Source organism: Chondromyces apiculatus DSM 436 (assembly GCF_000601485.1).
GTDB lineage: Bacteria > Myxococcota_A > Polyangia > Polyangiales > Polyangiaceae > Chondromyces > Chondromyces apiculatus.
In genome coordinates this window covers 1-57671 of record NZ_ASRX01000030.1, presented here as the reverse complement: position 1 = coordinate 57671, position 57671 = coordinate 1, and the positions used below count along the sequence as shown (strand labels likewise).

General features: G+C 70.7%; 45 protein-coding genes (1 of these 45 running past the window's edge). 24 read left to right on the top strand and 21 right to left on the bottom strand.

All coding sequences use genetic code 11. The features are described from left to right. Positions 1–229: the start of an Hsp70 family protein gene (locus tag CAP_RS20355; RefSeq protein ID WP_044243609.1), read on the bottom strand. It extends 1055 nt beyond the left edge of the window; the window shows 229 of its 1284 coding nt (coding positions 1–229); it begins with the start codon at positions 227–229; the stop codon falls past the left edge of the window. A gap of 532 nt (positions 230–761) precedes the next feature. Between CAP_RS20355 and CAP_RS20350 the strand changes: the two genes are divergently transcribed. The 3 genes from CAP_RS20350 (at position 762) to CAP_RS45070 (ending at position 7185) form a co-directional block, all read left to right on the top strand. Next, complete coding sequence (locus CAP_RS20350; RefSeq protein ID WP_044243728.1) at positions 762–1967, top strand: efflux RND transporter periplasmic adaptor subunit; 1206 nt, start codon at positions 762–764, stop codon at positions 1965–1967. Then, positions 1964–5416 carry an efflux RND transporter permease subunit gene (locus CAP_RS45075; RefSeq protein ID WP_052375558.1) on the top strand — a complete coding sequence of 1151 codons (3453 nt, stop codon included), beginning with the start codon at positions 1964–1966 and terminating at the stop codon, positions 5414–5416. The genes CAP_RS20350 and CAP_RS45075 overlap by 4 nt, the downstream gene beginning before the upstream one ends. A 125-nt stretch (positions 5417–5541) precedes the next feature. After that, on the top strand, positions 5542–7185 hold the full coding sequence (locus tag CAP_RS45070) for a PAS domain S-box protein (RefSeq protein WP_052375557.1): 1644 nt from the start codon (positions 5542–5544) through the stop codon (positions 7183–7185). Between the two features lie 9 nt (positions 7186–7194). On the opposite strand, the gene CAP_RS20330 is transcribed toward CAP_RS45070, so the two are convergent. Then, entirely contained in the window at positions 7195–8232 is a 1038-nt protein-coding gene (locus tag CAP_RS20330) for an isopenicillin N synthase family dioxygenase (protein WP_044243719.1), read from the bottom strand. Between the two features lie 115 nt (positions 8233–8347). On the opposite strand from CAP_RS20330, the gene CAP_RS20325 reads away from it, so the two are divergent. The 3 genes from CAP_RS20325 to CAP_RS53810 all read left to right on the top strand — a co-directional run bounded on the left by CAP_RS20325 (position 8348) and on the right by CAP_RS53810 (position 12909). Beyond that, entirely contained in the window at positions 8348–9976 is a 1629-nt protein-coding gene (locus CAP_RS20325) for a hypothetical protein (protein WP_044243606.1), read from the top strand. A gap of 92 nt (positions 9977–10068) precedes the next feature. Next, entirely contained in the window at positions 10069–12390 is a 2322-nt protein-coding gene (locus tag CAP_RS20320) for a GH92 family glycosyl hydrolase (protein ID WP_044243605.1), read from the top strand. A gap of 189 nt (positions 12391–12579) precedes the next feature. Continuing rightward, positions 12580–12909, top strand: coding sequence for a hypothetical protein (locus tag CAP_RS53810; RefSeq protein WP_156040976.1), 330 nt, complete (start codon positions 12580–12582; stop codon positions 12907–12909). 33 nt (positions 12910–12942) lie between these two features. On the opposite strand, the gene CAP_RS20310 is transcribed toward CAP_RS53810, so the two are convergent. From CAP_RS20310 to CAP_RS20300, 3 genes are read right to left on the bottom strand one after another with little or no spacing between them, the layout of a single operon-like run. Then, positions 12943–14172, bottom strand: a complete 1230-nt coding sequence (locus tag CAP_RS20310) for an ABC transporter permease (RefSeq protein WP_081865080.1) — start codon at positions 14170–14172, stop codon at positions 12943–12945. Then, positions 14169–14906, bottom strand: coding sequence for an ABC transporter ATP-binding protein (locus CAP_RS20305; protein ID WP_044243603.1), 738 nt, complete (start codon positions 14904–14906; stop codon positions 14169–14171). The genes CAP_RS20310 and CAP_RS20305 overlap by 4 nt, the downstream gene beginning before the upstream one ends. A gap of 1 nt (position 14907) precedes the next feature. After that, positions 14908–16290 (bottom strand): efflux RND transporter periplasmic adaptor subunit, encoded by a 1383-nt coding sequence (locus CAP_RS20300; RefSeq protein ID WP_044243600.1) that lies wholly within the window; start codon positions 16288–16290, stop codon positions 14908–14910. Positions 16291–16397: 107 nt separating this feature from the next. On the opposite strand from CAP_RS20300, the gene CAP_RS20295 reads away from it, so the two are divergent. The 3 genes from CAP_RS20295 to CAP_RS20285 all read left to right on the top strand — a co-directional run bounded on the left by CAP_RS20295 (position 16398) and on the right by CAP_RS20285 (position 18459). Continuing rightward, positions 16398–17453, top strand: coding sequence for an iron-containing alcohol dehydrogenase family protein (locus CAP_RS20295; protein ID WP_044243598.1), 1056 nt, complete (start codon positions 16398–16400; stop codon positions 17451–17453). Between the two features lie 118 nt (positions 17454–17571). Then, entirely contained in the window at positions 17572–17781 is a 210-nt protein-coding gene (locus CAP_RS20290) for a hypothetical protein (RefSeq protein WP_044243596.1), read from the top strand. A gap of 33 nt (positions 17782–17814) precedes the next feature. Next, a complete protein-coding gene (locus CAP_RS20285; protein WP_044243594.1) occupies positions 17815–18459 on the top strand; it encodes a MarC family protein in 645 nt (214 codons plus the stop codon). Between the two features lie 54 nt (positions 18460–18513). Here the strand turns inward: CAP_RS20285 and CAP_RS20280 are convergent, their stop codons facing one another. Then, positions 18514–19110, bottom strand: coding sequence for a hypothetical protein (locus CAP_RS20280; protein WP_044243592.1), 597 nt, complete (start codon positions 19108–19110; stop codon positions 18514–18516). A 211-nt stretch (positions 19111–19321) separates the two neighbouring features. On the opposite strand from CAP_RS20280, the gene CAP_RS20275 reads away from it, so the two are divergent. Continuing rightward, positions 19322–21808, top strand: coding sequence for a DUF2169 family type VI secretion system accessory protein (locus CAP_RS20275; RefSeq protein WP_044243589.1), 2487 nt, complete (start codon positions 19322–19324; stop codon positions 21806–21808). Positions 21809–21845: 37 nt separating this feature from the next. Here CAP_RS20275 and CAP_RS20270 read toward each other — a convergent pair whose 3' ends face one another. Genes CAP_RS20270 through CAP_RS20255 form a run of 4 tightly spaced genes read right to left on the bottom strand, consistent with a single transcriptional unit; the run spans position 21846 to position 27230 of the window. Next, the gene (locus CAP_RS20270; protein WP_044243586.1) at positions 21846–22253 is read right to left on the bottom strand and encodes a hypothetical protein; all 408 of its coding nucleotides are present in this window, start codon (positions 22251–22253) and stop codon (positions 21846–21848) included. Continuing rightward, positions 22250–23710: a PAAR domain-containing protein gene (locus tag CAP_RS45065; RefSeq protein ID WP_052375556.1), complete on the bottom strand. Its 1461-nt coding sequence runs from the start codon at positions 23708–23710 to the stop codon at positions 22250–22252. The genes CAP_RS20270 and CAP_RS45065 overlap by 4 nt, the downstream gene beginning before the upstream one ends. 21 nt (positions 23711–23731) lie before the next feature. Continuing rightward, entirely contained in the window at positions 23732–24160 is a 429-nt protein-coding gene (locus CAP_RS45060) for a DcrB-related protein (RefSeq protein WP_052375555.1), read from the bottom strand. A gap of 43 nt (positions 24161–24203) precedes the next feature. Next, positions 24204–27230, bottom strand: coding sequence for a type VI secretion system Vgr family protein (locus CAP_RS20255; protein WP_231511586.1), 3027 nt, complete (start codon positions 27228–27230; stop codon positions 24204–24206). A gap of 279 nt (positions 27231–27509) precedes the next feature. Between CAP_RS20255 and CAP_RS20250 the strand changes: the two genes are divergently transcribed. Next, complete coding sequence (locus CAP_RS20250) at positions 27510–28070, top strand: nuclear transport factor 2 family protein (RefSeq protein ID WP_081865078.1); 561 nt, start codon at positions 27510–27512, stop codon at positions 28068–28070. A gap of 36 nt (positions 28071–28106) precedes the next feature. Here the strand turns inward: CAP_RS20250 and CAP_RS20245 are convergent, their stop codons facing one another. From CAP_RS20245 to CAP_RS20235, 3 genes are all read right to left on the bottom strand, one after another. Beyond that, positions 28107–28697: a cysteine peptidase family C39 domain-containing protein gene (locus CAP_RS20245; protein ID WP_156040975.1), complete on the bottom strand. Its 591-nt coding sequence runs from the start codon at positions 28695–28697 to the stop codon at positions 28107–28109. Between the two features lie 104 nt (positions 28698–28801). Then, positions 28802–30265, bottom strand: coding sequence for an FHA and sigma-54 interaction domain-containing protein (locus tag CAP_RS20240; protein WP_081865077.1), 1464 nt, complete (start codon positions 30263–30265; stop codon positions 28802–28804). Continuing rightward, on the bottom strand, positions 30262–31743 hold the full coding sequence (locus CAP_RS20235) for a serine/threonine-protein kinase (protein ID WP_044243580.1): 1482 nt from the start codon (positions 31741–31743) through the stop codon (positions 30262–30264). Before CAP_RS20235 ends, CAP_RS20240 begins: the two co-directional genes overlap by 4 nt. Positions 31744–32298: 555 nt before the next feature. On the opposite strand from CAP_RS20235, the gene CAP_RS20230 reads away from it, so the two are divergent. The 4 genes from CAP_RS20230 to CAP_RS20215 are packed head-to-tail and all read left to right on the top strand — an operon-like array spanning position 32299 to position 36546. Continuing rightward, positions 32299–33525 (top strand): efflux RND transporter periplasmic adaptor subunit, encoded by a 1227-nt coding sequence (locus CAP_RS20230; RefSeq protein ID WP_044243579.1) that lies wholly within the window; start codon positions 32299–32301, stop codon positions 33523–33525. Continuing rightward, positions 33525–34220: an ABC transporter ATP-binding protein gene (locus CAP_RS20225; protein WP_044243578.1), complete on the top strand. Its 696-nt coding sequence runs from the start codon at positions 33525–33527 to the stop codon at positions 34218–34220. Before CAP_RS20230 ends, CAP_RS20225 begins: the two co-directional genes overlap by 1 nt. Continuing rightward, positions 34217–35383, top strand: coding sequence for an ABC transporter permease (locus CAP_RS20220; protein WP_044243576.1), 1167 nt, complete (start codon positions 34217–34219; stop codon positions 35381–35383). Before CAP_RS20225 ends, CAP_RS20220 begins: the two co-directional genes overlap by 4 nt. Then, complete coding sequence (locus CAP_RS20215) at positions 35380–36546, top strand: ABC transporter permease (protein WP_044243574.1); 1167 nt, start codon at positions 35380–35382, stop codon at positions 36544–36546. The genes CAP_RS20220 and CAP_RS20215 overlap by 4 nt, the downstream gene beginning before the upstream one ends. A 3-nt stretch (positions 36547–36549) precedes the next feature. Here CAP_RS20215 and CAP_RS20210 read toward each other — a convergent pair whose 3' ends face one another. Next, positions 36550–37092, bottom strand: coding sequence for a PD-(D/E)XK nuclease family transposase (locus tag CAP_RS20210; protein WP_197041268.1), 543 nt, complete (start codon positions 37090–37092; stop codon positions 36550–36552). 318 nt (positions 37093–37410) lie between these two features. Next, positions 37411–38346, bottom strand: a complete 936-nt coding sequence (locus tag CAP_RS20205) for a hypothetical protein (protein WP_156040974.1) — start codon at positions 38344–38346, stop codon at positions 37411–37413. A gap of 352 nt (positions 38347–38698) precedes the next feature. On the opposite strand from CAP_RS20205, the gene CAP_RS20200 reads away from it, so the two are divergent. The 6 genes from CAP_RS20200 to CAP_RS20175 all read left to right on the top strand — a co-directional run bounded on the left by CAP_RS20200 (position 38699) and on the right by CAP_RS20175 (position 47482). Next, positions 38699–39289 carry a (2Fe-2S)-binding protein gene (locus tag CAP_RS20200; protein ID WP_081865075.1) on the top strand — a complete coding sequence of 197 codons (591 nt, stop codon included), beginning with the start codon at positions 38699–38701 and terminating at the stop codon, positions 39287–39289. Further along, entirely contained in the window at positions 39286–40281 is a 996-nt protein-coding gene (locus CAP_RS20195) for an FAD binding domain-containing protein (protein ID WP_044243568.1), read from the top strand. Before CAP_RS20200 ends, CAP_RS20195 begins: the two co-directional genes overlap by 4 nt. Continuing rightward, positions 40278–42512, top strand: a complete 2235-nt coding sequence (locus CAP_RS20190) for a xanthine dehydrogenase family protein molybdopterin-binding subunit (protein ID WP_044243566.1) — start codon at positions 40278–40280, stop codon at positions 42510–42512. Before CAP_RS20195 ends, CAP_RS20190 begins: the two co-directional genes overlap by 4 nt. Positions 42513–42519: 7 nt before the next feature. Then, positions 42520–43203 (top strand): nucleotidyltransferase family protein, encoded by a 684-nt coding sequence (locus CAP_RS20185; protein ID WP_052375553.1) that lies wholly within the window; start codon positions 42520–42522, stop codon positions 43201–43203. Between the two features lie 202 nt (positions 43204–43405). Beyond that, a complete protein-coding gene (locus tag CAP_RS55035) occupies positions 43406–44920 on the top strand; it encodes a serine/threonine-protein kinase (RefSeq protein ID WP_052375552.1) in 1515 nt (504 codons plus the stop codon). A 258-nt stretch (positions 44921–45178) separates the two neighbouring features. After that, positions 45179–47482 (top strand): family 2 encapsulin nanocompartment cargo protein terpene cyclase, encoded by a 2304-nt coding sequence (locus CAP_RS20175; RefSeq protein ID WP_044243564.1) that lies wholly within the window; start codon positions 45179–45181, stop codon positions 47480–47482. Between the two features lie 111 nt (positions 47483–47593). On the opposite strand, the gene CAP_RS20170 is transcribed toward CAP_RS20175, so the two are convergent. The 4 genes from CAP_RS20170 to CAP_RS20155 all read right to left on the bottom strand — a co-directional run bounded on the left by CAP_RS20170 (position 47594) and on the right by CAP_RS20155 (position 52948). Further along, the gene (locus tag CAP_RS20170) at positions 47594–49171 is read right to left on the bottom strand and encodes a sensor histidine kinase (protein ID WP_052375551.1); all 1578 of its coding nucleotides are present in this window, start codon (positions 49169–49171) and stop codon (positions 47594–47596) included. Positions 49172–49173: 2 nt separating this feature from the next. Next, positions 49174–49887, bottom strand: a complete 714-nt coding sequence (locus CAP_RS20165; protein WP_044243561.1) for a response regulator transcription factor — start codon at positions 49885–49887, stop codon at positions 49174–49176. 137 nt (positions 49888–50024) lie between these two features. After that, the gene (locus CAP_RS20160) at positions 50025–51506 is read right to left on the bottom strand and encodes a YncE family protein (RefSeq protein WP_231511585.1); all 1482 of its coding nucleotides are present in this window, start codon (positions 51504–51506) and stop codon (positions 50025–50027) included. Then, positions 51503–52948 carry a YncE family protein gene (locus CAP_RS20155; protein WP_231511584.1) on the bottom strand — a complete coding sequence of 482 codons (1446 nt, stop codon included), beginning with the start codon at positions 52946–52948 and terminating at the stop codon, positions 51503–51505. The genes CAP_RS20160 and CAP_RS20155 overlap by 4 nt, the downstream gene beginning before the upstream one ends. Positions 52949–53072: 124 nt before the next feature. Between CAP_RS20155 and CAP_RS20150 the strand changes: the two genes are divergently transcribed. After that, positions 53073–54062 (top strand): DsbA family protein, encoded by a 990-nt coding sequence (locus CAP_RS20150; protein ID WP_197041267.1) that lies wholly within the window; start codon positions 53073–53075, stop codon positions 54060–54062. Here the strand turns inward: CAP_RS20150 and CAP_RS20145 are convergent. Together CAP_RS20145 and CAP_RS20140 are read right to left on the bottom strand one after the other, a co-directional pair. Beyond that, a complete protein-coding gene (locus tag CAP_RS20145; RefSeq protein WP_044243558.1) occupies positions 54022–55113 on the bottom strand; it encodes a type VI secretion system protein in 1092 nt (363 codons plus the stop codon). The two genes, CAP_RS20150 and CAP_RS20145, sit on opposite strands and share 41 nt — an antisense overlap. After that, complete coding sequence (locus CAP_RS20140; RefSeq protein ID WP_231511583.1) at positions 55110–55766, bottom strand: DotU family type IV/VI secretion system protein; 657 nt, start codon at positions 55764–55766, stop codon at positions 55110–55112. Before CAP_RS20140 ends, CAP_RS20145 begins: the two co-directional genes overlap by 4 nt. Positions 55767–55937: 171 nt before the next feature. Here CAP_RS20140 and eno point away from each other — a divergent pair, with 171 nt between their 5' ends. Beyond that, positions 55938–57215 carry a phosphopyruvate hydratase gene (eno, locus tag CAP_RS20135; RefSeq protein ID WP_044243694.1) on the top strand — a complete coding sequence of 426 codons (1278 nt, stop codon included), beginning with the start codon at positions 55938–55940 and terminating at the stop codon, positions 57213–57215. A gap of 251 nt (positions 57216–57466) precedes the next feature. Next, the coding region (locus tag CAP_RS53800; RefSeq protein ID WP_044243554.1) for a hypothetical protein at positions 57467–57671 on the top strand (205 nt) is incomplete at its 3' end.

Here is a 57671-nt window from a genome sequence, read left to right as displayed (position 1 = left end):
TGAGGCGGCCCTGCATGCCGTGGGCGACGAAGTCGCTGATGGCGCGGGCACCGCAGGAGAAGCGGTTCTCGCTGTCGAAGAAGAGGACGCTCCGGAGGATGGTGGGGTCCGAGGCGTCGTCGTCGAGGGGGATGGGCGGGCAAGTGGCGTCCGCGCTGGCGGCAGCGAGCAGGGAGTTGGAGGTGCCGAAATCGATCGCGTAAATCGACGGGGTGAACGGGGCGGTCATGGGCAAGCTCCTCCTGTGGATCACGGGTAGTTCGCTGCGTGACGGGGGTCCCGCAGGGCCGCGCAGTTGGCCAGCCCCGAGGTGCCTTTACAAGCTGCCGTGTTCGTGAGAAACTTCGTGAGCCTCTCAGGATGAACGGTGATTTCCACCCCTGTCGGTGGAATGCCTCGCAGAGAGCGGCGAAACTGTCGGAGCGTGGTGACGCGCGGCGAGCCAGCCGCGGTGTGCAGCGCGCACAGCTCGGGGGGCGCCTTACGGGGTAGATCCCGATGCATCGCGTCGCGGTGGATCGGCCGTGCTCGGCACGTCCACTGCATCGTCGAGACGAGCCCCCCTCAGGGGCGTGCGCTCCGGGAACGCCCCCCTGCAGGTGAAGGCCGTCCCGTGCGGTTCCAACGCAGGAGAGTCGATGCATCGCCGGTGTACAGAAGTCGCTGGTCACGGACTGCTCATGCCTCGCACCCAGCCGTCGTCGGGGCGCGACGTCCGTCCAGGTACGTCCGCAGGCGAGAGGGGCACGGCGGGTGAGGGGGTGGCGCGTGCGGTCCCTCGCCGTGCGTCGCACTGGGCGTCGCTCTGGACCCTCGGGGCAGGGGCGATGCTCGGCGTCACGATGGCGGTCGCTGCCGTCGGCTGTTCGTCGAAGGAGCCGCCGCCAGCGCCGCCGCCAGTGCCGGTGAGGGTCGCCACGGCCGAGAAGGCCACCGTGCCGCTTCAGCTCACGGCCATCGGCACCGTCGAGCCTACGGCCACCGTGATGCTGCAGCCCAGGGTTTCGGCGCAGATCACGAAGGTGCTCTTCAACGAGGGGCAGGACGTGAAGGAGGGCGATCCGCTCTTCCAGCTCGACAAGCGCCCCTTCGAGGTGGCCCTGGCGGAGGCGATGGCCCAGCTCAAGCAGAACCAGGTGCAGCTCGCAAACGCGCGGACCGAGGCCGAGCGCTACCGGAAGATGGAGCAGGAAGGGGTGGGGTCGAAGGAGCAGGCCCAGCAGAAGCTGGCTGCGGCCGACACGCTGGTCGCGACGGTGCAGGCCAACCAGGCGACGGTGGCGGCGCGCCGGCTCGACCTCACTTTCACCACCATCAAGGCGCCGATCGACGGACGGACCGGCGCGGTCCTGGCGCACGAGGGCAACCTGGTCTCGGCGAACACCACGAACCTGGTGGTGATCAACCGCGTCAAGCCGATCTACGTGACCTTCATGCTGCCCGAGGACGATCTCGCGGAGGTGCGGCGGTTCATGGGACAGGGGGAGCTCGCGGTCACGGCGACGATGACGGAGGCGCCAGAGGTGGTGGAGCACGGGACGTTGACCTTCGTCGACAACACCGTCGACCGCGCCACGGGGACGGTGCGGGTGAAGGGGACCTTCGCCAACCCCGACGTGCGGCTGTGGCCTGGCAAGTTCGTGGAAGCGGCGGTGACGCTGACCAGCCAGAAGGACGTGATCGTGGTCCCGCGTGCAGCGGTGCAAGCCGGCCAGGATGGGGATCACGTGTTCGTGATCGATGTGCAGCAGAAGGCGCAGCTCCGCAACGTCAAGAAGGGCAGCCGCGTCGCGGGGGACAAGGTGGTGGTGACCGAGGGGGTGGCCGAAGGTGACAAGGTGGTGACCGACGGGCACCTGCGGCTCATTCCAGACGCGAAGGTGAGCATCGTGGAAGGGCCACCCCCGAAGGATAAGGATAAGGAGCCGGGTGCGGGGACGGGGGTGCTGACTCGGGGCAGCTTGTGAACTTCTCACGGCCGTTCATCCAGCGCCCGGTGATGACGACGCTGCTGACGCTGGCGATCATCCTGTTCGGGATTGCCGGCTACAAGGCGCTGCCCGTCAGCAACCTGCCGAACGTCGAGTTCCCGACCATCCAGGTCTCCGCGGCGCTGCCCGGCGCGAGCCCGGCGACCATGGCGGCGGCGGTGGCGACCCCGCTCGAGCGGCAGTTCTCGACGATCCAGGGCGTGACCTCGATGACGTCGGTGAGTGCGCTCGGGAGTACGCAGATCACCCTGCAGTTCGACCTGGAGCGCAGCGTCGACGCGGCCGCGCTCGACGTGCAGTCGATGATCTCCAAGGCCGGGGGAGACCTGCCGCCCGACCTGCCAGCGCCGCCGAGCTTCCAGAAGGTCAACCCGGCCGACGCGCCGATCCTGTACCTGGCGTTGCGGTCGCAGACGCTGCCGCTCTCCGAGGTGGACGAGTACGCGGAGACCAACATCGGCCAGCGCATCTCCACGGTGTCGGGCGTGGCGCAGGTGCAGGTCTACGGCGCGCAGAAGTACGCGGTGCGCGTGCAGCTCGACCCGCAGGAGCTGGCGTCGCGGCAGATCGGCGTGGACGAGGTGTCCACGGCCATCCAGAACGGGAACGTCAACCTGCCCACGGGCGTGCTGCAGGGCGAGAGCCAGGCGCTGGTGATCCAGGCGACCGGGCAGCTCATGCGGGCGCCGGCGTACCGGCCGCTCATCGTGGCTTACCGCGACGGGGCGCCCGTGCGGCTCGAGCAGCTCGGGCGGGTGCTCGACAGCGTCGAGAACGACAAGGTCGCGAGCTTCATCGACGGCGAGAAGGGCATCGTCATCGCGATCCAGAAGCAGCCCGGCAGCAACACGGTGGCGGTGGTCGACGCCATCAACACGCTGCTCCCCAAGCTGCGCACCGAGGTGCCGGCGGCGGTCGACGTCCAGACGCTCTACGACCGGTCGATCACCATCCGCGAGTCGGTCTTCGACGTGCAGATCACGCTGGTGCTGACCATCGGCCTCGTGGTGCTGGTGATCGCCCTGTTTCTGCGCAACCTGTCGGCGACCTTCGTGTCCGGGGTGGCCCTGCCGATCTCGATCGTGGGCACGTTCCTGGTGATGTGGCTCCTCGGCTACAGCCTCGACAACCTGTCCCTGATGGCGCTCACCCTGTCGGTCGGGTTCGTGGTCGACGACGCCATCGTGGTGCTGGAGAACATCTTCCGGCACCTGGAGATGGGCAAGAAGCCGGTCGAGGCGGCGCTCGACGGGGCGAAGGAGATCGGCTTCACGGTCATCTCGATGACCATCTCGCTCGTGGCGGTGTTCATCCCGGTGCTGTTCATGGCCGGCATCCTGGGGCGCATTCTGCGCGAGTTCGCGGTGACCATCAGCGTCGCGCTGCTCATGTCGGGCGTGGTGTCGCTGACGCTGACGCCGATGCTGGCGGCGCGGTTCCTGCGGCCGTCGAAGAAGGACCAGGAAAAGGCCAAGGCCGAAAAGGCCAAGGCCGGGGAGGAGAGCACCGCGCAGCGAGAGGGCGATGGCGATGGCGCGCAGAAGGAAGGCGCCGACGCCACGCACGCCGACGCCGACGCCGACGTCGCGTATGCGGCACACGCGCACGCGCACGCGCACGTCGCCAGGGCCAAGGTGGCGCCATTTCCAGCAGCGGCAGAGGCCGGGGGCGAGGAGGCGTCGTGGGCTCAGAGGACGGTGCAGGCGCTACGCGAGCATCCCTCCGAGCCTTCCCGCGAGGGGAAGCGGGAGGAGGTGCCCGCGGGTGCGGAGCGCCGGCAGCACGAGGCGAAGAGAGGGGAGGGTGCGCCTGCGTCCGAGGGACACGCCACCTCGACGGGCATCTTCGGTCGCGTCGAGCGGTTCTACGAGCGCACCTTGAAGGTGGTCCTCCGGCACCGGCTCGCCACCGTGATGGTGTCGCTCGCGATGCTGGGGGGGACGGTGGCGCTGGTGATGGTCCTGCCGAAGGGGCTGTTCCCCAGCGAGGACACCGGGCAGATCTTCGGGCAGACGCTGGCCGCGCAGGGGACCTCGTTCGCGTCCATGAAGGCGCACCAGGAGGAGGCCGCCAAGATCGCGAGGGAGCACCCGGCGGTCGGGTCGGTCCTGTCGTCCGTCGGCGCGGGCGGGCCCAACGCGGGGAGCAACGCAGGGAGGCTCATCGTGCGGCTGAAGCCGAGTTCCGAGCGAGATCAGACGCCCGAGGAGGTGATCAACGACCTCCGGCCGAAGCTCGCGAAGATCCCGGGGCTGCAGGTCTTCATGCAGAACCTGCCGACCATCCGCGTGGGCGGGCGCCTGACCCGCGGGGAGTACCAGTTCACGCTCACCTCCACGGATACCGACGCCCTCTACAAGTCAGCCGTCGATCTGGAGAAGAAGATCCGCCAGATCCCGGGGCTCGCGGACGTGAGCAGCGATCTGGAGAACAAGAACCCCGAGGTGAACCTCATCATCGACCGCGACAAGGCGGGGGCGCTCGGGGTGACGGCGCGCCAGATCGAGGAGGCGCTCTTCACCTCGTTCTCGCAGCGGCAGGTCTCCACCATCTTCGCGCCCACCAACCAGTTCCGGGTGATCATGGAGGTGCTGCCGGAGGCGCAGCGCGATACGAGCGCGTTCTCGAAGCTCTACATCCGGTCGGCCGCCACTGGCGAGCTGGTGCCGCTGTCGACGGTGACGCGCACGACCGAGGGCACGGGCCCGGTGAGCGTCAACCACATGGGGCAGCTCCCGGCGGTGACCATCTCCTTCAACCTGGCCGCGGGGACCTCGCTGAGCGACGCGACGACGCGGGTGGAGGCCGCGGCGCGCGAAGGGTTGCCACCGACCGTCAGCACCTCCTTCCAGGGGACCGCGCAGGTGTTCCAGGAGTCGCTCGGCAGCCTGGGGTGGCTGGTGGTGCTGGCGGTGGGGATCATCTACGTGGTGCTGGGCGTGCTTTACGAGAGCTTCGTGCACCCACTCACCATCCTCTCGGGGCTCCCGTCGGCGGGGTTCGGGGCGTTCCTGGCGCTGTGGATCACGGGGCTCGACCTCGACCTGTACGCGTTCGTCGGGGTGCTGATGCTGATCGGCATCGTGAAGAAGAACGCCATCATGATGATCGACTTCGCGCTGGATGCGGAGCGGGCCGGCGGCGAGTCACCCGAGGAGGCCATCTTCGAGGGATGCGTGGTGCGCTTCCGGCCGATCATGATGACCACCGTGGCGGCGCTGATGGGCATGCTGCCCATCGCCCTCGGCTTCGGGGCCGGGGCAGAAGCGCGGCGTCCCCTCGGGGTCGCGGTGGTGGGCGGGCTCCTCGTCTCGCAGCTCATCACGCTCTACCTGACGCCGGTCATTTACGTGTACCTGGACGAGTTCCAGGCCTGGGTGGGCCGTCACCTGAAGCTGCGGCGCCGCAGCGAAGCGACGGCGTGAGCGCCACCCCTGAGGCCCTCGCGCGTACTGCGTAGCGAGGGTCGCACCCCGAACGACCCATGTCCGATGTGCCGCGCGAGGCCGCGTGGCCTGGGCTATCGGCACCTTCGTGGTAGAGAGCCGAGATGCGGTCGATGCGGGAGATCCATGGCGCGTTGAACGCCGAGCGCGAGGCCCTGGTGGACGAGCTGGTGACGGAAGTCCACGCAGTCGTGCCGTTTTACAGGACGCTCTCGCCGGAGGCCGAGAGGGTGGGGGCCGGCAGGTTCTGCGACCTGATCCTCTCCAGCTTTCTCAACCCCGATCCGAAGGCCCTCGAAGCCTGGATGCAGATGGTGCTCTCCGCGCGCACCCGGCAAGGCGCGGCGCTCTCCGACCTGTTCAGGGTGGCGCGCATCACGCGGCGCATCTTCACGCGCAGGATCCTGGCAGGTGGCGCGGAGCCCGAGGCGATCGAGCGTCTCAACGACGTCCTCGACGAGATGCTCACCGGCGCGCCGGCTGGCTTTCAGGAGCGGATCGACGAGACGATGCAGGCGCTCGAAGAGGTGGAGGGGCGCTACCAGAACCTCTATCTGCGTTCACCGGCGATGATGCAGATCGTCGATACTCAGGGACGCTTCATGGCGGTCAGCTTCCGCTGGCTCGACGTGCTCGGGTACACGCGGGAGGAGGTGATCGGGCGGCCCGTCGCCGACTTCGTCACCGCGGCGTCGAACCAGCGCATCCTCGAAGACACGCTGCCGAAGCTGGCCAGGCAGGGCATGACCCTGGACGTCCCCTGCCAGCTCGTCACGAAGGACGGCGAGATCGTGGACACGCTCGTCTCGAGCCTCGCCGTCCGCAATGCGTGGGGCGAGGTCGACCGCTTTGTCGGGCTGCTGGTGGACGTCACCGAGCAGCTCAAGGCGGAGCAGGCGCTGCGCGAGAGCCAGGAGCGGTGGCGCGCGCTCGTGGACCTGGCGCCGCTGTCGATGTGCGTGCAGCGGGCAGGGGTGATCCTGTGGGTCAACGCGGCCGGGATCCGGCTCGTGGGGGCCTCCAGCATGGAGGAGCTGACCGGGCGGCAGATCGCCGACTTCATCTACGGCCCGGACCGGGACGCGGCGGTGATCCAGGCGCTGGAGGGGGTGAGGCCCGGCCGACGAACCTCGCCGTTCGACAGGCGGGTGGTGCGCCTCGACGGGAGCTTGATCCACGTGCAGGTGATCGCACAGTCGATCCTCTACGAGGGAGCGCCGGCGACCCAGCTCGCGCTGGTGGACGTGAGCGCGCGCCTCGAGGCGGAGGCGTCGCTGCGCATGTCGGAGGCGCAGGCCAAGGTCATCGAGACGCAGGAAGAGACGCTCCGCGCCCTGTCCACGCCGCTCATCCCGCTCGGAGACGGGGTGATCGCGCTGCCGCTCATCGGCCGCATCACCGGGGACCGGGGCAAGCGCATCGTGGAGGAGCTGTCGGCGGGGGTCGTGGAGCAGCAAGCGTCGGTGGTCATCGTGGACGTGACCGGCGTGCCCGAGGCCGACGACCAGGTGGCTGCGGCGCTCGCGCGCGCGGCGCAGACCATCCGGCTTCTCGGGGCCGAGGTGGTGCTGACCGGGATGCAGCCCGCGCTGGCGCGGACGTTCGTGGAGCTCGGCGTGGACCTCGGGGGGATGACCACGCGGGGCACCTTGCGGGACGGCATCTCCCACGCGCTGCAGTCACGCGCGGGGCGCGGGCGCGGGCGCGGCGGTGACGGTGGGCGCGGGTTCCGGCTGCGCGCCGGATGAGGGACGACCTCAGGGGAGGACGTCTTGCCGGAGGTCCGGGAAGACCTTCGCCACCTTGCCGAGGAGATACTCGCCGTAGGTGCCGCGGAAGGCGTGCACGCTCGCCTGATCCCAGCGCTCGCGCTGGTTGTCGCGGACGGGCAGCGCAGCCTGGATGGGCCTGATCTCCGCGTCCCAGGCGGGATCGAAGAAGAAGGGGAACGAGAGCCTGTCGTGCCCCGCCGGGTTGAGCACCCGGTGTGGCGTGGAGAGGTACAGGCCCCCGGTCATCCGGTCGAGCATGTCGCCGATGTTGCACACGAACGTGCCAGGGATGGGCGGAGCGTCGATCCATCGCGCACCGGATTTCACCTGCAGGCCGCCCGCGGTGTCCTGCCAGAGCAGGGTGAGCAGGCCGTAGTCCGTGTGCTCTCCGACCCCCCAGGCGGGCTCGTCGCCAGCCATCGCGGGCGCGCTCGGAGGCGGGTAGTTGAAGATGCGGAAGAGGATGGTCGGGTCGCCGGTGTAGCGGTCGGCGAAGTAGCGCGCGTCGAGCCCAAGGCTCAGGGCGATGCCCTCCATGACGGCGTGTCCGAGCTGCGTGAGCGCGGCCATGGTGTCGAGCACGGCGCCGCGCAGGTCGGGGATTTCGGACGGGAACAGGTTCCTGCCGTGGAGAGGGATGCCGGCCTGCACCCGCGGGTTTCCTTCATCGAGTTCGCTGCCGAAGTACAGGCCCTCCTTGAGGTCGGGGCGGCCCGAGGTGAGTTCGCCCCCGACCGCGAAGTAGCCCCGCCAGGCGCGGCCACCGCGCTCCATGCGGATGGCCTGCTTCCGGGCGGAGGGGAGGGTGAAGAACTGCCGGCTGAGCTGCTCCAGGCGGTCGAGGAGCGCGAGGTCCACGCCGTGGCCAGTGACGTAGAAGAAGCCATGCTCCCGGCACGCTCCGCCGATCGCCGCGGCGACGGCGTCGCGGTCGCCACGACCGTGCACGAGGGGGGCGATGTCGAGGACCGGGAGCTGCCGGGGGACGTCGCGCGCCGGATCGCGCGTGGCTTCGAGCGTCATGAGGGCGACGCTACCACGCCCCGCGTTGCTCCCGGGGAGGGGGATCGGGTATGTCTGCCGGTCGGCGCGCCGCCCGAACCGGGCGCTTCCGTGCGCGGCCTGGAGGATGCTCGACATGGCGCGTCTGCCCCTCACGATCCTGGGCTCGGTGCTGTTCGTTGCGGGCTGCGCCGGAGAGGAAGCTCCTGGGCCGGGGGGCCCGGGGGGGCCTCCGCCGATCGTCGACGCGAACGGGGTGGTGCCGAACTACGCCTGCCCCGGGTCGCCGGGGTGCGAGAAGGCGGAGGGGCCGCTGCTGGTCGGCGTCGCGGCGCGGCCGATCACGCCGGTGCTGGAGACCTGGGACGACCTCGACGGGGACGGGGTGCGCGGCGACGGCGAGCCTTTCGACGACGTGAACGGCAACGGTGAGTGGGATGGCGTCTGGCTCGCTGGCTTCGCCGCGGGGCGGGCGGCGACCGAGATCCACGACGACGTGTGGAGCCGGGTGCTCACGTTCGAGCAGGGGGACGTGTCGGTCGCGATGGTGGGGCTCGATCTGGTGGGGTACTTCCAGCAGGACGTGGTGAAGGTGCGCCTGGAGGCCGCGGCGCGCGGGCTCGACTTCGACCACGTGGTGGTGACGTCGACGCACACCCACGAGGGGCCGGACACCATGGGGATGTGGGGCGCCGAGTTCGGAACGACGGGCTACCAGGAGGAGTACATCCAGCACATCGTGACCCAGACGGTCGACGCGCTCGCCGAGGCTAAGGCGTCGCAGAAGGCGGCGCGGATGAAGGTCGCCCGCGGCGAGGCGCCGGAGCTGGTGAATGACACCCGCCTGCCCGAGGTCATCGACCAGTCCATCCACGCGGCGCAGTTCATCGACGAGGCGGGCGCGCCCTTCGCGACGCTCGCGGTCTGGGGCAACCACCCCGAGGCGCTCGGCTCGGACAACACCCAGCTCACCTCCGACTACGTGCACTACCTGCGCGAGGGGCTGGAGGAGCGCTACCCCGGCACGACGACGGTGTTCCTGAGCGGGCCGCTGGGCGGGCTGATGACGACGATCCGCATCACTGGCTGCCCTGACGCGGCTGGCGTGGAGACCTGCCCCCAGGGGACGTTCGAGCGCGCCGAGTACGTGGGGAAGGGCGCCGCAGACGCCGCCATCGCCGCGCTCGAAGGCTCCGGCGCGACCATCGAGGACAGCCCCTCGCTCGCCTTCCGGAGGCGGAGCTTCTTCATCCAGCCCACCAACACCGGGCTCGCGCTCCTCGTGCTCACGGGGGTGCTCCACCGTGACGTGTACTCCCGGGACAAGAAGCTCATTCCCCGCGAGCAGCAGGCGCTCCTCTCGCTCACCAATGTGAAAGAGGGCGATGTGCTCATCGGGACCGAGCTGAACGGCGTGCACGTGGGGCCCCTGGCGATCGCCATGGTCCCTGGTGAGATCTACCCAGAACTCTGGATGCTCAAGCCGGACGGCTCGTCGTACATCGAGCGCCCCGAGGGCGGCGACTTCTCGGACGCGATGCCGGAGACGCCCATCCAGGCGGTGCTCCCGGCAGGCGTCACGCCGGTCATCGTGAACAACGCGAATGACGCGCTCGGCTACATCCTGCCGCAGACCCAGTTCGATGACGCGCCGCCCTACGCCTACGGCGAGGAGACCGAGCCCCAGTACGGCGAGGAGAACTCCGTCGGCTACACCATGGGCCCCACGCTCACCAAGGAGTTCGCGGCCATGTACGGGCGCTGAGCGCTCTCACCGCGCCGACGCCGAGCGCGTCACACGGCACAGGCGCCGAGCGCGCCCACTGGGGGCCTTACGGGGCGTGGTAGCCTCGTCCCGTGCGCCCCGCCTCCCTCGTCACCCTCGCCCTCGCCATGGCTGCCTGCTCGGGCAGCGAGCCCACGCCTCCTGCCGAGGAGCCCGGGCCCGAGCCCTCGGACGCCTGCTATGCGCCGCCCACCGGGGATGACACGGCGCGGGTCGAGGCCACGGCGCCGCTCATCCGCTACGTGGACCCGTTCATCGGCACTGGCGGCGTCGGCTTCGGCGTGGGCAGCGCCTTCCCCGGTCCGCAGCGGCCCTTCGGCATGGTCCGCCCCGGCCCCGACACCACGGGTTCCAAGAGCGCCATCTCGTTCGCCCATTGCTCGGGGTATGCGTACGACGATCCCTACATCTACGGCTTTAGCCAGACCCGCATGCACGGCACGGGGATCGTCGACTACGGCAGCGTCGGGCTCATGCCCACGCTGGGCATGACGCCGGAGAAGACCACGGAGGAGGGGCGCCGCATCGCCTTCGACAAGGCGGAGGAGCATGCGTCGCCGGGCAGTTACGAGGTGACCCTGGAGGACGGCATCCGCGTGGAGATCACCGCGAGCGAGCGGGTGGCGTTCTACCGCACCACCTTCCCTCAGGAGAGCGGAACGGGAGGCGCGAGCGAGGCCACCATCCTCCTCGACATCGGCCACGCCCTGCCCAACGTGGAGGTCGTCGCCGGGCAGGTGGACGTGGATCCGGTGACGCACCAGATCACGGGGTCCGCGACGATCTCCGGCGGTTACTCGTCGCGCTTCGGCGGGATGCCGGTGTACTTCGCCGCCCGGTTCTCGCGCCCCTTCGCGCGCCACGGGGTGTTCCAGGGAGGGACGCTCGCCGAGGACGAGCTGTCACGCACCGGCGGCGACGTGGGGGCCTGGGTCGGCTTCGACACCACGACCGACGCCGAGGTCGGGGTGGCGCTCGCGATCTCCTTCGTGGACGTGGCGCACGCGCAGATGAACCTCGACGCCGAGGCGCCCGGCGTCGACTTCGACGCCGCCCGCGCCGCGACCGAGGCGGCCTGGGAGGAGGCCCTCTCCCGGGTGCAGCTCGTGGCGCGGAGCGAGCGCGACGTGGAGATCGCGTACACGGCGCTCTACCACACGCTGCTGATGCCGACCCTCGCCACCGACGTCGACGGCAGCTACCGCGGCCTGGACGCGCAGGTGCACACGGCCGACGGCTTCGCCTACTACACGGACTTCAGCCTCTGGGACACGTACCGCACCCTGCACCCGTGGCTCAGCCTGGTGTACCCCGAGGTGCAGCGCGACATGCTGCGCTCCATGACGGCCATGGCGGTCGAGAGCGGCGCACCGCCCCAGTGGCCGCTCGGCATCGGGGAGACCGGCGGCATGGTCGGCGACAGCGCGGCGATCGTGTTCGCCGACTCCTGGGCGCGCGGGGTGCGCGACGTCGACTTCGAAGCCGCCTACGCGGTGCTCAAGGCGAGCGCCACCACGGACCTGCCGAAGGGCGGGCGTGACCACGTGGCGGAGTACATGGAGAAGGGCTACATCGGCATCGAGTCGGGCGGGTCGAGCGGATCCAGCACGCTCGAGTACGCGCTCGACGACTTCGCCCTTGCCATGCTGGCCGAGGTCCTCGGCGAGACCGCCGACGCCGAAGCGTTCCGCGCGCGGTCCGGAAACTGGCGCCATTTGTGGGACGCCGAGAGCCAGTTCCTCGTCGGCCGCCACGCCGACGGCTCCTTCGCGAGCGGCGACGATCCGGAGATGTGGCAGGACTACTGGGCCGAGGGGACCACCTGGCATTACACCTGGTTCGTGCCCCACGACGCCGAGGGGCTGGCGGACGTGATGGGCGGACGCGACGCGCTCCTCGCGCGGCTCGACGACTACTTCGCGATGTCGACCTGCCAGATCGCGGGCAAGCTTCTGCCGAAGCCCTACTACTGGCACTCCAACGAGCCCGTGCTGTTCGTCCCCTGGCTGTACGGCGAGCTCGATGACGCGGCGCGTGCCTCGACCTGGGCGCGCTGGGCGCTCGCCAGCGAGTACGGCGACGGCCCCGATGGGCTCCCGGGCAATGACGACGGCGGTACCATGAGCGCGTGGTGGCTGTTCACGGCGAGCGGGATCTTTCCGCGCATGGCGACCTCGGAGTACCTGATCGGCGCGCCTGTGCTGCCGGAGGTGACGCTGAAGCTGCCGGGGGGCGACTTCACGATCACCACGAAGGGGCCTGCCCACGGCGTCCCCGTCGCAGCGACGCTGAACGGCGCGCGGCTGCCCAGGCCGCGCTTCGCTCATGAACAGATCGCGGCCGGCGGCGCGCTGGAGATCGAACTCTCCGGAGAGGCGCGCGCCTGGGAGTGAGTATAACTTCGTGGAAGGGGGCAGCCCCGAGGAGCGCCCCTGGGACATCGGACCTCCTCAGGTAGGAGATGCGGCGCCGCTGCGCGCGCGTTACGGGCTCGCCCGCACTGCGTCGATCCAGTACGCGGCGGAGCGGCGCCGGGGATGGGTGGAGCACGAGCGCTGCCCTCTGCGTGGCAAGAATGACGTGTGGGACGAGCGGCGGCGCGTGGTCCTCGTCCGCGCGCGGCCCGGCCGGAGCGAGCGGCTCGTGTTGACGGACCGGGGCGGGACCATGGGCCGGCTACCATCGAGGGGCAGCGGCCGACCTACCACCTGGAGCGGTGGGGAAACGAGGCGGCGCTCGCGGAGGTGACGTGGGCCGACTGGGATCCGCGAGGGCGGCTGCTCGTGGCCACCTCCGACGGGAAGCTCCAGATCCTGGACGTCGACAGGGAGGGCCTGGACGTGCGGTGGGAGCGCGATATCTCGGCGAAGGCAGGGCGAGGGCCTGCGCCCGAGAGCGCGCGGCGCTGGTGAGGGCGTGGCGCTGGTGAGGGTGTTCCCGTCACCTCACTCGAAGCGGAGGGCCTGGATCGGGTCGAGCCGCGACGCCTTGTAGGCCGGGTAGAGGCCGAAGACCACGCCGACGAAGGCGCTGAACCCGACGGCCACCACCGTGACGTCGACGCGGATCAGCATGGTCCAGCCGAAGCGCGACGCGAGCTGCTGGGCCGAGATGGTCCCGAGCACGACGCCGAGCAGCCCTCCGAGCAAGGACAGCGTGAGCGACTCCACCAGGAACTGCGCGAGGATGTGGCGCGGCTTGGCGCCGACCGCCATGCGCACCCCGATCTCGCGCGTCCGCTCGGTGACGCTCACCAGCATGATGTTCATGATCCCGATGCCGCCCACGAGCAGCGAGACGGCGGCGATGCTCGCGAGCAGGGTGGTCATGGTCTCCGTGCCCTCCTGCTGCGCGTTCGCCATTTCGGACAGGTTGCGGATGGTGAAGTCGTCGGGGGCTCCGGGGCGGATCTGGTGCCGCTCGCGGAGCAGCTCCGTGATCTCCCGCTGCGCCGCGGCGGTGCCCAGCGCGGGGTCGGCGCCGATGAACAGGCTCCCCGCCACGAACTTCTGGAGGCCACCCTGGATTTTTGCCTGGAAGGTGCTCGACGGGACGAAGACCACGTCGTCGTAGTCCTGCCCCTGCGCCGACTGGCCCTTGGAGGCCGCGACGGCCACGACCTCGAAGGGGATGTTGTTGATCCGGACGAGCTGCCCCACGGGGTTGGTGTCGGCGCCGAAGAGGTTGTTGGCGACGGTCTGGCCGAGGACCACGACCTTGGTGCCGGTGTCGACGTCGCTCTGGGTGAAGAGGGTGCCCTTCGTCGCGGGCCAGGTCCGGATGGAGAAGTACTCGGGGGTGGTGCCGGTGATGGGCGCCATCCAGTTCTGCTCCTCGCTCACGACCTGCCCGTTCGAGCGCAGGTTCGGCGCCACGTAGCGCACGCTCCGCACCTGGGTGCGCAGGGCCTTCACGTCTTCCCAGGTCAAGGTCGGCGCCGAGCCCGCGCCGCCTCGGGCCCCGCTCGCCGTCGAGGAGCCCGACATTACGATCAGGAGGTCCGTACCCATCGCCGCGAACTGCGCCGACACGCTGGCCTTGGCGCCCTCGCCGATGGCCACCATGGCGATGACGGCGCCGACGCCGATGACCACGCCGAGCGTGGTGAGGAAGGAGCGCATCTTGTTGCGCAGGAGCGCGCGCACGGAGATGAACAACGTCTGGATGGGGTTCACGACGCACCTCCCTCGGCGTCCGCCGGAGGCAGCTCGGCCTTCTCAGGCACCTGGCGTATGTCCGACTGGATGAGGCCATCCTTCACGACGACGAGGCGCGAGGCGTAGGCGGCGATGTCCGGCTCGTGGGTCACCAGGATGACGGTGATCCCCGAGACGCCCAGCTCCTGGATGAGCGCCATGATCTCGATGCTGGTGCGCGAGTCGAGGGCCCCGGTCGGCTCGTCGGCGAGGAGGATGCGGGGGCTGTTCACGAGCGCCCTGGCGATGGCGACGCGCTGCTGCTGCCCGCCCGAGAGCTGGTTCGGCTTGTGGTCGGCCCGGCCGCCGAGGCCCACGCGCCCGAGCGCGTGCATCGCCTTCTCGTGACGCTGCTTGGCCGGGGCCCCGCCGTAGATGAGCGGCAGCTCCACGTTCTCGAGCGCGGATGTGCGCGGCAGGAGGCTGAAGTTCTGGAACACGAACCCCAGCGACCGGTTGCGCATCTCGGCGAGATCGTTCACGTCGAGGCGCGACACGTCGCGGCCGTCGAGCAGGTAGCGGCCGCTCGTGGGCCTGTCGAGGCAGCCCAGGATGTTCATCAGGGTCGACTTGCCGGACCCGGAGGCGCCCATGATCGCCGTGAACGAGCCGGCCTCGATGGTGAGGCTGACCCCGCGCAGGGCCTTCACCTCCACGTCGCCCATCCGGTAGACCTTGGTGAGGTCCTCGACGACGATCGGCGCGTCGCTCATGTCAGAACATCCGCCGCATGCCGCCGGGACCGCCGGGGCTGCCGCCCCGCGCCGGGGTAGAGGTGGAGGTCTCCGCGGCGCCGCCGCTCGACGAGATGATGACGGCGTCTCCCTCCTTGAGGTCTCCCTCGACGACCTCGGTGTTGGTGCCGTCGGTGACGCCGATGACTACGCGCACCGGCTGCGGGCGCCCGTCGCGGAGGACCCACACCGTGCGGCGGGTCTGCTGAGGAGCGCCGTCGCCCTCGCCGCCTCCCGGCTCACCCTCGCCACGCCCTGGAGCACCCGCGCCAGCGCCGGGAGGGCCTCGCCGGCCGCCGCCGCCGGGCCTGCCCGCGCCGGCGGCGCTGCCTGGAGGACCCCCGCTTCCGGCCGGGCCCGCGCTGCCCGCGCCGCTCGCGCTCCCCGCTGCCGTCAGCTCCGCCGGGGGCCTGAACCGGAGCGCCGCGTTCGGTACCTTGAGGGCGTCGTTCTTCTCGGACACCACCACGCTCACGTTCGCGGTCATGCCAGGCTTGAGCAACAGCTCCGGGTTCTGCACGTCGATCACCGCGTCGTAGGTGACCACGTTCTGCACCGTCTGCGCCGCGTTCCGGATCTCGCGCACCGCCCCCTGGAAACGCCGCCCCGGGAAGGCGTCGACCGTGAATCGCACCGCCATCCCTGCGCCGAGCTTGCCCACGTCCGCCTCGGCCACGAAGGTGTCCACCTGCATCTTGCGCAGGTCCTCGGCGATGGTGAAGAGCTTCGGCGCCGACAGCGAGGCCGCCACCGTCTGGCCCACGTTGACGTCGCGCGAGATGACCACCCCGTCGATGGGCGACTTGATCGTGGTGTATGCGAGGTTCACCTGGGCCTGGTAGAGCGCTGCCCGGCTCTGCTCCACCGCACCCTTCAGGGCCTCCACGTTGGCCTTCGCGGCCACCGCGTTGGCCTCTGCGGTGTCGAGGTCCGCCTGCGACACCAGGCCCTCGGCGCGCAGCCCCACGGTGCGCACGCGCTGGCGCTCCGCGAGGTCGGCCTCGGCCTTCGCGCGCGCCAGGTTCCCGGAGGCGGCGACCAGGTTGGCATTGGCCTTCCGCACGTCGGCCTGGAACAGCATCGGCTCGATCTTGGCGACGACCTCGTCCTTCTTCACCGTGGAGTTGAAGTCCACGAAGAGCTTCTCGATGCGGCCGGAGACCTGGCTCCCCACCTCCACGGTCACCAGCGCAGAGAGCGTCCCGCTCGCGGTGACGGAGGCCGTCAGCCTGCCCCGCTCCACCTGCGCCGTCTCGAAGCGGATGTCCGGCTCCGACGGCTTGCGCACCTTCCAGACGATGCCCGCCACGGCGGCGCCGAGCACCGCGAGGATCAGGACCCAGGTCACGACGCGCTTGTTCATGATGGGGTTTGCCGCACGCGCTATACCGCGGCAGAGACCTGCCTGCCAGGTCGGGTGGGGGAACACCCCCGCGCGCCTGCCCGCCGCGCCTGCCCTCCGGAGCGCCCATGGTCTCGCATCGTCAGCAGCTCGCCGTTCCCAGCCTGGTCCGCATCAAGCCGGGCGCCCTCGATCGGGTGGGCCTCTACCTCGCGCGCGACGGCCACCGCCGCGTGGCCCTGCTGATCAGCGCCGGGATGCTGCCCGAGATCGGCGCCCGCGTCCGGGAGAGCCTCGCTGCGCATGGCGTCGAGGTCGTGCGCAACGACGAGGTGAGCGACGCGAGCTTCGAGCACGCTGCCTCCCTCTTTGCCGGCCTGCCGTCCCCGTGCGCCGCCGTGGTTGGCGTCGGCGGCGGCCGCGCCCTCGACGTCGCCAAGTACACCGCCTTCCTCGCCGACCTGCCCTGCGTTGCCGTCCCTACCTCGCTCTCGAACGACGGCTTCTGCAGCCCCCAGGCGAGCCTGTGCCACGCTGGACGGCGGCGCTCCCTCCCCGCCGCCATGCCCGCCGGCGTGGTCGTCGACACGGCCGTGTGCCTCGGCGCCCCCGACGCGCTCTGGTGGTCTGGCGTCGGCGATCTCTGCGCCAAGGTCACCGCCGTCGCCGACTGGAAGCTCGCCTTCCACGCGCGCGGCACCCCCGTGAACGACCTCGCCGCCCTGCTGTCCGACGCCACCGTCTTCCAGTTCATGGCGCGCCCTTCCGGCGACCTCGAAGGCGTCCGCCTCCTCGCCACCTCGCTCATGCTGAATGGCATCGCCATGGCCGTGTGCGGCTCTTCCCGCCCTGCCAGCGGCAGCGAGCACCTCATCTCCCACGCCCTCGACGCTCTCTCCGAGCGCCCCCGCCTGCACGGGCTGCAGGTAGGCGTCGCGACGTACCTCGTCAGCCACCTGCAGCGGCAGGGGACCGAGCGCATCGCCGCCGTCCTCGACGCCACGGGATTCTGGAAGGGGGTCGAGGCCGACCCCTTCTCGCGCGCGACGTGGCGGGAGGCGGTGCGCCTCGCGCCCTCGATGAAGGACGACTTCTACACGGTGCTCTCGTCGCGCGACTGCGCGGACGAGGTCGCGGACCTCCTGACGCACGACCCGCGCCTCCAGCGTTGCTTCGTCGACTGACGCGCTGGCCAGGGGAGCCGCGCCGGCCGCGCCGACATCGCGAGCGCTCTCGCCACCCTCGCCCCTGCACCTCGCGCGGCGACCTTTCCAGCGCCGCCGCAGCGCAGTAACCTGCGCCGTGCTCGCCCGACAAGGAACCTTCCTCACCCTCACGCTCCTCGCGCTCCTCTCGGCGGGATGCGCCTACCTCAAGGAGCAGGCCGCGGGCTCCTGCACGCAGAGCTGTCACGGCCTCGACCACGAGGCCCACACCGAGTGCATCTCGCGCTGCGGCGGCGCGCCGCCCAACCCTTCGCGCGCCGCGGCCGAAGAAGAGGAAACGAAGTAGGCGCGCTTCGGGCGTCCTCGCGCAGAGCTGCCCTTGACCGAGCTCCTCTCTCACTTCCTCGTCTCCCTCTCGGCGGTGTTCTTCATCGTCGACCCGTTCGGCATCGTGCCGATCTTCCTGGCCATCACCGCCGGCTCCCCTCCCGAAAAGGCCCGCGAGACCGCGGCCCGCGCCTGCCTCACCGCGTTCGGGATGATGACCTTCTTCGCGCTCTTCGGTGGCGCGGTCTTCAAGATCTTCGGTATCAGCCTGAGCGCCTTCCGCATCGCGGGCGGCCTGCTCCTCCTGATGACCGCGCTCGACATGCTGCGCGCCAAGCCCTCCGGGACCCGGACCTCACCCGAGGAGACCGAGGAGGGCGCGCAGAAGGACGACGTCGCGCTCGTCCCCCTCGCCATCCCCCTCCTGTCGGGCCCCGGCGCCATCGCCACGGTGGTGGTGCTCATGTCCCAGGGCGGCCCCGGCGTGCTCCCGGCAGCAGCCGTCCTGCTCTCGATAGCGATCACCTTCATCGCGTCGTACTTCATCCTCCGGGGCGCCGCGCTCGTGCAGCGCGTGCTCGGGCGGAGCGGGATGGCCATCCTCGAACGCACCATGGGGCTCATCCTGGCGGCCATCGCCGTGCAGTTCGTGGCCGACGGCGCGCTCGACCTCATCGCCCCCGCCCGCCCGCACTAAACGTGCCTCTGAGCGCGGCGTCCCCTGGGTCAGGGGACCTTCCCGCCCCTGCGCTCAGGCGCTCCGGCGAGCGCGCTTGCCGTGCGTCGCGGGCCGCAGCTTCTCGCGGCTGCTCTGGCGCATGTCCCGCGTCAGCTCGCGGACCTTCTTCGCCTCGTCACGCGACACCTGCCCGTCGGCGGCCACCTGCTTCAGTGCCTCCCGCACCGCGGCCGCGCCCGCCTCCATGTCCTTGCGCACCTGCGCCCGTACCGGCGCGGGCACGGCGTGCTTCTCCATCGCCACCTCCACGTTCGCGCGCGTCTCGCGGATGCGCGCCTCGACCTTCTCCTGGAACGCTTTCGCGGTCATGGGAGGCTGGATCTCGCCGGGCCCCCGCGCCTTGCGCCCGCCCTGCTGGCCCCTGCGCGCCTCGCCAGGCTTGCCGTCGCGCCCGTCACCGGGCTTGCCCTTGCGCGCCTCGCCAGGCTTGCCGTCGCACCCGTCGCCGGGCTTGCCCTTGCGCATCTCACCCTGCTTGCCCTGCGCGTCACCCTTCGCGGCGACCGGCGCGGGCTGACCCTCGTCGGCGAACGCGGCGGCCGGAGCCACCCCGAGCGCGACCGAGAGGGCGAGGACGGTGGAACGAACGATGGTGCGGATGCTCGACATGATGACGCTCCCTGCAGCGGCGCTGCGTTGGTTCGCCAGGACGTCATTGCAGCCCGCATGCCACGCCGCCGCCGCCTGGCTCCCGAGAAATCCCGGACGAAGTGGCTGCGGACATCCTGCCGCACCCGCGCTCCTGCGGAGAGCGAGGTGCGGAGCCTCCACCGCACCCGCGGAGCCTGTCCTGCTTGCGGGTGCGGTACACTCGGCCACGATGGACGTCGTTTCCGCGTGTGTTCTCCCCATTGCCTCGATCACCTGGCAACCCAGACCTGGCTCTTTCGCCCTCACCGTCGTCGTCGCCGCCACCTACGCCCTCGCGCCCGGCGAGTCCCAGCTCGCCCCCGACCAGGAGCGCCCGGTCGAGGCGGACGCCTACTGGAACGACGACGACCGCCGCAGCCTCCGAGCCGCCACCGACCTCGTCCCCTTCAAGCCCCGCGCGGACGTTCTCCTCGTGGGTCATGCCCACGCCCCTGCGGGCGAGCCGGTCACCGCCCTCCCGACCCGCCTCGTCGTGGGCGCCCTCGACAAGACCCTTGAGGTCCACGGCGACCGCGCCTTTACCGCCGACGGTGACCTGCGCCGCCTCGCGCAGTTCACCCGCATGCCCCTCCGCTGGGAGCGCGCTGCCGGCGGCCCGTACACCGCGAACCCCGTCGGTGTGCGCCCGGACGCCCCTCCCGACGCGCAAGGCATGACCCCTGTCCCCAACCTCCAGCTCTCCGGCTCGCGCGTGACGGCGCGCGGCACCCCCATCGAGCCAGCCAGCTACGGCCCCATCGCTCCCACCTGGCCGCTGCGCCTCACCCGCCTCCAGCGCCACGCCGCCACCTGGAACCAGCTCCACTGGTCCCAGCGCCCGATGCCGAACGACATCGACCCCGGCTATTTCAACGCCGCGCCTCCGGACCAGCAGCTCGATGAACTGCGCGGCACCGAGCGCATTGTCCTTGAGAACCTGCACCCCGAGCATCCGCGCCTCGTGACCACCCTCGCGTCGGTCGTCCCCCGCGGCGTCGCCGAGCGCGAGGGCGGCGCCCCCGAACCTCTCCGCTTCCGCTGCGACACGCTCACCATCGACACCGATCGCGGCCGCTGCACCCTCACCTGGAGGGCCACCCTCACGCTGCGCCATCCCCTCGAACGCGGCCGGGTGGTCGTTTCCCTGGAGGGCGCCATAAACAGCGCGCGGCCTGCGTCGCCGCTGGAGACCGCGGCGAGCAGCGTGCGGCCTGCATCGCCGGGGGAGGCCGCGGCGAGCAGCGCGCAGAAGCCTCCTCTCTTCGAGCCACCGCACAGCAGCCCACGACCTTCTCCTTCCCGTCACGACGAAGCTCTTGGGCGGCCCAAAGCAGCGCCTCCCGCGGCGGAGACTGTGCTCGGCCTGCAGGACCTCGGCGCGGTGATGCCCTTCGTGCCGAGCGCAGCTTCTGCGCCGGCAGCCCGCCCTTCCTCGAACGCCGGTCCACCGCCGAGCGTGCGCTTCCCGCCACCGGATCCTCTCCGATCTGCCGCACCCGCAGCACCCGCGGCACCCGCGGCACCTCTGGCAGGCTCGCCGTCCGCCCCGGCGCCGCCGGTGTCTTCGGCATTCGCCAGATCCGCGTCTCCCGAACCTTCCGGCCCCCCTCAGGCGATGACGGTCGCCCTCCCCAGCGACGCCTCTCCCGCGGACGGCCAGCCCTCCGCCAAAGGCTTGCCCTTCGTCTCCGGCGCGCGGGCCCTCTCCTCGCTCTCGGCTCCCGCAGCGACCCCCACCGCTTCGCCCTGGAGCCAGCCGGCGAGCCCCGCCCGACCTGCGGCCTCCTCGCCGCCCTCGCCTCCACCCTTCGCGCCTCCCCCGGTGGTGCAACCGGCCCCACCCGCTTCTGCGGCACCTGCCAGTGCGTCGTCCGAAGCTGCGCCGCTGGTCTCCACCCCTGCGCCGCTGCGCCCTTCGTACCTGTCCGCGGGCGCCTCCTCATCGGCGCCGCTGATCCCCTCGTCGACACCGGCCGTCCCGCCTCCCTTCCAGCCCTCCAGCGCCTCTTCTGCTGCGCCGCTCGTACCAGCGACCCCGCCCGCATCTCCCTCGCCCGCGCCGGTCACGGCACCTGCCCCCCTGCAGCCGACGGCACTCCCGGCGGAAGAGCCCCCGGGTCCTCCCTCCCTCATCGGGCCGCTGGCCACGCCCGACATGGCCGCCCGGGCCACGCCGAAGCCCGCACCCGAGTCTGCGGCCGAGCCCGCGACCCCTCCGGCCCCCGCCGAGCCCGAGGCTCCGCCGCTACCCCTCGACGAGTACCCGCTCATCCGGTGTGCCACGATCGCAGCCTCGATCGCGCGCGCTCCGGAGAGGCGCGACGCCATCCTGAAGGCGCAGAGCCTGGAGCCGGAGCGCTGGGCGGCCCTCGAACAGCACCACGCCGCCGCGATCCAGGAGGAGACCCAGCGGGGACGCTCCATGCTCCTGAGCGCGTACGACGGCACCTACGTCAAGCAGCTCGAAGCGGAGCGCGGGCCGATCAAGGTCGAGGACTACGCGCGCCTCGTGGTGGCCGGCGAGCGCGGCGCCGCCGCCTCGGCCCTCACCGCGCGCGGGCTGCCTCCCGGCGCGCTGCTCCGCATCCAGCGGGTGTGGATGCGCAAGCTCGCGGGAGACGTCGCGCTCGCTGCGGCGGTGCGCAAGGAGCTGGAGGCTGCCCGCGCGGAGGACTGAGCATGGCGCGTGGCGGACGGGACAGGCGGCAGCGGGATCAAGGGATCGGCTCACCGTAGGTGAGGACGAGGTTGCTCGTGTCGTTGCGCGGGTTGTACGCGGCGACGGCGGAGCCCCAGCTTCCCCTGAAGGGAGACTGGCCGAGCTGGTCTCGGATCCACGCCTCGTGACGCCGCAGCATCTCCCCCTTCTCATCATCCGCGGGATCTTGGCTGAGGTAGAGGTGGATCGACTTCAGCGTACGGTTGAAGAACGACAGGGTGAGGTGCACGGGCGTCCCGTCGCTGCACCGGGTCTGTACCACGAACGATTCCCAGGGCAGGTTGTGGATGTAGGGAACGGCCTTCGGGCCGAGCGGCGAGCCCGCGAGTTGCTGTGGGGTGAAGGATGCATCGAGGACCACCCCGTGCTCGAGCTGCATCGCACCCGTCTCTCGATCGATCATGGTCTGCCTCCAGGCCGCTGGGAGCCCACATCGTTCCCCGGGTTGGTGACTGCAGGTGTTCCAGCGCTGCTGATGCCGCCGACACCCGGGAGTTCGTAGCGGCCACGGCCCGCGGCCGTCGAGGGAACCAGCACGGGATTCGGCGACGGTCTCAGGTCGACTTTCCCGACCTCCACCAGCCTTCCTTCCCACGCGTTCGAAAAATGCTGCTGAATACCGCCCGCCCCATAGCGCGGATTGGCGACGGTCGGGCCGGTGGCTCCCTCGAAGTCACGGGTGACCCTGAACACCGAGAGCTGATTGCGGTAACCGAGCGGATTGTCCGGCGTGATGTACTTCGGGTTTGACGACCCCTGGACCTGCACGCCCTGAAAGTAGTCCTCGCGCGTTCCTCCACCCCTGACGATGACCCGGTTGTACTCCGCTTCGGAGATGAAGAAGCCGGTGGGGTTGCCGTCTCTGTCGGTACCCCCGTAATAGAGCTCGTCCCTGCGAAATGTGGTGTTTCGCAGTGGGTCCCTGCCGGGATAATCCGGGGTTCCCTGGAATCTGGCGGCTGCCGCGGCCTGCGAGTTGGGATCGAGCCTCGATGCGTGCGCCTCGCGTGCCGCCAGCTGCATCGGCCTCTCGCCGGCGACCGAGGCGACGTACCTGCTGTAGCTCGTCGAGCGGGACATCAAGGGCCTCATCAAGGCGGCTTCCGTCCGCGCGACGGATGGGATCCTGCCGATCCTGCCGCCGGCCCTGCCGGACAACCCCCCGCCGAGCAGCGAGCCCAGGAATCCGGCGATCTTCTGCCCGTCCTCGCTGAGGCCGAGCTGGGCTGCGGCCGCCTGCGCGAGCATGCCGCCGCCGAGGGAGCCCAGGGTACCGACGACAGCCACCACGGGCCCTGCGAGGACCACCGCGCTCGCGAACCCGACCGCGAAGACGATGCCGTGCACGTAGCCCGGCACCTCGTTGTCGATCTCCAGCGTCTGCACGGTCGCGCCGCCGATGATCACGTTTGGCGACCCCTCCTGGATCTTCGAGCCGCACTCGATCTTGTCGTCCACCCGGGAGGCCGGCAGGCCGTTGATGGTCACCGTCGCGCTGCCCTGAGCGATGTGCTTGCCATCGTGGGCCGGCAGCGAGAGGGGCGGCGTGCCCGTGCAGGCCACGATGTCGTCCGTGGCCCTCGCCGAGCGCCGGCTGTTCACCGTGGTGTCGGGTGAGCCGCTGGCGATCCCTCCGGTGATCGAGCCTCCGGCGCCGGAGAGAGAGCCCAGAAGCTCGCCGAGCCCTGCGCCTCCCGCCGCGCCAGCGCCGACCACGGCCGCCGCGATCACCCCGGCGCCGAGCCCTCCGGTGAACACCACGAACAGGCCGATCGCCGCGCCTGCGGCCGCGCCGATGAGCAGCCCGGTGAGGGCGTTGGAGTGCTGGATCGGATCGTCGATGCGGGCCGCAGCGGTCATGTCGCTCCCCCTTGTCGCTGGCTAGCGGTTCAGCCGGAAATCGGCGAGGAACGCACCGAACATCTCTTCCCAGGCGGGCTCGAGGCGCCCCTTGCAAGTCGCCGACACCAGCAGGACCCCGCCCGAGAGGGGGGCGTAGAGGATCACCTGCCGCTGGAACATCGCCGTCGGTCCCGACATCCAGGTGTAGTCGAGCTGCACGGCCGGTTCTCCATCGAGCACCGCCTCGCCTCGATGAAGGATGCGGAAGAGCGGCAGCCGTTGCTGCAGGACGCCGAGCTGCCGCTCCACGTACACCGCCAGGGCCTCGCCCTGGAGAGGGCGGTCGCGGATCACGACCACGCTCAGATCACTCGGCCCGTCGTCCGTCAGGGAGAAGACGTTGACCGTCTTGTCCTTCAGCCCCTCCGGAAGACGCGTGGAGAACTCGTTCGCCTGAAAGCTCGTCATCGACCATCCCTCCCTTGCAAACGTGTCATCGGCCGCCCCGCTCTCAGGGATTGATCTTCACCATGGGCCCACCCTGGATGAGCACATCGCCCGCGTTCGCGATCACGTCGATGAAATCGGCGGTGATGAGGATACCCGCCCCTTGCAGGACGATGGTCGCCCCTTTGCCGGTGGTCAGCACGATCGTCCCGTCGGTGTGCGTCGTCGTCGTCGCGCCCCCCGACTCGGTCGCGATGGTCAGCTCGTGCTTCACGCCCACCGCGTTCAGGTCGTTCTGGCCGATGGCCGTCACCCGGTTGATCCCGACCGTCACCGACTCGTTTGCGACCACGCGCTTCGTGCGGTTCCTGCCCACCGTCAGCTCGTCGTCGTTCCTCACGAGCTTCGTGCGGTCGTGCCCCACGGTCACCGTCTCGTCGTTCTTCACCAGCTTCTGCAGGTCGCGCTCGGCTTGCATGCGCAGGAGCTCCCGGCCGGCTGCGTCCTCGAACATCAGCTCGTTGTAGCCCCCGGTGCTGGTCGTCGAGTTGCTCTTCCAGCCGCTCTGCGTCTTGTTCGCGGGCAGCGCGTACGGGGTCTTCTGCAGGTTCGTGTAGAGGCGCCCCACGATGACCGGCCGGTCCGGATCGCCGCCGAGGAAGTCGACGAGCACCTCCTGCCCGATGCGCGGCAGGCTCGTCCCGCCGTACCCCGCCCCGCCCCAGGGCTGGCTCACGTGGATCCAGCACGAGCTCCCCTCGTTCATCTGGCTCTCGCGGTCCCAGTGGAAGTGTACCCGCACCCGCCCGAACTCGTCGCAGTGGATCTCCTCGCCCGAGGGGCCCACCACCGTCGCGCTCTCCACCCCGCTCACCTTCGGCTTGACCGCCGCGAGCGGCGGCCGGTACGGAAGCTCCGCGCTCACCGCCTCGCACTGGTGCCCCCAGTCTCCATTGGGCGTCCCCATCAGGCTCGACTCCACGATGAGGAGTGGCCGATCGGGCCCCAGATCGCTCTTCGGGTGATCGAGCATGCTCATCACCACCCCCGGCCCGAGGTCGTGCGCGTTCGTGGTGAACGCGCACGTCTTGGCCCTGACGCGCTTGGCCTCCAGCCGCTTGCGCGCCAGCGCCTCGCCCTCCCTCTCGTCAGTGCGCGCCCTGCCGCGGTCGTCGGCGACCGGCGAATCCTCGCCTCTGTCCGCGCGGAACAGGAAGGCTCCCGGCGTGTAGTGGAACCGCTCGAGCCGCGCCTCGATGCCGCTGTTCGTCGCCTCTGCGCTCGCCATCAGCCTGTAGCTCGGTGGCCGCCGGTAGTCGTGGTCCCGCATCGTGTAGCGGCCGGGGCGCACCCGCTGACCGACGCGCACCGAGGTCACGTGCTCCCGGTCGGGTGCTGTCATGGCCGCGTCGCGGTAGGCGATCTTCTCCGCCCGCGGCTCCCGCGACTGCGGGCTGTCCGTCAGCGTGAGCTTCGTCTCCCCGTCCACCTCCTCGAACAGGAAGGTGATCCCCGCATCCTCCAGCATCCTGGAAATGAAGTCGTAGTCCGTCTCCGCGTACTGCACCCGGTACTTGCGGCCCTTGTACGTCTCGGTGAGCTTCATCTGCGGCTCGATCGCCCACTCCGAGAGGATCCTCTGCACGATCTCCGGCTCCGAGAGCTGCTGGAACATCCGGTAGTTCCGCCGCTGCGTCAGCAGCCACAGCGTGGGCACGATGGTCAGCTCGTACGTCGACAGCCCCTCCTCCTCGACGCGGATTTGCTGGAGGTGGTTGCAGAGCCCCGTCCAGGAGCGGGTGTGCGCCCCTGACCGGAACGTGAAGCTCGCCGGCTGCCCCACCACCCCGTCGAACGGCACGTCGGCGTTCTCGCTCACCACCACGAGATGGATGGCGAACAGCGAAGAGAGCCCCTCCTCGACCGAGAACTGGCGGATGTCGAGCGTGTCGCCCGACGCCACGGTCACCTCGAGCAGTGGCTGGCCCGTGTCCTCGAGCGTGCCCCCGAGGCCGCCGCCGCCCGGGATGTTCTGCTGGAGGACGCCTCCCACCCTGTCGGCCATCCCGGCTGCGGTGCGCGCCACAGGCGACGACCCGAGCGCCGACGTGGCCATGTCCCGCACCGTCCCCGCGGGGTTTCCGCGCACGGCCCCGACCAGCTCGGACACGGTCTTGCCAGCCTCCACGGCCTCCCTGGGGACGACCCCCGCCGACGCCGCGAGCTCGCTCAGCTCGAGCAGGTTCGGCCCGCGCGCCACCGTGGCGATCGCTTGTCCCACCTTCGCGACCTTGCCGCTGACCTCTGCGACCTTCCCTCCGGCGATGGCCCCCACGCGCGTCGTGGTCGATGCCAGGAGATCGCCAGCCTCCGCGGCACCGAGCCGCTGCGCCCCCTCGCCTCCGGCCGACGTCGCAGCCGACGCGGTATCCCCTCCCGCGTCGGGTATCCTCGCCCCGAGCCCCCCGCCCCCGCCGGCGCCCGCCCCCGACAACACCCCACCCACGCGCTCTGCGAGCCCGGAGCCCCCCGATGAGGCGCCCCCACCCGTGCCTGCACCAGCCCCACCCGCGGCGGTCGCACCACTGCCGGCGCTTCCTGCGGCAGTGCTTCCCGACGAGGCACCACCTCCCGTGATGGCGGCGAGCCCCGCCGCGACAGTGCCTGCAGCAGCAGCACCTCCAGCAGCGGCAGCGATGCCTGCGAGACCGGACAGCCTTGCCGCACCTGAGCCTCCAGGGATCGAAGCACCTCGTGCTCCCCCTGTGGCTTCGGCGAGCCCTGGTAGCCGGGAGGGCGCAGCGCCCTCGGTGCCTGCCGCGTTCGCACCCTGCGCCTGTCCTGCAGGTCCAGCGATGCCGAGGAGCCTGGAGGGGTCGGCATCACCGGCGCCTGCATCGCCCTGCGCTCCTCCCCCAGCGCCGCCGAGCCCGAAGGGCCTGGAGGGGTCCGCGTCGCCAGCGCTCGCGCTGCCCTGAGAGCCAGGCGGCTGGACCTGGGCAGCAGGGCGCGGCACGGCGCCCAGTACGTCGCGGAGAGAGGCCTCGTCAGAGGCGTCGAGGTCGCCGGGGGACTTGGCGTCGGAGCTCATCCAGGGATTCTCACGAAGGCCACGACAGCGGGGGAGAGGGGCTACCCGGGACCGGCTGGGCCTCCAGCGCCCGCGACGGCACGCAGCAACCCGTTCTCCTCGGCGCGTTCGAGGTCAGGACGGCCGTCCTGCTCCGGTGACACCGGACTCATTTTTGTGGACCATACCTCTCCGTCAGCCGTCAAGAGCAGCACCGAAGCGAGCTTGCCAGGTCGAGGCCCGGACCACGTCGTCCCACCATCGAGCAGCGCTCCGCGGTACATTTCCAGAGGTAGAGCGATGCCGATTCGAGCCGATGTCAGGGCCCTTCTTCTCTGTGGACTCACCGTGCTCGGTGTGGCCTCGCTCGGCTGCGGGCGGGGCTCCCCCGAGCGGGCCAAGATCACCGCGTCTGCCGAGACCGAGTACCGCGCGGCCATCACCGCGGTCCTCGATGGCTGGCACGCCGCCGCCGCCGCTGCCGACGAGGAGGGCTACTTCAAGCTCCTCACTCCCGACGCCGTCTTCCTCGGCACCGACGCCGCCGAGCGCTGGGACGTCGCCGCCTTCCGGCGCTACGCACACCCCCACTTCGCGCGCGGCAGAGCGTGGCGCTTCAAGGCGGTGCGCCGCGACATCGCCCTCCACCCGAGCGGCGACGTCGCCTGGTTCGACGAGGACCTCGCCACCGAGAACCTCGGCCCTGCCCGCGGCAGCGGGGTGCTGGTCCACGACGGCGCGACGGGCGCCTGGCGCATCGCCCAGTACAACCTCGCGCTCACCGTGCCGAACGCGCAGCTCGCCGAGGTGATGCGCCTCGTCGCCACGCATGGGTCGGCGCCCGTACCGCCCGCGCCCTGATCCCTGCTGGCGCTCCGCCCGCGGACGCGCCTCGGCTCAGCCCATGGAGGCGCTCTCGGAGAGGACGCGCCCCACGTTGGTGATCCCCTTGAACAGCCCCCCGAGGCCCACGGCAAACCGCGCCACATTGCTGACGATGCCCCCCCATTTGGAACGAAAGTCATCCCAGCTAAGGTGCGGGCTCGACCCGTAGTTGGTCACGAAGACGCCTGCGTCGTTGTAAGCGTAGACCACGAACCAGTGGGCACCATCGCCAAGCCCGAACAGTCCACCCGTGTTCTGGATCACGCAGATCACGGGGCACGAGGCGCGGACACACCGCCTCAAGGTCTCGATGTTGTTGGCGGTGCCGAGGCGACGGGCGCGGTAGGCCGAGAGCGTCTCCACCACGCGCTGGGGCGACGAGCCGGCCCTGCCGAACAGCAGGTCCGGAGGGTGCGACCGCTCGATGCTACGCAGCGTCGCGATGTCGGGCCTCGCGAGGCCGCAGTACGTCAACAAAGTCGCGCACGCGGCAGGCCCGCAGACGGTGTCCTGGTTCGTCCCGTCACCGTTCGTGTACTGATAGAGACCGGAGACCCCCGCAAAACCTCGGGTGTTCGTCCGCGCGTAGATCATACCGGGCATCGCGTGACGCTCCTCTGCGCAGAGGACACCAAGCCCCTCGGGAGGGGTCAAGGCCCTCGGGGTCTTGGCGTCACAGCGTCACGGCGCCGCGCCGCGCCACGCCCTCATTCGTTCGTCTTGATCCCGAAGCGCCCCATGAGCCGCTGCAGGTGACGCCGGTCCACGCCCGCGTCGCGCGCGGCCTTCGACACGTTGCCCCCGCTCTGCGCCAGTATCGCGTCCACGTACGCCCGCTCGAACCGCTCCACCCACACGTCCTTGGCCTCGTGGTACGGCAGCCGCAGCAGCTCGTCCTCCAGCTCCCCGCGTCCTCCCGACGTCGCCGCGCCACCCCCGGCAGGCGCGCTCCCGCCGCCGCTCCCGCCCCCGTCCTTGGGCCGCACCTCCACCTCGCGCCGCGTGCCGCCGGGGTCGCCGGGCGCCGCCATCGCGCCGAGCACCGCCCACCGCTCCACGATGTTGCGCAGCTCCCGCACGTTCCCCGGGAAGTCGTAGCGCGTCAGCATCGCGATCGCCGTCTCGTCGAGCGGCACGATCGGCGGCTGCCCCGCGGCCGCGCGCCGCCGCGCCACCTCGTCCTGGATGTGGTCCACGAGCAGCCGGATGTCCTCCAGCCGCGTCCGCAAGGGCGGCACCCGTACCACCACCACCGCCAGCCGGTAGTACAGATCCTGCCGGAACTTCCCCGCCTGCACCTCGCGTGCGAGCGACCGGTTTGTCGCCGCCACGATCCGCACGTCCACCGTCCGTGTCCGGTCGGACCCCACCGGCTTCACCTCGCGCCGCTCCAGCGCCCGCAGGATCTTGGCCTGCATGTCGAGCGGCAGCTCCCCCACCTCGTCGAGGAACAGCGTCCCCCGGTCCGCCGCCACGAACGCCCCGGGCCGCTCCCGCACGGCCCCCGTGAACGCCCCCTTCTCGTGCCCGAACATCTCGCTCTCCAGGAGCTCCCGCGGGATCGCCCCGCAGTTCACCGGCACGAGCGCGCCCGGGCGACCGCTCGCCTCGTGCAGCCCCTCGGCGGCCAGCTCCTTCCCCGTCCCCGTCTCCCCCTCGATGAGCACCGTCAGATCGCTCGCCGCCACCCGCTCGAGCAGCGCGAACATCTCCCGCATCGCCGCGCTCGCGCCCATCATCCGCCCGAAGCGCGCCCGCGGCGACAGCTCCTGGTCCACCGTCTCGGAGAGCGGCTGGAGCCGCAGCACCGTGTTCCCGAGCCGCACCAGCGTGTCCTCGGTGATCGCCACCCGCTCGATGCGCAGGTCCCCCGCGAACGTCCCGTTCGTCGACCCCAGGTCCGACAGCGCGAACCCCTTCGGATCGAGCCGCACCGCCAGGTGCTCCCGCGACACCGCCGGGTCCCGCAGCGGCACGTCGGCCTCCGGGTTCGTCCCGATGCGCACCTCGTCCTGCGCGAACACGAACGACTTCCCCTGGTCTTGCGCCTCCGGTGCGTCGACCACCACCACGCGCAGCTTGCGGATGCGCCGGATGGAGGCCCCCGTCTGGGCGTCGATCACCTCGGTGACCGGTCCTCGTCGACTCCCTGCGGGCGGCGCCGGGATCAAGGTTCACCCTCGCCGTCGCCGTCTTCCCGGCGGGCCGAAGGCAGGATCACGATGTGCTCGTTGGGGCGCACCTGGAAGGTGTACTCGCGGCGGTTTCCGCGGGGTAGCACGATCGCCAGGGTGTGGGCGCCAGGGGACAGCGTCACCCCTCCGCCGATGGGCATGCTGAACGGCTTGCTGTCCAGCTCGAGCTGCGACCGCCGCGGCAGCGTCCCTGCGATCGACAGCTTCCCCGGGCTGCGCCGATCCCCGGCCCGCCCGATGAGGATCCCCACCACCAGCACCAGCGCGAACCCCAGCGTCAGCGCCACCCAGGGGAGCCGCGCCGCCGGAGCCACCGGAGCTACAGGAGCCAGCGCAGCCGCCGGCGCCACCGGTGCGGGGAGCCCTCGCGCCTCGGCGATGCGCGCGGCGATCGCGTCACCTCCCTGCGCGCTGTTCGCGGGACCGCCACCGAGACCTGCGCCGTGCTCACCCGCGTGACTGCCCTCGTGACCACCCCGCGCCCCGCGCGCCTCTTCGGGGCCAGGGTTGACCGCCACCCTCCCGGGCGTCGGCGTCCCCGCGAGGGTTGGCTCGGGCCGCCCCGGCATCACCATCGGCGCGGTCGGCGTCGGCCCGACCGACGCCTGCTCTCCCGCCCGCAGCACGTATTCCGCGAGCAGCCCGCGGTCCACGGGCAACCCCTCCAGCGTCGCGCGCAGCGCCTCCACCGTCGGCCGCTGCTCGGGCCGTCGCGCGAGCGCCGCCGAGACGCCGGGCAACGCTTGCTCCAGCGCCGCCATCTCCCGCGGCAGCTCTGCCCGCGTCGCCGCCTCCACCACGTCCCGCTCCGCGAACAGCCGCCTCCCGAGCACGCACTCCGCCAGCACCACCCCGAGCCCGTACGTATCCTCCGCAGTGCTCGCCACGCTCCCCGTCCCCGCGAGCGCCGCCTCCGGCGCCACGTACCCGGGCTTTCCTGCCACCTCGTCCCGCCGCTCCCCTGCGCGCCGGGCGATGCCCAGATCGAGCAGCCGCGCCTCCCCCGCATCGTCCACGATCACGTTCGAGGGCGTCACGTCCCCGTGCACCCACCCCGCCGCGTGCAGCGCCGACAGCGCCCGCGCAAGGTCGCGCCCCACCCCCACCGCCGCCTCCGGTGGCAGCGCGCTCCCTCGCCCGAGCAGCTCGTCGAGCGCCACCCCGCGCACGTGCTCCAGCGCCACGTAGGGCAGCCCGGCGATCTCCCCCGCCGCTTCCAGCGCTGGCAGCCCTGCCGCCCGCACCGCCTCCAGCACCTCCGCTTCCCGGGCGATCGCCTGCGCGGCGCGCCCCGAGGCCCGCTCTCCCACGAGCGGCCGCTTCACCACGAAGGTGCGCCCGCTCCGGTCTCCGAGCCGCACCGCGACCAGCACCTCGGCCATCGCGCTGCGCGCAAGGCGCTGGATGAGCAGAAAATCTCCGAACAGCTCGGGCACGAAGGGAGGAGCAGACACGCGGCTCGATTGTGGCACGTCGCGGCCGGCGAGAGGCCCCGGAAGCGCGCCTCCAGAACGCCGCGCCACGTCTCGTCACGTCTCGTCACGCGCCCCTGCTGCCTTGCGCGGCGCCGCCTCTACCAATGGTGCCCCAGGTGATTGCAGTGCGCGGCTCGGGCCCGCGGACGACCATTCCAGTGACGCAACGACGCTGCGACGCGGACAGGCAATCGCAGGAGGGCAACGGATAGTTGCCAATCGCAGCGCCGGAACGACGACTGCTCTTTGCAATGACGACGCCGGCGTCAAGTCCAATCGCATGACCTCCTGCTGTCACGCTCCAGAGGCCACGCTATGGGGCAAAAAACCGCGATAGCGGCGCCGTTGTGGTCCGACGCACTCACCATGCAGAGAGGGTGGAAGCCTGTGGAATTTCGCGCAGGGGCGCGCAGCCCGTGGAATTACACACTTGGACACGTAAAGGATTCAGGGCTCACAAGAAGCGACTTTTCGGACGAATACATTCATCTTTGGTGATTGGTTCGGACCCACCTCGGTGGTAGACGCCGGCCGATGTCTGATCAGCTCAGCTCTGACCTGGCATCCCTCAGGATCCAGCGCGACGTCGACCCCGACCGTCGCAGCCCCCTCACCACGGTCCTGCTCGTCCTGGCAGGCCTGGGAGCGGTGGGCGGGATCGCCACCTACGCAGTCCCCCGGGCGCAGAGCGCCATCTTCAAGACCGAGATCGCCATGACCGAGGTGGCCCTGGTCTCCCCGGCGCAGGCTTCCATCACGGTGACGTCCACCGGCTACGTGGTGCCTCAGGTCACCTCGCGGGTGGGATCGAAGATCCCCGGGCGCGTCGCCAAGATCCACGTGAAGGAGGGCGATGTCGTCAAAACGGGAGACCTGATCGCGGAGCTCGACGACTCCGACCAGCGCAGCGCGATCACCGCCGCCCAGGCGCGGGTGGCGGCGGCGCGCGCCAGGGCCCTCGCCTCACGGGCCAACCTGACCGAGGTCCAGCAGCAGGTGGACCGCGAGCGGGCCCTGGTCGAGCAGCGCGTCACGGGCAGGGCCACCTTCGAGGATCTGTCGGCGCGGCTCCGGGCGCTCGAAGAGTCGGCGAAGGCGTCGGAGGCCGAGGCGAGCGCGCTCGCGGCGGAGGTGGGGAGCCTCCGGGTGGGCCTCAACGACCGGAAGATCTTCGCGCCGATCAACGGCACCGTGGTGACCAAGCCGCCCGAGGTGGGCGAGAGCATCTTCCTCGAACGCCCCTTCCTCATGGAGATCACCGACTTCGGATCGCTGGTCGTCGAGACCGACGTGCCCGAGAGCCGGCTCTCCCAGGTCGAGCCTGGCAAGCCTTGCGAGGTGGTGCTCGACGCCTACCCGACGAAGCGCCACCGCTGCACCACCCTGGAGATCGGAAAGCGCGTGAACCGCGCCAAGGCCACGGTGCCCGTGAAGGTGAAGTTCACGGACGAGACCGCGAACGTGCTCCCGGAAATGAGCGCGCGGGTGAGCTTCCTGAGCGAGGCGCTCTCCACCCAGGCCATGAAGGAGCCCCCGAAGCGCATCGTGCCCGAGAGCGCGATCGTGGAGCGCGCAGGGGCGAAGATGGTGTTCGTCGTCGATCAGGGGCAGGTGAAGATGACCCCCGTGAAGCTCGGCGCCCCGGCGCCCGGTGGCTTCGAGATGCTCGACGGCCCGGCGCCCGGCACGCGCCTCGTGTCGAACCCGCCGCCAGATCTCGCGGACGGACAGAAGATCAAAGAGAAAGAGAAGGGGAGCTGATGGGAGAGGGACAGCGTGAGGGTAAGAAGCCGATCGTCGAGCTCGATGGCGTCGGCAAGACGTACTTCCGCGACAAGGAGCCGGTCGTGGTGCTCGACAACATCTCCCTCGACATCGAGGAGGGGTCCTACGAGGCGCTGATGGGCCCCTCGGGCTCGGGGAAATCCACGTTGCTCAACCTGATCGCGGGGCTCGACCGCCCCTCGCGCGGGAGCGCGCGGGTCGCCGGTCAGGAGCTGTCCGGGATGAGCGACAGCGCGCTCGCCACGTTCCGCTCGCGGACCATGGGGTTCATCTTCCAGGCCTACAACCTGATGCCGGTGCTCACCGCCGTGGAGAACGTGGAGCTGCCGCTCCTCCTCACCAAGCTCTCCCGCGGCGAGCGCAAGAAGCGCGCGCAGACGGCGCTCCGGGTGGTGGGCCTGGAGGAGCGCATGAACCACTACCCGCGCCAGCTCTCCGGCGGCCAGGAGCAGCGCGTCGCCATCGCCCGGGCCATCGTCAACGACCCGCGGATCATCGTCGCCGACGAGCCCACCGGGGACCTCGACCGGAAGAGCGCCGACGAGATCCTCACCCTGCTGGAGAAGCTGAACAAGGAGTTCAACAAGACCATCCTCATGGTCACCCACGACCCCCAGGCCGCGGAGCGGGCGACGGTGATTCACCGGCTCGACAAGGGGAACCTGTCGTGAGCCTGCTCTCCATCGCGGCGCGCAACCTGCTCCGCAACAAGTTCCGCACCATCTTCACGGTGCTCGGAGCGGCGGTGGCGGTGCTGGCCTTCGTGTTCATCCAGACCATGCTCACCTCGTGGAGCGCGGGCGTGGAGTTCGCGGCCAAGGACCGCATCGCCACCCGGCACAAGGTCTCCATGATCCTCCCCCTGCCGAAGCGCTACGCGGACACCATCCGGGAGGTCCCCGGGGTGAAGCACGCGAGCTACTTCCAGTGGTTCGGCGGCGTCGACCCCAAGGACAAGAACAACTTCTTCGCGAACACGGCCGTCGAGAGCAAGACGGTCTTCGACATCTACGACGAGATGGTGGTGGCGCCCGAGGACAAGGCGCGCTGGCTCGCCGACCGTCAGGGCGCCATCGTCGGCGCGGTGCTCGCGAAGAAGATGGGCCTCAAGGTGGGCGACAGGGTGACCCTGCAAGGCACCATCTTCCCGGGCGACTGGCAGTTCAACGTCTCGGGGATCTACACCGCGTCCCGCCGCTCCATCGACCAGTCCCAGTTCTTCTTCCACTGGGACTACCTGAACGAGTCGGTCCCCGAGCCGCAGCGCGACCAGGTCGCCTGGATCTCGGCGCGCCTCGACGACCCCACCCGGAGCGCGGAGGTCAGCGCCGCCATCGACCGGATCTTCGACGAGAAGGACGTGCAGACCGCGACCATGAGCGAGCGGGCGATGAACCTCTCGTTCATGGCGATGTTCTCCGCCGTCCTCTCGGCGCTCGACGCAGTCTCGATCATCATCCTGGTGATCATGGTGATGATCCTCGGCAACACCATCGCCATGGGCGTGCGGGAGCGGACGCGCGAGTACGGCGTGCTCCGGGCCGTCGGCTTCCAGCCGAAGCACGTGGGCCTCTTCATCCTCGGCGAGGCGCTGACCATCGGCGTCCTCGCGGGGGTGGTGGGCCTCGGCATCTCCTACCCGCTCGTGGAGCTGATGTTCGGCCGGTTCCTGGAGGAGAACATGGGCGGGATGTTCCCCTACTTCCGCATCGCCCCGATGACGATGGTCGCCGCGGTGCTGCTCGCCGTCACGCTGTCGGTGGTGGCCTCGCTTATCCCCGCCTACCGGGCCGCGAAGCTGTCCGTGACCGACGCGCTCCGGAGGGTCGCATGATCCCGGTCGCCTACAACCTGAGGAACCTCGCCGTCCGGAAGACGACCACCCTCGCCACCGCGGCCGGCCTGGGCCTGGTGGTGTTCGTGTTCGCGTCCGTGCTGATGCTCGCCAACAGCATCGAGCGCACCCTGGGCCGCTCCGGCAGGCCCGATGTGGCCATCGTCCTGCGCAAGGGCTCCGACGCCGAGCTGGCCAGCGGCATCGAAGCGCAGCAGGTCAGCCTGATCCTGGGCAACGCCGACGTGGCCAAGCGCCCCGACGGCAAGCCCGACGGCGTCGGCGAGATCGCCGCGGTGATCCTCCTCCCGAAGCTCGGCACAGACGGCGAGTCCAACGTCCAGGTGCGCGGCGTCCCCGACGACGTGATGGCCTTCCGCCCCTCGGTGACCCTCGTCGAGGGCCGCCCCGCGCAGCCCGGGAGCGACGAGGTGATCGTCGGCAAGGCCATCTCTGGCCGCTTCAAGGGCCTCACCCTCGGCCAGTCCTTCGAGCTGCGCAAGAACCGCCCCCTGAAGGTGGTGGGGATCTTCGCCGACGGCGGCTCCTCCTTCGAGTCCGAGGTGTGGGGCGATGTGCACTCCGTCGGCTCCGCGTTCGGCCGCCAGGGCTCGATGTCCTCGGTGCGCGTCCGCCTCCTCTCCCCGGCCAAGTTCGATGGCTTCAAGGCCTCCATCGACCAGAACCAGCAGCTCGGCCTCGAGGTGCTGCGCGAGACCGACTACTACGAGAAGCAGTCCGAAGGCATGAACGTCTTCATCGGCGCGCTCGGGATCAGCATCGCCTTCCTGTTTTCCGTCGGCGCGATGATTGGGGCGATGATCACCATGTACGGCTCCATCGCCAACCGTCAGCGCGAGATCGGCACCCTGCGCGCGCTCGGCTTCTCGCGCTTCAGCATCCTCCTCTCGTTCCTGCTCGAATCGATCTGCCTCGCCCTGATCGGCGGCGCCATCGGCGCCCTGGCCTCCCTGGCCATGGGCATGGTGCGCTTCTCGATGGTGAACTTCGCGAGCTTCTCCGAGGTGGTGTTCACCTTCGAGCCCACCCCGGGGATCATGCTCGGCTCCCTGGCCGTGGCCGTGGTGATGGGTCTCTTCGGAGGCTTCCTGCCCGCCGTGCAAGCGGCGCGGATGAGCCCCATCAAGGCGATGCGGGGCTGACGGTCACGCGCCCACGGAGGTCGGAGCCCCTGCGCCGTCAGGATGATCCGGCGACGACCTCTGCTGCGGAACCCGCCGTGGCGGCGCGCGTGATCCACCGATCGAGTGTGGCGACTTCCGTGCATCCCGTGATGTTGGTGAGCTCCACCGCCGCCCGGTGCGGGCCGGCGGCAGCTCGGGTGGCACCTCCGTCACGTGGAGGAGCTGCATCTCCACCACGAAGGTCGTCCCCGCGCGGTCGCGGCACCGGACATCCAGGATGGAGAGCTTCGCGCCAGCGGCCAGCGGGAGCTGCTGCGGAGGCAGGTACTCGATGCTCTCGATGGTCCGCTCCCCCTGCCGATCGAGCAGGTCGTTGAGCAGGACCGCGAGGATGTCCGGGCGCTTCGCGAAGTGGACATGGTGTTGTCGGTCGCCGACGGTGGCTGGTCCCGCCGTAGACCAAGTGCGGGAGGTCCCCGGCGCCCACGCGTTCCCGCCGTGGACCAGGTGCGGGAGGCGACCGGCCGCACCTCTTCCCGCCAGCACCACGGTCTCCTCGCGCAACACAGGCCATCCCGCGCGGGTCCTGGGGTCTGTGGAGGTGTGCGGTCTCCAGAGCGTCTGCCGCTTCGGGCCTGACGCCCGTCGCCTCGGGAAGCGGACCATGGATGGCCCCGTCCGTGTGTATGAGGTCGCTCGCGGCGCGCCTCTCACTCCCAGAGCATCTCCGCCGTCCGACGACGCACCGGTGTAGGGGCTCCGAATCACCCCCGTCGTCGCTGTGAGCGGAGGCGCTCTAGGGGCACCCCGGCGGGATATGTGGGAGATGTCCGTTGTTGGCCCGGAACGCCGGTTTCGTTCAGCGCTCTTCGGAGCGACCGCTCAAGAGATCGCTTCGGGGGCGTGGGGCCGGAAGCGGGGCACGTGGCGCACGGGGCGGATGGGCGCCTGCGGCGTCGCGACGGTGGCGGCGACCGGCACGCCGGGGACCACCACCTGCCTGCGACGCCGGATGAACCCGATCAGGGCGGCGGCTCCGCCAGCGACCACGGCCCCGAGCGCGAAGGGGATGAGGGCGTCCCAGGGGCTCGTCTTGCGGCTGACGCCTTCGGCCATGCCCATCGCGACGGCGCGGCTCGCGCGCTGGATGCCGAGCGCGAGGCAGGGACCCTCGGGGGGACAGGTGGAGAGGTCGACGGCGAGCTGCTCGGTAGCACCTGCCACGGCGGCGGCAGCAGTGCGGCGGGCCAGCAGCGCGGCGCCGTCGCCCAGCTCCTCGGTGCTGATGCCCATGCCTTCGGCGGCCTGACGGCGGAGTTCCTCGGCGACGGCCTTCACGATGGCCTGACCTGCGGCTCCCGAGACATCGCCGACGAGTGCAGTGACCTCGGCGCGCGAACCATAGGCGCCTTCCAGGACGCCGCTGGTCACCGAGGTGGCTGCGGCGCGCGAGACGCGCTGGAGTGGCGCGGCCTGGTTGTCGAGTGCCTCGAGGGTGCCGGAGACGGCGTCACGCGCGACGGGCTCGATGATGCCCCGCTTCTTGCCGCCGCTCGGGCCATCTCCGCCTCGTCCTGCCGTGGTCCCCGCGCCAGATGCCAGGGATTCGCGCTCGGACTTCCCGTCGCCCCGTGCGCCGCTGGCAGGCGCCTGGTCATCGGCGACATGGTTCTCCATGGCGTCGAGCACGCCCTCCGTGGCGCCCTTGCTCGCCTGACGGATGCATCCTGTGGGGATCAACGCCGCGCCGAGGAGCAGGATGCCCGCCGATCGTCGCAGGAGGCCGGAGCGCGTTCGAGGCAGATGGTGGTGTTGCACGGATCCCAGCGCTTTCACACTCCGTGCCGTACGTGCTGGGCCAGATCGATCACGCTCGTGGCATAGAACCGGGCGTTGCGGTGGCACTCTGCGTGGAAGCGCTGCGTTAGCCCGCGCGCGGTGCGCACCCAGCGAGCACGGAGAGCTGCAAGAGGGGCATACCTGGTCGGAGGCACCAGATCTGGCCGCTTTTCAGGGCAAGCCCGGGGTTCTCCGGAACGCGCCGTGAGGGAGGGCATGTCAGGGGAAGAAGGAACAGAACCACCTCGAAGCAAGGAGCATCAAGGGTTCAATCCAGGACACGCGGCCCGCCGCGGGGTGCGGCGTACGACGTGGGGAGGGTCCGATCCAGATGAGCGCTTCCGAGAGAACCGTGGCGACAGAGGGCACGACCGCAGCGCCGGCCACGTCGCACACCATCACCCTCACCATCAACGGCGCGAAGAAGCAGGTGGAGGTCGCGCCATGGACGACGCTGCTCGATCTGCTGCGCGAGTCGCTGCACTTGACGGGCGCGAAGAAGGGCTGTGACCACGGTCAGTGCGGGGCATGCACGGTGCTCGTCGACGGCAAGCGCGTGAACTCCTGCCTGACGCTCGCGATCGTCAAGGATGGGGCGGAGGTGACCACCATCGAGGGGCTCTCGGCGGGCGATGCGCTTCATCCGTTGCAGCAGGCGTTCATCGACCACGATGCGTTTCAGTGCGGTTACTGCACGCCGGGGCAGATCTGCTCGGCCGAGGGGCTCATCCGGGAGAAGCGGGCGAAGACGGCCGACGACGTGCGCGAGCTGATGAGCGGCAACCTCTGCCGGTGCGGCGCCTACTCCAACATCGTGGCGGCGATCGAGGAAGTGATGGGAGCGTGCACGCGCGAGCGTGATGGGCGCGGCAACGGGCAGGGTAGGCACGCGGTGGGCGGCGGAAGGGGTGAGGAGCGATGAACCGGTTTACCTACGCGCGGGCGGAGCAGGTGGGGGACGCGGTGAGCGCGGCGATGCAGCGGCGGGCTGCGACCTTCATCGCGGGAGGGACGAATCTCGTCGACCTGATGAAGGAGAACGTGGCCCGCCCGGATCACCTCATCGACATCAACCGGCTGCCGCTCCAGCAGGTGGAGGAGACGGAGGACGGGGGGCTTCGGGTCGGGGCGCTGGTGACGAACGCCGACCTCGCGTACCACCCGCTGGTTGAGGCGCGGTATCCGCTGCTCTCAAGGGCCATCCTCTCCGGGGCGTCGGCGCAACTCCGCAACATGGCGACGACGGGGGGGAACCTGCTCCAGCGGACGCGCTGCTTCTACTTCTACGACACGGCGACACCCTGCAACAAACGGGAGCCGGGGTCGGGGTGTCCGGCGATCACGGGGCAGAACCGGAACCACGCGATCCTCGGGGCGAGTGAGCATTGCATCGCGACGCACCCGTCCGACATGTGCGTGGCGCTGGCGGCGCTGGAGGCTGTGGTGCGGGTGACGGGGAAGGGCGGGGAGCGGAGGGTCCCGTTCGCCGAGCTACACCGGCTGCCAGGGGACATGCCGGAGCGCGACACCACCCTGGAGCCCGGGGACCTGATCACGGCGGTGGAGCTGCCTCCGGGGAGGTTCGCGGAGCACTGCACGTACCTGAAGGTGCGCGACAGGGCCTCGTACGCGTTCGCGCTAGTGTCGGTGGCGGCGGCGGTGGAACTCGCCGGCGGCACCATCAAGGAGGCGCGGGTGGCGCTCGGCGGCGTGGCACACAAGCCGTGGCGAGACAGGACGGCCGAAGCCCTCCTGCGGGGCAAGGCGGCGAGCACGGAGGCGTTCCAGGAGGTGGCGGAGGCGCTGCTCCAGGACGCGCAGGGCTACCGCCACAACGGGTTCAAGATGGCGCTGGCAAAGCGGGCCATCGTGCGTGCGCTGGGTGAGGCAGTCTCGGGGAGGCAGGCATCATGAGGGGCGAGGCGACCCGCATCGGGGATGGCATCAACCGCGTCGATGGCCGGGCCAAGGTGACCGGTCAGGCGAAGTACGCGGCGGAGTTCGAGGCGGAGGGGTTGCTCCACGGCTGGGTGGTGTCGAGCGGGGTGGCGAAGGGGAAGATCGCCACGCTCGACACGAGCGCGGCGCTTGCCGTGGAGGGGGTGGTGCACGTGCTGACGCACGAGAACCGGCCCCGGCTGGCGTGGTTCGACAAGAGCTACCGTGACGAGGACGCGCCGGCGGGGTCGCCGTTCCGACCGCTCTACGACGACGCGATCGTCTACAGCGGGCAGCCGGTGGCGCTGGTAGTGGCGACGACGCTGGAGATTGCCCGCCATGCAGCGTCGCTGGTGCGGGTCACCTACAAGACGGAGGAGCACGAGACGGACCTCGCGGCGAGGCGCGAGAAGGCGCGCAAGGCGAGGCCCGGCAAGGGCGGGTACGAGCCGCCGCCGAAGCCGCGGGGGAACGCCGACGAGGCGCTGGCGAAGGCCGCGGTGAAGGTGGACGCGGCGTACGAGTCGCCCGCCGAGCACCACAACCCGATGGAGATGCACGCCACGACGGTGGTCCACGAGCCGGACGGGGCGCTGACCATCTATGACAAGACGCAGGGGGTGACGAACACCCAGACGTACGTGTCCAACGTCTTCGGTCTCAAGCCGGACCAGGTGAGGGTGATCTCGCCGTTCGTGGGCGGGGCGTTCGGGTCTGGGCTGAGGCCGCAGTACCAGGTCTTCTTGGCGGTGATGGCGGCGCAGGTGCTGAAGCGGTCGGTGCGGGTGACGCTGACGCGGCAGCAGATGTTCACCTTCGGCTACCGGCCGGCGACGTGGCAGCGGGTGGCGCTGGGGGCGACGGCGGAGGGAAAGCTCGAAGCGGTGGTGCACGAAGCGATCGGCGAGACGTCGCGCTTCGAGGACTACGTGGAGGTGGTCGTGAACTGGTCGGGGTTGCTCTACCAGTGCGACAACGCCCGGTACGACTACAAGGTGGCGGAGCTCGACGTGTACACGCCCCTCGACATGCGCGCGCCGGGGGCGGTGCTCGGGCTCTACGCGCTGGAGAGCGCGATGGACGAGCTGTCTTACGCGCTCCACATGGATCCCTTGGCGCTCCGGCTCGCGAACTACACGGAGCGCGACCAGAACACCGACAAGCCGTTCTCCAGCAAGGAGCTGCGGGCCTGCTACGCGCAGGGGGCGGCGCGGTTCGGGTGGGAGAAGCGGCTGCCCACGCCGCGCGCGATGCGCGAGGGCAACAAGCTGGTGGGCTGGGGGATGGCGACGGGAATCTGGGAGGCGATGCAGCAGAAGGCCGCGGCGAGGGCGGTGCTGAGCATCGACGGCAAGCTCGTGGTGGGGAGCGGGACGAGCGACATCGGCACGGGGACGTACACGGCGATGACCCAGATCGCGGCATCGATCCTGGGGCTGCCCATCGCGGACGTGACCTTCAAGCTGGGCGACACGACGCTGCCGCCGGCACCGCTCCAGGGCGGGTCGTGGACCGTGGCGTCGGTGGGGACGGCGGTGAAGGCCGTGTGCGAGGCGGTGCGCGAGCAGGTGTTCAAGCTCGCGAAGAAGATGAAGGGGTCGCCGCTCGCGCAGGCGAGCCTCGACGAGGTGATCTTCGCGGGGGGCGAGGTGCGGCTCGCGCGGGATCCGGCGCAGGCGGTGTCGATCGCGGCGGCGATGCGGGCAGGGGAGGCGTTCACCCTCGAAGAGGAGACCTCCACGCTGCCCCAGCTCCAGGAGCAGGCGAAGTACACGCGGGCCACGCACTCCGCGGTGTTCGTGGAGGTGAAGGTAGACGAGGACCTCGGGAAGGTGGAGGTGACCCGCGTCGTCTCCGCCATCGCTGGGGGGCGCATCGTCAGCGCGAAGACGGCGCGCAGCCAGATCCTGGGGGCGGTGGTGTGGGGCATCGGAATGGCTCTTGAAGAGGAGACGCTGATGGACCACGACCTCGGGCGGTTCATGAACCACAACCTGGCCGAGTACCATGTGCCCGTGAACGCGGACGTGCGCGACATCGAGGTGATCTTCGTGCCCGAGGAGGACGAGGTGGTGAACCCGCTCGGCGCGAAGGGGCTCGGGGAGATCGGGATCGTGGGGGTCGCGGCGGCGATCGCCAACGCGGTGTTCCACGCGACCGGCAAGCGCGTCCGGGATCTGCCCATCACCCTCGACAAGCTCTTGTGAGGTCGCCATGAAGGAATTGCGCGAGGTGGTGCGCACGCGCGCGTCCGAGGCGCTGGAGCACGCCGGCCACGAGGCGTTGCTGGCGCACACGGCGGTGGTGGTGCTGGCGGCTGGAGCGTCGCGGCGGCTGGGTTCGCCGAAGCAGCTCGCCGAGGTCGGAGGAATGACGCTGCTCGCGCGGACGCTCACGGAGGCGACGCAGGTCGGGGCGCAGTGGGTGATCGTGGTGCTGGGGCCGCGGGACGCGCAGGATGGACAGGCGGCGATGGTCGAGGAGGCCCGGCGGTTCGGGGTGAGGGTGGTGTTCAACGAGGCGGCGGCGGAAGGGCTGAGCGCCTCGCTGCGGTGCGGGCTGGCGGAGGCGCGGCTCCTGGATGCGCAGCTCGGGGCGGTGCTCGTCACGCTGTGCGATCAGCCGCGCGTGTCGGGCGCGCTGTTCAGGCGGCTGGTCGCGGCAGTGGCCGCAGGGCCAGAGCCGATCGCGGCGTCGTCGTATGCGGGGGTCTGCGGGGTACCGGCGGTGTTCACGGCCGGGGTGTTCAAGGAGCTGGCGGCGCTGGAAGGCGACGAGGGAGCGCGGCGGGTGCTGCGGCGCGACCCGGCGCGGGTACGTGCGGTGGCCTTCGAGGAGGGCGTGCTCGACGTCGATTCGCGCGAGGATCTGGGGCGGGCGATCGCCGAGATCCTGTAAAGCAAGCGGGGAGCAGGATGCAGGAGAGGGGCGTCGGTTCCGTGCTGGGGATCGCACGGGAGCCCTCGCAAAGGCCTGATTCCGTGCTGGAGACGGGCGCGCACCTTCACAATCGCTCATAGACCCGCAGCACGCCGTTCATGGCGCGTGGTCACGATGGTTGCTGAGCGATGATGGTATCTCGTCCCCAAGGAGCCTCGTCGTGAGCCGCCCGGTGCGCCTGCCGGGTCCGGTCTTGCGGGTGAGGCGCGAGGACGGGCTGCGGGTGTACCTGGCCGCGCTGCTCGCGTTTCTGGTGGGCTTTCACTGGGTGGCGCTGGGGGTGCGGGTGTCCCTCGGCGGGCAGTCGCTGGCGGCGGCGGCGTGCGAGGGGGACGCGTTGCAGCGGCTTTGGGTGATGGCGGCGCTCGTGGGAGGTCTCGCGCTCTCGTCGCGCTGGGGGCCGTGGGGTGAGGCGCGGCACGCGCGCGAGGCGCAAGGGGAGGCGCGGCAAGGCGCGGAGGCAGCCGCCGGGGGGGCGGCGGAGGTGCCTGAAGTGCTCGAGGGCGGGGCGCAGCTCGGGGCCTACACGCTGGTGCGCAAGCTCGGGGAAGGGGGGATGGGCGTGGTGTACGAGGCGCGTCACGCGCTCCTGCCGCGCAAGGTGGCGCTCAAGGTGATCAAGCCGGTGCACGCGAACGCGGCAGGGGTGAGGCGGTTCGCGCGGGAAGCGCAGCTCACGAGCGAGCTGTCGCACCCGAACACAGTGGCGCTCTACGACTACGCGCAGGCGGCGGACGGGAGCTGCTACTACGCGATGGAGTTCATCGAGGGGATGGACCTGGAAGCGCTGGTGCGCGCGGAGGGGCCGCTGCCCGCGGGGAGGGTGCTGCACATCCTGCGGCAGGTGGCGGCGTCGCTTTCGGAGGCGCACCGCAAGGGGGTGATGCACCGGGATATCAAGCCCTCCAACGTGATGGTGGGGTGCCGCGACGGGGCGCCGGATTTCGTGAAGGTGCTGGACTTCGGGCTCTCGCGGCGGTTCGACGAGGGCGGGGTGCGGGGCGAGCGCACGAGCCTGATCGCGGGGACGCCCCAGCTCATGGCCCCGGAGGCGCTGTACGACAGCGGCGCGCTGGGGCCTGGTGCGGACGTGTACGGGGTGGGGGCGCTCGGGTACTTCCTGCTGACCGGGACCTTTCCGTTCGACGGGGAGAGCTGGACGGCGATCGCGAACGCGCACCTCCTGTCGCCGCCGCTGCCGCCCTCGCTGCGGACGCGGAACGACGTGCCGCGCGACTTCGAGGACGTGCTGATGCGGTGCCTGGCGAAGCTGCCCTACGAGCGGCCCGCCGATGGACAGGCGCTCCTCGAAGCGCTGGAGGGCTGCGGGGAGAGCGAGGGCTGGTCGCGGGACGAGGCGGCGCGGTGGTGGGAAGAGCTGGGCGACAGCGCGGTGGAGACGCTGCGGGTGCCCGAGGGGGCGGCGGAGGCGATGACGACGCGGCCGAGCGCAGGGGTGACGTCGGTGGAGCCACCGACGGTGGTCGCGGCGAGGGGGCCGGCAGACGCGCCGATGTCGGGGGCCGCCATCTCGGTGGGCGCCCTCTCGGTGGGTAAGGGAGTGGTGGCGGTGGAGGGGCCGACGATGCCGGCGGCGTCGGCGGAGGAGGAGGCGATCGTCACGGCAGCGTTCCGGCTCACGCGCCGGAAGGAAGCTCAGCAGGCGGCTGGGTAGCGCGCGGGGGCCAAGGGAAACGCGGGGGGATCAGGGGGGCGCGGGGACGGAGCCGGAAAACCAGGGCATACGCGCGGGCGCCGACGTCGAGGGTCTGCCCATGCCGGGCGATTCGTGCGAGATTGTCCGCGCTTCGGCCTGCCAGCGAGGACTCGCAGGGGTCCTCGGGGGTTGATCCGCGAGCTTCGCGCGCCGCGACGAGAGGCGCAGAATTCGGCCGCTCAGGGTGGTCCTGGGCCTTCACGGGGTGACGTCACGATGAGTGGAAGCAAGGCTGGGGGGAACAAGAAGCAACCCTTCGAGCTGCCGGATTTCTACGTGCCCTGGCCGGCGCGCCTGAACCCCAACCTGGAGGGCGCCCGCGTGCACTCCAAGGCGTGGGCGCGCGAGATGGGGATCCTCGACCCGCCGGAGAGCGAGGGGGTCGAGGTCTGGGACGAGGCGAAATTCGACGCCATGGATTACGCGCTGCTCTGCGCGTACACGCACCCCGAGGCGCCAGGGCCGGAGCTGGACCTGGTGACGGACTGGTACGTGTGGGTCTTCTACTTCGACGACCACTTCCTGGAGCTTTACAAGCGGACGAAGGACCAGGCGGGCGCGAAGAAGTACCTGGATCGGCTGCCGCTGTTCATGCCGGTGGACCTCTCGCCCCCGCCGGAGCCGACCAACGGGGTGGAGCGTGGCCTCATCGACCTGTGGGCGCGTACGGTGCCCTCGAAGTCGATGGAGTGGCGGAAGCGGTTCTTCGAGAGCACGAAGCACCTGCTCGAGGAGTCGACCTGGGAGCTTTACAACATCACCGAGCGGCGGGTGTCGAACCCGATCGAGTACATCGAGATGCGCCGCAAGGTGGGCGGTGCCCCCTGGTCAGCGGACCTGGTGGAGCACGCGGTGTTCGTGGAGGTGCCGGACCGGATCGCCAAGTCGCGTCCCATGGAGGTTCTCAAGGCCACGTTCTCCGACGGGGTGCACCTGCGCAACGACTTGTTCTCGTACGAGCGCGAGATCCTCGACGAGGGCGAGCTTGCCAACAACGTGCTGGTGCTGGAGCAGTTCCTGGGCTGCGACACCCAGCGCGCCGCCGACCTGACGAACGAGATCCTGACCTCGCGGCTGCAGCAGTTCGAGAACACGGCGGTGACAGAGCTGCCCCCCCTCTTCGAGGAGTTCGGGCTGAATCCGATCGAGCGCGCGCAGGTGCTCACCTACATCCGCGGGCTGCAGGACTGGCAGTCCGGGGGCCACGAGTGGCACATGCGGTCGAGCCGCTACATGAACAAAGGCGGCGCCGCCACGAGCGATTCACCGCTCGGCGGGACGCTCCCGGGGCCGACGGGGCTCGGCACCTCGGGGTTGCGCATCCTCTGGACACCCGGCGCGCTCGGGCTCCAGCGGATCAGGAACTTCACCTTCGTTCCCTTCGAGCCGGTGGGGCCGGTGCAGCTCCCCGAGTTCTACATGCCCTTCAAGACCGGGCAGAGCCCCCACCTGGACGCCGCAAGGCGTAACTCCAAGGAGTGGGCGCGCCGGATGGGGATGCTCGACGTGATCCCGGGCGTGCCCGGCGGCTACATCTGGGACGACCACAAGTTCGACGTGGCCGACGTGGCCCTGTGCGGCGCGGTGATCCACCCGGACGCGACGGGCCCGGAGCTTGACCTGACGGCGTGCTGGCTGGTCTGGGGGACGTACGCGGACGATTTCTTCCCGGCGCTCTTCACCTATCCGCGCAACCTGGCAGGCGCGAAGGTGTTCAACGAGCGGCTCAGGCTGTTCATGCCGGACAGCGGCGCGATCACCGAGGTCCCCACGAACCCGGTGGAGAAGGGCCTGGCCGATCTCTGGCTACGCATGATGGAGAGCCTGTCATCGAACGCGCGGGACCTGTTCCGCACGGCGGTGATGAACATGACGTCGAGCTGGCTGTGGGAGCTGGCGAACCAGACCCTGAACCGCATCCCCGATCCGGTCGACTACGTGGAGATGCGCCGCAGGACGTTCGGCTCGGAGCTGACGACGAGCCTCTCGCGCATGTCCATCGGTGACGAGCTCCCGGCCGAGATCTTCCGCACCCGGTCGATCCGCGGGCTGGAGAACTCGGCCATGGACTACGCCTGCTTCACGAACGACGTGTTCTCCTACCAGAAGGAGGTGGAGTACGAGGGCGAGTTCCACAACATGGTGCTCGTCGTCCGCAACTTCCTCGGGGTGGACTCGGCGGAGGCGGTGTCGATCGTCAATGACCTGATGACCGCGCGGATGCGTCAGTTCGAGTTCATCAAGAAGACGGAGCTGCCGGTCCTCTTCGACGACTTCGGCCTCGACGACGCGGGTCGGGCGAAGGTGAACGAGTACGTCGAGAGGCTGCAGGAGTGGATGGCCGGCGTGATGATCTGGCACCAGACCGTGGACCGCTACCGGGAGTTCGAGCTGCGCGCGGACCGGACGCCGGGGAGCCTGCTCAAGAACGTCGGCGGCCCGACGGGGCTCGGCACCTCGGCCGCGCGCCTCGCCTCTCAGTTCGCCAAGCTGAACAGCCAGCCCTCCCTCGGGCAGTAAGCCTCTCCTGAAGAACGCAGGCGGCGGGGCTCGCGCTCCCGCCGCGTCACCGACGTGCCGTCGGCGTGCCGTCGGCGTGCTGTCGGCGTGCTGTCGACGCGTCTGGCCTGGTCAGGCCTTGCTGGTGGGGGCGCGCGCGCTCTCCGGCGGCCGTCGTCCGACGCTGAGGGGCGCGCAGGGGAGGCGCACGGAGGCGCGGGTGCCTTTGCCAGGGGCGCTGTCGAGGGTGATGGTGCCGTGGTGTGCCTCGACGATGCGGCGGGCCAGGGCGAGGCCGAGGCCAAGGCCTCCCGTGCTGCGGGTGCGGCTGCGGTCGGTGCGGAAGAAGGGGCGGAAGATCTTGGGCATGTCCTCGGGGGAGATGCCGATGCCCTCGTCGGCGACCTCGATCAGGATCTCGGTGGAGGTCGTGGAGGCGCGGAGGGTGACGGGGTCGTCGGGGCGGCTGCTGTACTTGTGGGCATTGTCGAGGAGGTTGTCGACGGCGCGGCGGAGGAGGACAGGATCGCCGTCGAGGGCGGGGAGATCGGGGGGGAGGTCGACGACGAGAGGTCGCTCGGAGTGGGCGCTGCGGAAGCGGGCCATGGAGCGGTCGAGCAGCTCGCGGGTGTCGAGGTGCTCGTGGCGGAGCGGGGGGATGCCAGGGGCGCCGCTCTGCTGGCCGAGGTCGAGGCGGGCGGCGGTGAGGACGTCGCTGATGAGGCGCTCCAGCTCGCCGAGATCCTCGGTGATGTCGCGGAGGGACTGGCGCGCGACCTCGGCGTCTCCCTCGGCGGCGATGTCGAGGGCGACGCGGATGCGGGCGAGGGGTGTGCGCAGCTCGTGGGAGATGTTGGCGAGCAGCTCGCGTTCGGCGCGGAGGAGGGCGGTGAGGCGGTCGGCCATCTCGTCGAAGGCGGCGGCGACCTCGCCGATCTCATCGGTGCGGGCGAGGGCGACCCGGGTCTCGAGATGGCCCGCGCCGAGGGCGCGCACGGCCTGGGAGAGGCGGGCGAGGGGGCGCGCGAGGGAGCGGGCCGTGAGGAGCGAGGCGACGCCGACGATGATGAGCACGAGGGCGACGATGAGGACGATATGGTGCCTTGGGGGGCCCGGGTTGCCAGGGACGAGCGGGGTGTAGACGGCGCGACCCGTGCGGCCGTCAGGGAGGCGGAGCACGACGGTGATGTCATCGCCGCGGACCGCACCTGGTGGCGGCGGCGGAGGGCCGTGGTGCAGCGCGCCGTCGAAGGGGTGACGACCGTGCTGCTGGGGCGAGAAGGTCTCCTGCCGGGGAGCGTCGGGGGACCGGGGCATGCCCGGGGGCGGCGTGGCGCCCTCGGGGGGCCGGAAGCCGCGCTCCGGGGGCCAGAAGGGGCGCTCCGGAGGCAGCATGGCCTCGGGGGGAGGGAGGTCGTCGGTCGAGGCGAGGACGGCGCCGGTGTCGTCGTGGAGGGTCAGCTCGGCGTGGAGGAAGTCGCGGACACGGGCCAGCTCGCGGGTGAGGGCGTCGCCGTCGCCGAGCTGGGCGGCGACGAGGGAGGTCGCGAGGCGCGCGTCCCTGCGCACCTCGAAGACGCGGGGACCGGGGGAGAGCACGCGCACGAGGAGGGTGAAGCCCAGGATGACGGCGCCGAACTGGGCGAGGCCGGCGAGGTAGATCCGCAGCGCGAGGCGGGAGCGTACGCGGCGCAGGACGGAGAAGGGCACGGTCAGACGCGCTCTTCGGCGAGCATGTAGCCGATGCCGCGCACCGTCTTGAGGAGGCGAGGGTTGCGGGAGTCGTCGCCGAGCTTCTGGCGGAGGTGCGAGATGTGCACGTCGATGGAGCGGTCGAAGGCGTCCTCGGCGTTGCCGCGGACGAGTTCCATGATCTGCTCGCGGGTGAGGACGCGGCCGGGGCGCTCGGCGAGGACGTGGAGGAGCGAGAACTCGTAGGTGGTGAGGTTGAGGTTCTTGCCGTCGAGGGTGGCGTGGCGGGCGGCGACGTCGATGAGGAGGCGGCCGACGCGGAGCTGGATGGGGGCCGGGCCGGAGCGTCCGCGGGCGCGCCGGGCCTGGGCGCGGACGCGGGCGAGCAGCTCGCGGGAGGAGAAGGGCTTGGCGATGTAGTCGTCGGCGCCGCCTTCAAGGCCGAGGACGCGGTCGGCCTCCTCGCCGCGGGCGGTGACCATGATGATGGGGGTGTCGATGCGGGCACGGAGGGTGCGGCAGGTCTCGATGCCGTCGATGCCGGGGAGCATGAGGTCGAGGAGGATCACGTCGGGGCGCTCGCGGGTGATCTTGGCGATGCCGTCGCGGGGGTCGGCAGCGACGGTGACGCGGACGCCGTGCGATTCGAGGTAACGGGCGGTGAGGCTCGCGAGGCGGTCGTCATCCTCGATGTAGACGACGGAGATCGGCTCGTTGTCGGGGGACGCGGACATGATGGAGCACGAGCGTACCGTACGGGGTGCGCGCGGGCCGGCGGCTAACAGACGCAAACATGGTTCGACATGCGTCCGCACGGTCGCGCGAGGCCGTGCGGCACCGCGCGAGGTCATGCGCCGTGTGGCCGAGCGCGCTACTGTTCCAGCACGGTGACGGAGCGGTCGCGGTAGGAGGCGACGGCGGCGCGGCGGCCATCCTTGGAGACGGCGACCGCGCAGGCGCCGCTGCCCGTGGGGAGGGAGGCCACGATCTTGGGGGGGTTGCCGGCGATGATGTCGACGCCGCTGCCGGTGGGCGGGTGCTCCTCACCGCCGAGGACGACGAAGAGGGTCTTCCTGTCGGGCGAGGTGACGCCGCCGGAGGGGATGCCGCGGAGGGGGAGGGTGCTGACGATGGTCATGGCGTCGAGGTCGATGACGCTGGCCGTGCGGGCCTCGGCATTGAGGGTGACGCCGTAGCGGTCGCCTTCGAGGAGGAAGGCGCGGGTGGGGCCGCCGCTGACGGTGACCTGGCGCGAGCGGGTGACGCCTGCAACGGACATGAGGACCGCGGTGTTCGAGACGCGGTCGGGGTAGAAGAGGGCACCGCCGTCGGTGGTGACGGCGCCTGCGCGAGGGTCGCGCCCGGCGGGGATGCTGCGGCGGGTGGCGCCGAAGGGGGTCTCCTCGGGGTCGAAGAGGTCGAGCCAGGCACCGGCGGGGCGGCCGGCGTGCGTGAGGACGCCGAGGGCGCCGAGGTGGGTCCTGCCGTTGGCGTGCACGACGTAGAGCTGGGCTGTGGTGTGGGGCAGGGTGATGTTGGAGGTGCGGGCGCCGCTCGGGAGCTCGAAGCGGGTGAGGCGCCTGGAGTCGGCGGTGGTGGCCACGACGCTGCGGCCGTCGGGGAGCTCGACGATGTCGCCAGGGCTCCGGCCGACTTCGAGGAGCACGGGGTCGCGGTCCCAGGCGGTGGTGTCCATGACGGGGATGCGCGCGGCGTCCTCGTGGCGGAGCACGGCGACGTAGCGGTCGAAGAGGACGCGGATGTGGTCGCCCTGGGCGGGGACCGAGGCCTTGTGGAGCAGCTCGCCGCTCTTGAGGCGGTACTCGCGCAGGGAGGCGTCGTCGCCGCTGACGTAGACGGAGTTGCCCTTCGGGTTGAAGGCGAGGTCGAGGGGGTGGTAGTCGCCGACGCGGAACTCGCGGGCGACGTGCCAGCGGGCCTGGGCCTCGGGTGACGGTGCGGAGGCGGGCTCAGGGGTGTCGGGGTCGTCGGGGCCGATGGCGGCCGGGTCGGGGGCGGCGCCCTGCGCGTTGCCTTCGGGCTGCAGCTCGGTGAGGGGCGGGGCTTCGCCGACGGTGGACTCGCGGTTCGTGATCAGGGCAATCACGACGGAGACGACGGTGGCACAGACGGTGACCGTGGCGCGGCCGGAGCGCCGGGGAGGCGGCGCCGCTGTGGGGGCGTCGGGAGAGCTGGGGGCGGTGACCCAGGCCTTGCAGCTCCGGCACTTGCGGGCGCCATCGAGGATGGGGGCCTTGCAGCTCGGGCAGGGGATGCGGGGGCTCGCCGCGGGCCCGGCTTCGGCCTGCGCGACGGAGACGCTGGAGGTGGATGTGGATTGGTTTTCGCTCACCGGATCACCCACGTGACCTTGGACCGTTCGGAGAGCGCGATGACGGCGCGTCCGTCGGGCGAGAAGCTGACCCGCGTCGGCTCGGCGCCGAGGGGGACGGTGGAGACTGCGTACGTCCGGAGATCGATGAGGGCGAGGGAGCCTGCCCCCTCGCTGTTCACCGCGACGGCCGCCTGGGCGTTGTCAGGTGAGACGGCGAGGTCGGCGGCGCGGCCATGCAACTCGATGGTCTGCAGGGCGGTGAGCTGGGTGAGGTCGAGGACCTGGATGGCGCGGCCCTCGTTGCAGCGGAGGATGGCGCGGCGCTCGCTGCGCACGAGGTCGATGTGCTCGGGCTCGCGGCAGGTGGGGATGCGATCGCCTTCCTGGCGGATGGCGCCCGAAGGCTGCCAGCGGAGGGGGACGAGGGCGCTCTCGGCGCGCAGGGCCACGAGGCTGAGATCGCCGTCGGGGGTCATGAGCACGCTCACAGGGTTGCCGAGCTGGGAGGCGCGCACGCGGTCCTGATCCCAGCCGAGCCGGCTGGGATCGAAGGCGTAGACGGCGCCTCCCGCAGGATCGCGCAGGCCTGCCAGGGGGACCTGACCGGTGGTGGTGATGGCGCGGGCGCCGCTGTCGTCGACGGCGAGCGGTCCCACGGGATCGTCGCCGAACTGGATGCGGTCGATCTCGGCGTGGTACTCGGTGGCGATGATGGCAACGGCGTGCGCCGCGGGGAGCGAGGCGAGCACCCGGCGCCCGCTGGGGTCGGGGACCAGATCGCCGACGAGGGAGCCGACCTCGATGGTCTTGAGGACGCGCGGGGTGCCGGCGTGGAAGACGTAGATCCGCTGCGGCGCGGTGGCGTAGACCATGTCGCCGACGCGGTGGAGGCGGCGCGCCTGGGGGGCTTCGCTGAGGAGGCTGAGCACCTCGCCGGTGCGGGCGCTGCGGATCTGGGCGCCCGAGAGGAGGGCGACGGCGAAGCGCTCGTCGTCGAGCAGCAGGGTGTCGGAGGCGTCCTTCGGGAGCGGGAAGGGGCCGGAGACCGAGGGGACGGCGGCGAGATGTCCGACGTCGTTGGGCTTCTGCCAGACACAGCGTCCGAGCTGGCAAGCCTCGCCGTTCCAGCAGGGCGAGGGGCAGGTGGGGACCGTGGCGCGGGCCGATGCGGCGCGCGAGGGGGCGAAGCGATCGGGGGCGAGGTGCCGCAGGATCACGCCGGTGAGGATGAGCGCGCCGATCGCACCGAGGGTGACGAGCGGGCGCCAGTGCATGTGGAGCCAGCTCGCGCCCGGAGGGTCGTCGGCGATGGAAAGTCTGCTCGCCGAGGGGACTGGGAGCTTCGTGGACTCACCGCACTCAGGGCACGGATCGGCGCCGCGCGGGATGCGCTCGAGGCACGTGGGACAGCGGGCCTGCTCGCGGGAAAAGAACGAGGAGAGGCGGGTTGCGGTGGTCACGGCGTCGGGTTCCCGGGGCTCTCCGCGGCGCGCGAGGCATCCATCGCGTAACCCGGTCGGATGCCGCTGTCGAGCCCTCAATCCGCTCCCGTTTCCGGGTTCGGGGTGTAGGATTCACCGCGTGGTGAACAGGAGTCGTTCGGTCTGCGCCGTGCTGCTCACGAGCGTGCTCGTTGGTTGCGGTTCCACGCAATCTCCGCAATCTCCTCAGTTCGAAGGCGATCCGGCAGCGCTGCCAGGTCCGTCGGGAGCCGCGCCGCTCCCCGCGACGGAGAGCGAGCCCGAGGAGCTGGCCGGCGTGAACACCGGTGATCTCGTCCGCCGCGAGCGGGTGCTGTGGTGGAAGCTCGTGAACGAGCTGTACGCGCCATGCTCGGAGCAGGCGGTGTCCATCGCGCAGTGCGTGCGCGAGGCGCGGTCGTGCGCGGCGTGCGCGCCGGCCGCGCAGCTCCTCGCCGACAAGATCCACGGGGGCGCGGCGCCCCCAGACGCGCAAGCGGCGTACGCGGCGCGGTTCGGGCCCGACGTGAAGCAGGTGGCGATCGGCGATTCGCCCTCGCGCGGGCCAGAGAACGCGCCCGTGGTGGTGGTGGTGTGGTCCGACTACGAGTGCCCCGCCTGCAAGCGGGCGATGCCGTTCATCGAGGAGGCGTTCGCGACGCACCCCGGGCAGGTGAGGCTGGTGCACAAGTTCTACCCGCTGCGGGCGCACGTGCACGCGGGGCCCGCAGCGCGTGCGGCGTTCGCCGCGCAGAAGCAGGGGAAGTACTGGGAGATGGAGCGGATGCTCTTCGACAACCAGCTCGCGCTGAACGACACCGATCTACGCCGCTACGCGCAGGAGCTCGGGCTGCAGATGGAGCGGTTCGAGTCCGACAGGCAGAGCGACGCGGCAGGGGTGGCCATCGAGCGCGACGTGCAGGCCGGCGACAAGGCTGGCCTGCAGGGGACGCCCCACATCCTCATCAACGGGCGAGCGTTCAGCTACGGGCTCTTCAGCATCGATCCCGACCTGGGCGCGTGGATCGACCTGGAGGTGAAGCTCGCGGGGGAGCGGGGCGCGTCGGCGACGTCTAGTGGGGCTTCTCCAGCAGGGCCAGGATCAGCTCCGTGAGTCCCGTGGCGACGAGGAGCAGCACGCCGACGACGAGTGAGATGACGAAGATGGGGTCGTCCCGCCAGCGGGTGCGGGTGCGCACGAGGTCCTTCTCGGGAAGGACGACGAGCTTCATGAAGGCGTGAATTGGCAGGCCTCCGGGGCGCCCCGCCGTCGGGGCCGCCGGGGGCTGGGCGAGGCCCATGTTGATGAAGCGGGTGACGCTCGCGCGCAGGCGGTCGCCCGTGCCGGGGACGGCGCTGCCGATGATCACCGCGCGGGCCCAGGGGGCGCGCTCGTAGGAGTTCGCGCGGAAGAGGACCTCGAAGAGCTGGGAGAGCCGTTCCTTGAGGGAGCGCACTTCGGCGAGGTGCTGGAAGGCGCGGGTGCGCTGCTCGGGCGGGTCCTCGGAGAGGAGGCGGTGCATGCAGAAGGCCTCGAAGCGCGCGTTCAAGGCTTCGAGCTCCTCGCGGATGCGGGGGACGGCGTCCTGGCTGTCGAGGTCGAAGGGGAGCACGAACCCCCAGGGCTCCTCGCGCACCCGGTCGGGGCCCCACTGGAACACCTCGGCGAAGCCCCAGAGGGTGTCGTAGCGGGTCAGCACCACGTAGACGGGGACGTCCTCCTGGAGCGCCTTGCCCACCTCGACGAGGTAGCCACGGATGCGGCTGCCGTACTCGTCGAGCCGCTGGTCATCGAGGTCGATGAGGTCGGCGATGTTGAGCACGAGCAGGATGCCGTCCATGGCCTCGCGCGGCCTGGCGAGCTTGAGGTCCTGGCAGAGGGCGGTGATGGCCTGCGGGTTGCGCTGGGGGCCCAGGACGGAGGGCCCGGGCTCGATGAAGAGCGCCTCGCGGGCGAGCCAGTAGGTGCACTGCGCCTGGTTGAAGCCGATGGGGAGCGGCCCCTGGATTTCCCAGGTGAGGTCCATCCGCTGCACCGCGGTGGAGCGGCCCGAGCCTGGGTCGCCGATCACCAGGTACCAGGGGGCGGCGTAGGGGTCTTTCCCGTGGGTCCGCTCCATGGCGGAGTAGACGCTCGCGATCTCGTAGACGAACGGTCCGCTCATCCAGCGACCTTTCCGTAGATCGAGATGATGAGCGCCGTGGCGCCGATCAGCGCGAGCAGGACGCCGAGGCCGCGCGCGACCCAGATGGAGCGGAACCAGGGCTCCTTGCTCGAGTAGATGTTGGCCTCGTCGGCGCGCACGGGGTGGATGGTCCCGCCCATCCAGTCGCGGTCTGGATCGACGCGGAGCTTGACGGTGAGGTCGCGGCGGAGCTGCGCGACGGCGTAAGGGTTCTGGCCAGGCAACCCGAAACGCCCCAGGAAGCCGATGCCGAGCACGACGGCGTAGGTGGCGAGCACCGACTTCGGTCCTTCGTGGACGCGGGTGAGCCGGTCGTAGACCTCGACGCCCGCGTTGTGGGTGAGCCAGCGGGTGGCCTGCAGGGGGTGCTGCGCCCAGAGCGGGCGGAGATCCGGCAAGCCCATGGCGATCTCGTCGAGGAGCGCGGCGATGACGAACATCCCGTCGTCCGCGGACTGCACGGGGATGGCCTGCGCGGCCTTGCTGCTCTTCAGTTCGTCGAGGAGGAAGTTCGCCTGCCGCAGGACATGCTCCGGAGGCGGCCTCTGGGGAGACTGTCGGAGCATGCAGATCCAGAGGATCACTTCTTCCCCGAAGACGCCGATGGATGTCTCGATTTGCCCGGTCTCCACGCTGGCCCGGAGCTTACGCCAGCGCGCCGTCCACCGTCGACAGGGAAGCCAGGGCCGCCTATGCTCCCGCCGCCTGCGGCCCGCCGTGACGGGCGCAGCACCGCATCGGCAGCGCTCGATGGCGGGCGCGGGCCCGCCGAGGCGCGCCTCGCAGCCCAGAGGAGAGACATCATGTCGGAGATCCAGAGCGTCATTGCCCGTGAGGTCATCGACTCGCGTGGTAACCCCACGGTCGAGGCGGAGGTGGCCACCCTGAACGGGTTCGGCCGCGCCGCAGTCCCCAGCGGCGCCTCGACGGGCGAGTACGAAGCCGTCGAGCTGCGCGACGGCGACAAGAAGCGCTTCCTCGGCAAGGGCGTGCTCGCCGCGGTGCGCAACATCGAGACGAGCCTGGGGCCGGCGATCATCGGGATGGACGCCCTGGACCAGGCGTCGGTGGACCAGGTGCTCCTCTCGGTCGATGGAACGCCCAACAAGTCGAAGATGGGCGCCAACGCCATCCTCGCGGTGTCGATGGCAGTGGCCCGCGCCGCGGCGGACACGGTGGAGCTGCCGCTGTGGCGCTACCTCGGCGGCGCGCAGGCGCGGGTGCTACCGACGCCGATGCTCAACATCCTGAACGGGGGCGTGCACGCGGACAGCGGCCTCGAAGTGCAGGAGTTCATGGTGATCCCGTACGCGGCGCCCACGTTCGCGGAGTCGCTGCGGGTGGGCGTGGAGATCTTCCATACCCTGAAGGGCCTGCTCAAGAAGGACGGCCACGTGGTCGCGGTCGGCGACGAGGGCGGCTTCGCGCCGCGCCTCGCGTCGAACCAGTCGGCGCTGGAGTACGTGGTGCGCGCGGTGGAGGCCGCCGGTTACCGTCCTGGAGAGGACGTGGGCATCGCGCTCGACGCGGCGCTGAGCGAGTTCTACGACGAGAAGACGGAGCGCTACACCTTCGACAAGGCGCCCCGGACCCGCGAGGAGATCGTCGACATCTACGCCGACCTTTGCGCGCGCTTCCCGATCGTGTCGATCGAGGACGGGTGCGCCGAGGGCGACCACGCGGGCTGGAAGCTCCTCACCGACAGGCTGGGGCGCAAGGTGCAGCTCGTGGGCGACGACCTGTTCGTGACCAACCCGGAGCGGCTGGCGAAGGGGATGGAGGACGGGCTCGCGAACGCGATTCTGATCAAGCTGAACCAGATCGGGTCGGTGTCCGAGACGCTGGAGTGCATCCGGCAGGCGGGTGAAGGCGGCTACCGCTCGATCATCTCCCACCGCTCGGGCGAGACGGAGGACACGTTCATCGCCGACCTGGCCGTGGGCACCAATGCCGGGCAGATCAAGACGGGCTCCGCGTCGCGCTCCGATCGGACAGCGAAGTACAACCAGCTCCTGCGCATCGCCCACACCCTCGGCGACGGCGCGCTCTTCGCGGGTCGCTCGCCCTACCGCAGGCGCTGACCCGCAGGCGCTGACCCGCAGGCGCTGACCCGCGGGTCTCAGGCGCGCTCCTCGCCCCCTCGCGCAAGCCGCTGCTCCGGTTGCGCCTCCCGTTGCTCAGCTTGCGCATCCGTCCACCCTCGCGAGGCACGCGCTGGAGGAGCGGCTGGCCCCTTCGAGGGCGCCATTGCCTGGGCTCCTGGGGGGCCTGCATGGAACGGGCTGTCTACAGGACGGCCTGCTGGTTGCACTGCCGAGTCGGTGGCAAGGTGATGGCCTTCTCGGTCTCCTTCATCACCCTGGGACCTCGGGTGGAGTACACGCCTTTCGGCGAGGATGGCCTGTACGTGGGAGCTTTCGGTGGGGTGGCCTCGGTGCTGGGCGTTCCGGGGCCGGTCGGCTTCGGGGGGGCTGCGCGCGTCGGGTGCCGGCTACGGCCCATCCCGGGTGCGACCAGGCAAGGCTGGTCAGGAAGGA

Coding starts and splice junctions, on each gene's coding strand:
- CAP_RS45070 (WP_052375557.1), top strand. CDS start 5,542: ATGCGGTCGATGCGGGAGATCCATGGCGCGTTGAACGCCGAGCGCGAG.
- CAP_RS20330 (WP_044243719.1), bottom strand. CDS start 8,232: ATGACGCTCGAAGCCACGCGCGATCCGGCGCGCGACGTCCCCCGGCAG.
- CAP_RS20325 (WP_044243606.1), top strand. CDS start 8,348: ATGGCGCGTCTGCCCCTCACGATCCTGGGCTCGGTGCTGTTCGTTGCG.
- CAP_RS20305 (WP_044243603.1), bottom strand. CDS start 14,906: ATGAGCGACGCGCCGATCGTCGTCGAGGACCTCACCAAGGTCTACCGG.
- CAP_RS20300 (WP_044243600.1), bottom strand. CDS start 16,290: ATGAACAAGCGCGTCGTGACCTGGGTCCTGATCCTCGCGGTGCTCGGC.
- CAP_RS20295 (WP_044243598.1), top strand. CDS start 16,398: ATGGTCTCGCATCGTCAGCAGCTCGCCGTTCCCAGCCTGGTCCGCATC.
- CAP_RS20280 (WP_044243592.1), bottom strand. CDS start 19,110: ATGTCGAGCATCCGCACCATCGTTCGTTCCACCGTCCTCGCCCTCTCG.
- CAP_RS20275 (WP_044243589.1), top strand. CDS start 19,322: ATGGACGTCGTTTCCGCGTGTGTTCTCCCCATTGCCTCGATCACCTGG.
- CAP_RS20270 (WP_044243586.1), bottom strand. CDS start 22,253: ATGATCGATCGAGAGACGGGTGCGATGCAGCTCGAGCACGGGGTGGTC.
- CAP_RS45065 (WP_052375556.1), bottom strand. CDS start 23,710: ATGACCGCTGCGGCCCGCATCGACGATCCGATCCAGCACTCCAACGCC.
- CAP_RS45060 (WP_052375555.1), bottom strand. CDS start 24,160: ATGACGAGCTTTCAGGCGAACGAGTTCTCCACGCGTCTTCCGGAGGGG.
- CAP_RS20255 (WP_231511586.1), bottom strand. CDS start 27,230: ATGAGCTCCGACGCCAAGTCCCCCGGCGACCTCGACGCCTCTGACGAG.
- CAP_RS20250 (WP_081865078.1), top strand. CDS start 27,510: ATGCCGATTCGAGCCGATGTCAGGGCCCTTCTTCTCTGTGGACTCACC.
- CAP_RS20245 (WP_156040975.1), bottom strand. CDS start 28,697: ATGCCCGGTATGATCTACGCGCGGACGAACACCCGAGGTTTTGCGGGG.
- CAP_RS20230 (WP_044243579.1), top strand. CDS start 32,299: ATGTCTGATCAGCTCAGCTCTGACCTGGCATCCCTCAGGATCCAGCGC.
- CAP_RS20225 (WP_044243578.1), top strand. CDS start 33,525: ATGGGAGAGGGACAGCGTGAGGGTAAGAAGCCGATCGTCGAGCTCGAT.
- CAP_RS20215 (WP_044243574.1), top strand. CDS start 35,380: ATGATCCCGGTCGCCTACAACCTGAGGAACCTCGCCGTCCGGAAGACG.
- CAP_RS20200 (WP_081865075.1), top strand. CDS start 38,699: ATGAGCGCTTCCGAGAGAACCGTGGCGACAGAGGGCACGACCGCAGCG.
- CAP_RS20195 (WP_044243568.1), top strand. CDS start 39,286: ATGAACCGGTTTACCTACGCGCGGGCGGAGCAGGTGGGGGACGCGGTG.
- CAP_RS20190 (WP_044243566.1), top strand. CDS start 40,278: ATGAGGGGCGAGGCGACCCGCATCGGGGATGGCATCAACCGCGTCGAT.
- CAP_RS20185 (WP_052375553.1), top strand. CDS start 42,520: ATGAAGGAATTGCGCGAGGTGGTGCGCACGCGCGCGTCCGAGGCGCTG.
- CAP_RS20175 (WP_044243564.1), top strand. CDS start 45,179: ATGAGTGGAAGCAAGGCTGGGGGGAACAAGAAGCAACCCTTCGAGCTG.
- CAP_RS20165 (WP_044243561.1), bottom strand. CDS start 49,887: ATGTCCGCGTCCCCCGACAACGAGCCGATCTCCGTCGTCTACATCGAG.
- CAP_RS20145 (WP_044243558.1), bottom strand. CDS start 55,113: ATGAGCGGACCGTTCGTCTACGAGATCGCGAGCGTCTACTCCGCCATG.
- eno (WP_044243694.1), top strand. CDS start 55,938: ATGTCGGAGATCCAGAGCGTCATTGCCCGTGAGGTCATCGACTCGCGT.